Origin of the sequence: Pseudomonas sp. LS-2 (assembly GCF_003605735.1) — a bacterium.
Classification (GTDB): Bacteria; Pseudomonadota; Gammaproteobacteria; order Pseudomonadales; family Pseudomonadaceae; genus Aquipseudomonas.
This window is the reverse complement of sequence record NZ_QXTJ01000003.1, coordinates 335,096-378,216: the sequence shown is the minus strand read 5'-3', so window position 1 is coordinate 378,216 and position 43,121 is coordinate 335,096. Positions and strand designations below refer to the sequence as shown.

Annotated in this window: 33 protein-coding genes, 1 rRNA gene and 1 pseudogene; 11 read left to right on the top strand and 24 right to left on the bottom strand. The window is 58.3% G+C overall.

Annotation, left to right across the window (positions count from 1 at the left end):
• The first annotated feature begins 136 nt into the window (after positions 1–136).
• Positions 137–252, top strand: a 5S ribosomal RNA gene (gene rrf / locus D3M70_RS03670).
• 122 nt (positions 253–374) lie between these two features.
• Here the strand turns inward: rrf and D3M70_RS03665 are convergent.
• The 9 genes from D3M70_RS03665 to D3M70_RS03625 form a co-directional block, all read right to left on the bottom strand.
• A complete protein-coding gene (locus tag D3M70_RS03665) occupies positions 375–2,891 on the bottom strand; it encodes a TonB-dependent siderophore receptor (RefSeq protein ID WP_120124411.1) in 2,517 nt (838 codons plus the stop codon).
• Positions 2,892–2,979: 88 nt separating this feature from the next.
• The gene (locus tag D3M70_RS03660) at positions 2,980–3,975 is read right to left on the bottom strand and encodes a FecR domain-containing protein (RefSeq protein WP_256659680.1); all 996 of its coding nucleotides are present in this window, start codon (positions 3,973–3,975) and stop codon (positions 2,980–2,982) included.
• 11 nt (positions 3,976–3,986) lie between these two features.
• Entirely contained in the window at positions 3,987–4,487 is a 501-nt protein-coding gene (locus D3M70_RS03655; protein WP_120124408.1) for a sigma-70 family RNA polymerase sigma factor, read from the bottom strand.
• A 140-nt stretch (positions 4,488–4,627) separates the two neighbouring features.
• Entirely contained in the window at positions 4,628–5,128 is a 501-nt protein-coding gene (locus tag D3M70_RS03650) for an SRPBCC family protein (protein WP_375232912.1), read from the bottom strand.
• 30 nt (positions 5,129–5,158) lie between these two features.
• Positions 5,159–8,611, bottom strand: coding sequence for a non-ribosomal peptide synthetase (locus D3M70_RS03645; RefSeq protein WP_120124406.1), 3,453 nt, complete (start codon positions 8,609–8,611; stop codon positions 5,159–5,161).
• Positions 8,608–9,552, bottom strand: coding sequence for a diiron oxygenase (locus tag D3M70_RS03640; protein WP_120124449.1), 945 nt, complete (start codon positions 9,550–9,552; stop codon positions 8,608–8,610). Before D3M70_RS03640 ends, D3M70_RS03645 begins: the two co-directional genes overlap by 4 nt.
• Positions 9,553–9,595: 43 nt before the next feature.
• The gene (locus tag D3M70_RS03635; protein WP_120124405.1) at positions 9,596–10,372 is read right to left on the bottom strand and encodes a DUF3050 domain-containing protein; all 777 of its coding nucleotides are present in this window, start codon (positions 10,370–10,372) and stop codon (positions 9,596–9,598) included.
• Positions 10,373–11,082: 710 nt separating this feature from the next.
• Complete coding sequence (locus tag D3M70_RS03630; RefSeq protein WP_120124403.1) at positions 11,083–11,838, bottom strand: thioesterase II family protein; 756 nt, start codon at positions 11,836–11,838, stop codon at positions 11,083–11,085.
• Between the two features lie 181 nt (positions 11,839–12,019).
• Positions 12,020–12,763, bottom strand: coding sequence for a GntR family transcriptional regulator (locus D3M70_RS03625; RefSeq protein WP_120124402.1), 744 nt, complete (start codon positions 12,761–12,763; stop codon positions 12,020–12,022).
• 327 nt (positions 12,764–13,090) lie between these two features.
• Here D3M70_RS03625 and D3M70_RS03620 point away from each other — a divergent pair, with 327 nt between their 5' ends.
• Together D3M70_RS03620 and lapD are read left to right on the top strand one after the other, a co-directional pair.
• Positions 13,091–13,801, top strand: a complete 711-nt coding sequence (locus D3M70_RS03620; RefSeq protein WP_256659685.1) for a transglutaminase-like cysteine peptidase — start codon at positions 13,091–13,093, stop codon at positions 13,799–13,801.
• Positions 13,802–13,828: 27 nt separating this feature from the next.
• Positions 13,829–15,772 carry a cyclic di-GMP receptor LapD gene (lapD, locus tag D3M70_RS03615; protein ID WP_120124398.1) on the top strand — a complete coding sequence of 648 codons (1,944 nt, stop codon included), beginning with the start codon at positions 13,829–13,831 and terminating at the stop codon, positions 15,770–15,772.
• 141 nt (positions 15,773–15,913) lie between these two features.
• Here lapD and D3M70_RS03610 read toward each other — a convergent pair whose 3' ends face one another.
• From D3M70_RS03610 to D3M70_RS03595, 4 genes are all read right to left on the bottom strand, one after another.
• Complete coding sequence (locus D3M70_RS03610) at positions 15,914–16,918, bottom strand: aldo/keto reductase (RefSeq protein ID WP_120124397.1); 1,005 nt, start codon at positions 16,916–16,918, stop codon at positions 15,914–15,916.
• A gap of 200 nt (positions 16,919–17,118) precedes the next feature.
• Entirely contained in the window at positions 17,119–17,421 is a 303-nt protein-coding gene (locus tag D3M70_RS03605) for a DNA-binding protein (protein WP_120124395.1), read from the bottom strand.
• Positions 17,418–17,741 (bottom strand): type II toxin-antitoxin system RelE/ParE family toxin, encoded by a 324-nt coding sequence (locus D3M70_RS03600; RefSeq protein WP_120124393.1) that lies wholly within the window; start codon positions 17,739–17,741, stop codon positions 17,418–17,420. Before D3M70_RS03600 ends, D3M70_RS03605 begins: the two co-directional genes overlap by 4 nt.
• Before the next feature lie 273 nt (positions 17,742–18,014).
• The gene (locus D3M70_RS03595) at positions 18,015–18,707 is read right to left on the bottom strand and encodes an HAD-IA family hydrolase (RefSeq protein ID WP_120124392.1); all 693 of its coding nucleotides are present in this window, start codon (positions 18,705–18,707) and stop codon (positions 18,015–18,017) included.
• A 228-nt stretch (positions 18,708–18,935) separates the two neighbouring features.
• On the opposite strand from D3M70_RS03595, the gene D3M70_RS03590 reads away from it, so the two are divergent.
• Positions 18,936–20,423 (top strand): YdgA family protein, encoded by a 1,488-nt coding sequence (locus D3M70_RS03590; protein ID WP_120124390.1) that lies wholly within the window; start codon positions 18,936–18,938, stop codon positions 20,421–20,423.
• A 38-nt stretch (positions 20,424–20,461) separates the two neighbouring features.
• On the opposite strand, the gene D3M70_RS03585 is transcribed toward D3M70_RS03590, so the two are convergent.
• The 11 genes from D3M70_RS03585 to tssA form a co-directional block, all read right to left on the bottom strand.
• The gene (locus tag D3M70_RS03585; RefSeq protein ID WP_120124389.1) at positions 20,462–21,592 is read right to left on the bottom strand and encodes a mechanosensitive ion channel family protein; all 1,131 of its coding nucleotides are present in this window, start codon (positions 21,590–21,592) and stop codon (positions 20,462–20,464) included.
• Positions 21,593–21,699: 107 nt separating this feature from the next.
• Positions 21,700–22,356 carry an adenylyl-sulfate kinase gene (gene cysC / locus D3M70_RS03580; protein ID WP_120124387.1) on the bottom strand — a complete coding sequence of 219 codons (657 nt, stop codon included), beginning with the start codon at positions 22,354–22,356 and terminating at the stop codon, positions 21,700–21,702.
• Positions 22,349–23,044: a sulfotransferase family 2 domain-containing protein gene (locus D3M70_RS03575; RefSeq protein ID WP_120124386.1), complete on the bottom strand. Its 696-nt coding sequence runs from the start codon at positions 23,042–23,044 to the stop codon at positions 22,349–22,351. The genes cysC and D3M70_RS03575 overlap by 8 nt, the downstream gene beginning before the upstream one ends.
• Before the next feature lie 257 nt (positions 23,045–23,301).
• On the bottom strand, positions 23,302–25,242 hold the full coding sequence (locus D3M70_RS03570) for a type VI secretion system Vgr family protein (protein WP_120124384.1): 1,941 nt from the start codon (positions 25,240–25,242) through the stop codon (positions 23,302–23,304).
• A 234-nt stretch (positions 25,243–25,476) separates the two neighbouring features.
• A complete protein-coding gene (tssG, locus tag D3M70_RS03565; protein WP_120124382.1) occupies positions 25,477–26,556 on the bottom strand; it encodes a type VI secretion system baseplate subunit TssG in 1,080 nt (359 codons plus the stop codon).
• Positions 26,520–28,379, bottom strand: a complete 1,860-nt coding sequence (gene tssF, locus D3M70_RS03560; protein ID WP_120124380.1) for a type VI secretion system baseplate subunit TssF — start codon at positions 28,377–28,379, stop codon at positions 26,520–26,522. Before tssF ends, tssG begins: the two co-directional genes overlap by 37 nt.
• Positions 28,376–28,873: a type VI secretion system baseplate subunit TssE gene (gene tssE, locus D3M70_RS03555; RefSeq protein ID WP_120124379.1), complete on the bottom strand. Its 498-nt coding sequence runs from the start codon at positions 28,871–28,873 to the stop codon at positions 28,376–28,378. The genes tssF and tssE overlap by 4 nt, the downstream gene beginning before the upstream one ends.
• 70 nt (positions 28,874–28,943) lie before the next feature.
• Complete coding sequence (locus D3M70_RS03550) at positions 28,944–29,432, bottom strand: type VI secretion system tube protein Hcp (protein WP_120124377.1); 489 nt, start codon at positions 29,430–29,432, stop codon at positions 28,944–28,946.
• Between the two features lie 79 nt (positions 29,433–29,511).
• A complete protein-coding gene (tssC, locus tag D3M70_RS03545) occupies positions 29,512–31,008 on the bottom strand; it encodes a type VI secretion system contractile sheath large subunit (protein ID WP_120124375.1) in 1,497 nt (498 codons plus the stop codon).
• On the bottom strand, positions 31,005–31,538 hold the full coding sequence (gene tssB, locus D3M70_RS03540) for a type VI secretion system contractile sheath small subunit (RefSeq protein ID WP_120124373.1): 534 nt from the start codon (positions 31,536–31,538) through the stop codon (positions 31,005–31,007). Before tssB ends, tssC begins: the two co-directional genes overlap by 4 nt.
• A gap of 107 nt (positions 31,539–31,645) precedes the next feature.
• On the bottom strand, positions 31,646–32,650 hold the full coding sequence (tssA, locus tag D3M70_RS03535) for a type VI secretion system protein TssA (RefSeq protein ID WP_375232911.1): 1,005 nt from the start codon (positions 32,648–32,650) through the stop codon (positions 31,646–31,648).
• A 392-nt stretch (positions 32,651–33,042) separates the two neighbouring features.
• Here tssA and tagH point away from each other — a divergent pair, with 392 nt between their 5' ends.
• From tagH to D3M70_RS33925, 7 genes and pseudogenes are all read left to right on the top strand, one after another.
• A complete protein-coding gene (gene tagH / locus D3M70_RS03530) occupies positions 33,043–34,413 on the top strand; it encodes a type VI secretion system-associated FHA domain protein TagH (protein ID WP_120124371.1) in 1,371 nt (456 codons plus the stop codon).
• Between the two features lie 53 nt (positions 34,414–34,466).
• Positions 34,467–34,973 carry a type VI secretion system lipoprotein TssJ gene (tssJ, locus tag D3M70_RS03525; protein WP_120124370.1) on the top strand — a complete coding sequence of 169 codons (507 nt, stop codon included), beginning with the start codon at positions 34,467–34,469 and terminating at the stop codon, positions 34,971–34,973.
• 15 nt (positions 34,974–34,988) lie between these two features.
• Positions 34,989–36,323: a type VI secretion system baseplate subunit TssK gene (tssK, locus tag D3M70_RS03520; RefSeq protein WP_120124368.1), complete on the top strand. Its 1,335-nt coding sequence runs from the start codon at positions 34,989–34,991 to the stop codon at positions 36,321–36,323.
• Between the two features lie 6 nt (positions 36,324–36,329).
• Positions 36,330–37,661 (top strand): DotU family type VI secretion system protein, encoded by a 1,332-nt coding sequence (locus D3M70_RS03515; RefSeq protein WP_120124366.1) that lies wholly within the window; start codon positions 36,330–36,332, stop codon positions 37,659–37,661.
• Entirely contained in the window at positions 37,658–41,161 is a 3,504-nt protein-coding gene (gene tssM / locus D3M70_RS03510) for a type VI secretion system membrane subunit TssM (RefSeq protein ID WP_120124365.1), read from the top strand. The genes D3M70_RS03515 and tssM overlap by 4 nt, the downstream gene beginning before the upstream one ends.
• Before the next feature lie 92 nt (positions 41,162–41,253).
• Positions 41,254–41,928 (top strand): PP2C family serine/threonine-protein phosphatase, encoded by a 675-nt coding sequence (locus tag D3M70_RS03505; protein ID WP_256659683.1) that lies wholly within the window; start codon positions 41,254–41,256, stop codon positions 41,926–41,928.
• A gap of 10 nt (positions 41,929–41,938) precedes the next feature.
• Positions 41,939–42,718, top strand: a pseudogene (locus tag D3M70_RS33925) (serine/threonine-protein kinase); the annotation flags it as partial.
• Positions 42,719–43,121 lie beyond the last annotated feature (403 nt).

Sequence of the window (43,121 nt, the reverse complement as noted above, 5' to 3'; positions counted from 1 at the left end):
TTCCCCATGTGAGAGTAGGTCATCGTCAAGATTAAATTCCGAAACCCCATTTGCGAAAGCAGATGGGGTTTTGTTTTAAGTGAAAGTCATCAATTTTCGCTGACACGTTACCTGTAACGGATCGGCCACAGAATTTCTTGACGACCATAGAGTGCTGGAACCACCTGATCCCATCCCGAACTCAGCAGTGAAACGGTGCATCGCCGATGGTAGTGTGGGGTTTCCCCATGTGAGAGTAGGTCATCGTCAAGATTGAATTCCGAAACCCCTGTCTGCTAACGCAGACAGGGGTTTTGTGCATATGAGCCTTCAGAAGTCGGGCACAAAAAAGCCAGCCCCGTCTCCGGCGGCTGGCTTTGATAGCGTGTCTGGCCTTAGAACTGGTAGCTCAACGTCGCGCTGATGTTTCGCTCTTCACCCATATAGCAGAAATTCAGACTGGCACATGAAGCGACGTAAGATTCGTTGGTAAGGTTGTTGGCATTGAGCCTGACATCCACACCTTTCAACCCCAGTTTACCCAAGTCATAGCCCATTGAAGCGTCCCACAGCGTGTACGACGGCACCTTCGCCGTGTTCTCTGAATCGACCCAGCTCGATCCTACGTAGCGCAAGCCTGTACCCAGGCGCAGCCCATCCAGCGCACCGCTGTTGAATTTGTAGTCACCCCAGACCGATGCCATGTGCTTCGGAGCCTGAGTCGGCGAATGACCTTTATTGTCCACATTACTTACGGTGCTGGGCATCGACTTCGAATAGTCAATGTCCGTCAGTGTGTAGCTACCCAGTACCTTGAAATTGTCGGTCAACTGCATGTGCGCTTCGAGTTCGAGACCTTGGGAGCGTACAGCGCCGATCGGGCGGTAGAAGTTTTCCTGCGGTAGCTTGGTTGCAAGATTTTCCTGATCGATACGGAATACCGAAGCCGTGAACAGGTTGTCAGTGCCAGGAGGCTGATACTTGATTCCTGCTTCCCATTGTTTGCCATCGGTAGGCGCCAAGGGGTTACCGGCGCTGTCGGAGTAGGAGTTAGGGTTGAATGACTCCGAATAGCTGAGATACGGCGCAATACCGTTGTCGAACAGATACAACACACCAGCGCGGCCCGTGGTCTTGGTGCGCTTGTCGTTGATCTCAGTCCCTTCTGGGCGACCGACCTCTGCGATCCGATTCTCATCCGACGTCTCCACCCAGTCATGCCGCAGGCCGAGCGAAAAGCGCCATTTGTCCCACTCGATCAGATCCTGTGCATACACCCCGGTTTGTTCCAGACGCCGCAGATAACTGGTGGGGTCGTAGTAGGTGATCTCCGAGTTGCCATAGACCGGATTGAACGCGTTGATTGGCGCCAGTGAGCCACTCTGCCAGTCGACTACCGTCTTGCGTCGCTGATAGTCAGCACCGAATAATGCGGTGTGCTTGACCGAGCCGGTATAGAAATCCGCTTGCAGCATGTTGTCGATGATGTACGAATGCAGATGCTCATTGGCACCCGAGTAATAGCGGTTCAGCTCGTTGCTGGTGGGGGTTGTCCAGCCATAGCTGTAGACCTGATCCAGACTCACTTTAGAGTCCAGATAGCGAAAGTTCTGCCGCGCAGTCAAGACATCGTTGAAACGATGCTCGAACTGATAGCCAAAGGATTGTTGATCGCGGCTGTAGCCGTCAACACCCGGCTCCCCTTCAAAGAAGTGTTCGGAAATGCGCTGGCCGTTGCGTTGGTGCAGGACCCCGTCCGCCGGATTACCCCCGTGATAGCCGCCGTCTGGATCGTGTTGCAGATAGGCCTGCAGCGTCAGCGACGTGTCTTCGGTGAAATCGATGCTCAGGGTTGGAGCCAGAGCGTAGCGTTTCTCCTCGGCATGATCGAATTGCGTGTCGGATTTGTCAGTCAGTCCGACCAGGCGATATGCAATGCGCTTGTCGTCATCCACCGGGCCGCTGAAGTCAAAACCCACACCACGTTGATTGTTGGACCCGACCGTTGCCTGAATCTGGTGATACGGCTCATACAGCGGTTTCTTGCTGGTCAGTGCGACCAGCCCTCCGGGCGAGCTGCGACCATACAGGACAGAAGACGGACCCTTGAGGATATCGACGCGTTCGAGAAAGTAGGGGTCGACCTGCATCGTGCTGTACGTGCCGCTGTCTCCCATGGACTTCAAGCCGTCGAGGTAGATGTTGTCTACAGAGCCGTCGTTGAAGCCGCGCATCGCCACGTAGTCGTAACGGTGAGTCGCACCATAGGGGTTGGTCAGCACGCCGGGGGTATAACGCATGGCCTGAGCTACGGTTTGCGAGCCTTGGTCATCCATCTGCTCGCGAGTGACCACTGACACCGATTGTGAGGTTTCCAGCAACGGCGTACTGGTCTTGGTTGCGATCTGGCTGTGGGTTGCGTTATAGCCCTCCATGCTTCCTAACGCGTTACCCAAGGCGAAGCCGCGCACATCGGTACTCGGCAGCGACATTGCCTCCCCATCGGCCTTACGCAGCACATAGCCGGCGCCGTCTTGGCTGACCGCTTGCAGGCCGCTGCCACCCAGGAGGATCGTCAGCGCATGGTCCGTCGAGTAATTGCCTTGGAGCCCCGGCGAGCGAAAGCCTGATGTCTGTTCAGGCGTAGCAGATAACGTGATGCCGGCCTGGCGCGCGAACTGGTTCAGCGAGTCGCCCAACGGCCCCTCGGGGATTGAATAATTGCGCAACGGGTTGATGACCACTGCGGCTTCTTGCGCCAATGCCTGTAGCGGCAACGCGCAGGTGGCCAGCGTTGTGGAGATCAGCGCGGCGCGAATGGCGGCGCCCAACAGAGATGGCGTTACGGCGTCGGAAGCAAGATAAAACTCATTGCCAGTTTGAGGCTGCGGTGTACGTTGAAGCCGGGTCATTGCGGGATTCCGTCGAGGTCATGGAGAGGAGGGGGTACTGCTCTCTAAGCCGGACTGGTGAGCGAAACCCGCCAAACATGTTTCGTCGTCATACGTTGCGCTGCAGCGTGACCCACCATCGAGTTCGGTATTTGAGCTGCACTGGCAGTGTTTGCGGCAGGATCGCCAGCAGCTTGTCTGTGTCTTCCAGGCGGAATACTCCTGACAGACGTAACCCTGCGATGTCTTGCGCACAGCCCAGATAGCCATGTCGATATCGCGACACTTCGGCGAGAAAGTCGCCGAGACGCATGTTGCGCGTGACGATCAGGCCGTCCGCCCAGGCGCCCGGCTCCATATCCAGCTCCGGCATAATCTCTGCGCGCTGCTGAGTTACCCGGTAGCTCTGTCCTGCCTGAGCCATGATGGACGAGGCTCCCGGCGAACGGATCAAGACTCGGCCGTCAGTGACGCTGAGCCGAGTGTGACCATGTTCCTGACGTACCACGAAGCGCCCGGACAGGCCCTCGAACATCCCGTGCGAGCAACTGACCAGAAGCGGCCGTGGAGTCGGGCTTTGAGCGTCGGGCCCGCAAGTGACGAGAATCTCGCCTTTTCTCAGCTTTATCAGCCGCTGTAGCGCAGAGAAATCCTGGCTTACAGCCGTGTCGGTGTTCAATCGCAGACGCGTGCCGTCGGTCAGTGCGAAGCCGCTGTGCTGACCGACGTTGGTGGCAAAGTCGGCACTCCATTGCTGCCACGGCAATACGTCACGCGCCACCCATGCGCTGGAGCCCATCACCAGCACACCCGACAACAGTTTCAACGCCTGTCTGCGGTCGAGTCGTTGCGCACTGGTTTCCAGAGCATCGAAGGCAGCGCTGCCTGCGGGCAACGCCTGAAAGCGATCATTCAGATCAGTGTTAAGCGACAGTACTCGCTGCCATGCACACTCATGATCGGGATGTGCCGCACGCCATTGTTCGCAACGCTGTAGCACACGTGCACTCGCGGTTGGATTGTTCAGTCGCATCAGCCATTCGATTGCTTGCCGGACGACGGCGGGGGAAGGTTGGCGGCGCTCCAGCACCAATGACTGACTCATGTTTCCAACGCTCATGCTTCATACCGCAGCAGATAACAGTGATACAGCGCGTCGGCGACGTAGCGTTCCACCGAGCGCACCGAGATCCCCATCCGTTCGGCGATCTGTTTGTGTGTCAGACCTTCGCACTGAGCCATCAGGAACGCGCGACGCACCCGGGGTCTGAGACCGTCAAGCATCCTGGCAATGCTTTCCAGCAACTCAAACACCAGCTCGCGGGATTCCGGCGATGGCGCTTGCTGAGCGGGTAGGTGAGCCAGTGCTTCGAGATAGGCGCGTTCCAGTTCCTCACGACGCCAGTGATCGATGACCAGACCGCGTGCCACGGTACGCAGGAATGCTCTTGGTGCCTTGAGCTCCAGCACTTCGTTGCGATGGAGCAAACGTACGAAGGTGTCCTGCGCCAGATCAGCGGCATCGGCAGCATTGCCCAGCTTGCTGCGCAGCCAGCCGTTGAGCCATCCGTGATGATCGCTGTAGAGAACTCGCAGCGTTGCGTTGAAAGAAGGCATTGAAACGCGCCATCCCAGCGCCGCTCAAATGATAATTAGTCGCATTGTGTTGAGCCTCGTCTTAATTTGCAACTGTCGATACGAACGACGAAGCCCGCCCAGTTCGAAGCCGGGCGGGCTAGAGGCACATACGCCGCGTATCAACCGAACAGTTTCTGCACGTTATTCATCGCGTCATCGGCAAAGCTCTGAAGGAAATTGCGGAATTCCTCGGCGCTTGCAGGGTTCTCTTCCGCGGCCTCGGCGATGATGGTCCAGGTGGCTTCGCAACAGTGTTTCCCCGTGGGCAAAACCGTCATCGAAGCCCACAGATTGCGAATGCCAAGGTTGTTCTGAATCGTCGTCCAGGTCATGGAAAATGCGCTGTCGTCACGCGAATTGAGTTGCTCCACCACCACATACCCGCCTTCTTTGAACTTCTTGTGCCGCACCGCGCCGACGCCGCAACCAATCACCTCAATGCTGGCCAGTGCCGGGATGAATTTCGCGAAGCCGCCGAAATCACCGACGACCTCCCACACCTCGGGTGCTCCGGCGGCAACCTGCACCGATGCCACTACGGGCGTACCGATCGGGTTGCTGATCAGCGTATCGGGCTTGAGCCGGTCAATTTTGTTGATTGAGTTCATGTCCTTCTCCATTACGTTGGTGAGTGTTGCGTTTGGGGTGAGTCAGATGAAGTCGATTTCTTTCAGGTAATCGCAGCCCTTACGAAGCAGCGCCGGGGTTTTCTGCGGGTAGCGTTCGCCCATGCGTTGCACGCCGGCCAGCGCGTTCTGGTACGCGATCATCGAGATGTCGCCGATGTCTTCTTCGAAGCCGTCCAGATAAAAACCCAGCACGCCGAACAGCGCGTTCTGGCTATCGACGCGATTGAGCTGCGTCTGCCAGTGCGCGACGCTGACCATCTCGAACTCGCGCCCTGCCTGGCGAAAGGCATCGACATAGCTGCTCCAGCTCAAAGGCTCGGGGTTGTGCAGGTTGAAGACCGCCCGGGAGGGCTGATAGCGGCTGCTGTGGAAGCCAATGAAGCGCGCGAGAAAATCCACCGGCATCAAGTCGAAGGTCATCGAGAAATCGGGGACCTGGCCCAGTTGCATCGAGCCCTTGAGCATCAGCATCAGGCGATTCTTGTGCGGCTGGCAGACCCCGGTGACGCTACTGAAGGCGATGTTGCCGGGACGATAGATGTTGACCCACGCGCCCTGCTCGCGGGCCTGCTGCAAGATGCGCTCGGCGACCCATTTGGACAGGTTGTAGCCGTTCTTGATGTAGATCGGCGGCGTCTCGGCGGCAGGTGCTTCCAGAACGCTGCCATTGCTGTCGACAGCGCTGGAGGCCGATAGCGTCGAGACAAAGTTGAACACCTTCTTGCTCCGCCCTTCGCACAACTTGAGACATTCGAAGATCGGTGCGACGTTGTCCCTGGCGAGGGTCTCGTAGTCCTGTACGTGATTGACGTTGGCTGCGTTATGCACCAAAGCGCCAAACTCGCGATCCAGTCGCTCATACAGCTCGTCGTTTAAACCCAACTGCGGCTGAGTGACGTCGGCGGCGTAGACCCGTACACGGCTCAGATCCAGATGCTCCAGGCGGTTTTCTCGCAAAGCGTCGACGAAGCGATCCCGAGCCGTCTGGCCGCTGCCTTCGCGCACCAGACATGCCACTTCGGTGGCACCCCATGCCAGCAAAGCCTCTACGATGTGTACGCCAAGAAAGCCGTTGGCACCGGTGACGATGACCTTGTGAACATCCCCCAGTTTTTCGACGGGCAGAACAGGCAGATCGAGAGTGGTGCTGGCGTCCTTGATCGCTTGCGGGCTGACTGTCCAGGCCGAAGAACCATTACTGTCGATAAGCGACGCAAGATTGATCAGCGTCGGTGCTTCGATGAAGCGGTTGATAGGAATGCTGCGCCCGAATTGCTCGCGAATGCCCAGCAGCATCTGCGACAGCAGAATCGAATGACCACCGAGATTGAAGAAGCTTTCGTCGGTAGAAATATCGCCCGGCGGCAGTTCCAGAAGCTCAGCCCACAAGGTTCGCAGTTGGCGCTCTTGGTCCGTTTGCGGCTCTCGGCGCGGCGCCTGCTCTATCAGGTTCACCGGTAACTGCAGCAGGGCTTTGCGATCGACCTTGCCGTTGCCCGCAAAGGGCATTTTTGCAAGTTCGGTGTAAGCCGCCGGGCGCATGTAGTCGGGCAGCAAGCCTTCGACATGGGCCTTGACAAGACGCCGCGCCGCATCGGGTTCGATGCCGTGTGGCTGAGCGAGAAACGCCAGAATTCGGCGCTGATCGTCGATCACCACGGCGACTTGCCGATACAACTGGGAGTCACGCAGACAATGCTCAATCTCTTCGGGCTCGACCCTGAACCCCCGGATTTTCACCTGATTGTCGCGACGTCCCGACAGCTCGACGCCTTCGTCGGTCCACTTGCCGATATCGCCCGTGCGGTAGGCGCGCAGGCTTTCTCCGTCCCCCAATGGGACCTGCACATAGCGTTCATCGGTCAGCGTTGGATTATCGATGTAACCCAGGCACACCCCCGGCCCGACGATGTACAACTCGCCGGGTGTCTGTTCGGCCACCGGTTGCAGCTGATCGTCGAGAATCAGCAACTGACTGTTGGCGATAGGGCGGCCGAGGTTGCGATTGCTACTGCCCGGCCGGAACAGTCCTGCGGTGATCAGCACCGTGGCCTCGGTTGGACCGTACAGATTGTGAAACTGGCACTGCCCTGCCAGACGCTCGATGACATAAGGCTCGCAGACGTCACCGCCCGTGCAAAGGTGTTCGAGCTTGAGCGGCCGCTCCATCGGCAGAATGCTCAGTAACGCAGGTGGCAGAAACGCATGAGTCATTTCCTGATCCAGCAATTCCATCAACTGCAGTGGATCTCGATGCTGGTCCTCGCTGGCCACCACCAGCTCGGCGCCGCTGAGCAAGGTCGGGAAGATGTCGATTACGGAGGAGTCGAAACTCAGGGTGGAGAACTGCAGCACCCGACTGCGCTCGCGAAGCCCGACGTACTCGGCGTACCAGGCGGTGAAGTGGCTCAGGTTGCGCTGGCTGAGCATCACGCCTTTCGGGTGGCCCGTGGTGCCCGAGGTGTACAGCGCCATGCAAGGTGCATCGATATCCGGGCGGCGGTTCATCAGAGGCTGCGCGCTGGGCGGGATGTCTATGCTGGTGATGTCCAGCCCTGGCACGCTCTGCCCCGCCAGGGGATGCAGCCCGTCGTGCAGGAGCAGCACGGCTCCGGCGTTTTCCAGAATGTACTGCTGACGTTGCAGCGGTTGGCTGGGGTCAAGCGGCAGATAGACCGCCCCGTAGCCCAGGATCGCCAGGATCCCCGCGAACAGTGCGGCGGATTTCGGCAGGCAGATGCCGACGACCACCGGCGCGTCAGCGCAGTGCCCCAGCCGAGAACGCATGTGTGCCTGAATCGCCACGCTGTGTTCGCGAAGGGCGTCATAACTGATGCGCTGCCCTTGGATCTCCAACGCACACCGATCAGCGAAAGTCGTGAGACTTTGGTCCAGGCGGGCCACCAAAGGCTGCTGCGCGATGCTCAGCAGATGCGGTTGCGCGGTGCGGTTGAAGCGGTGCTCGAAGGCCAACCGATCCAGCTTGTGCAGACCCTCCTGCCATTCGCTTTGCGGTGGTTCGACGGCCGGGCAGTTACAGAAGAATTCGCCGTCTCGCGAGAAACGGCTTACCAGTATCGCGACGTTTTCGACCAAATCGGCCACTGCGGCATCACGCAGCATGCGCCCATTGCCAGATAGTTCCTCAGGGGCAGTCTTGCGAAGGACCAGCCGTTGCGCAGTCGCGCTGCCATACCAGCACAGCAACTCAAGCCGAGGAAGGCTTTGCGCCAGGTGCGGCGTCAGCCCGACTCGCAGACCCAGATGCACGCCCGTCTTGAATATCGCAAGGCGCGTGCAGCTCAACTCCAGCGTACCGTCCTCGATCAACAGTGCTGCGCCGCTGATTGAGCTGCTTTCCAGAGCGCAGGGGTCTGGTAACCGGTGAATCAGATGCCCGTGGGCATCCAGTTCCACGCTGAGTTCGCTCAGGGCCCGACTGTAGCCGATGAGCACGATCTCCAGGCGCTTCATTGCCCGCCTCCTGCCGGCAAATAGTCGGCGAGGGCGTGTTGTACACAGGCAGAGTCGAGCATCGAACTGGTTCTGAAGAACCGGACGATATTGCCGACCAGTGGGTGGTGGCGATTGATCGGGAAACACATCGCCTGCGATTCATCCCTAAGGGCCTGCTTGATTGAGTCAGTGACTGCCAAGTGGCCAATCAATCCGAAATCGAAGCCCCGCTGGATGTCATTGGTCAAATATTGCGCAATGAACACCGGCATGATTCGGGCGATGGTTTGCCGGTCTTCTTCAGGCGCGGCATGCCAGTAGATGCGTACCAGCCGTGCCCAGAATCCCGAGTGCCTTCCCTCGTCGAGGAGGTGATCGGCCATCAATCCCTTGATAGACTGTTTGACCGAATCGTCCTTGGCGAAGGCGGCCACGTCGTTGGTGACGGTGTTCTCGGCGATCGCCACACAGATCAGCTCAACTGCGCTGCGCAGATGATCGGGTGCCAGCGCGAGGGCCGCAGGAATTGCCCGGCTCAACTCTATTTCCGATGGCAGTTGAATGGGTTGAATGCCCGTAAGTGCGATGGTCTGCTGCATGAAATCCATGGCCACCAACGCGTGGTAATCCTCATCGACCACTACCGTCATGGCGTCGTAGCGACAGGCGAAAGGGAAGCGGATCGAGAAGTTGTCCTTGGCGATGCTGCGGGCGGTCTTGTCTACGATTTCGGTCTCGAAGATCACCACGTCATTGATGAACTTGTACAGGCTCTGGATCAGCGCGAAGTCACGCAGGTGTGGGCACTCGCGGGTGAATGTCTGGCTCAGGACCAGCGGCTGGCGGCTCAATGGGTAGATGAGTTTTTCATCGTTCTCGACGATGCGGCGAGGGCGGGTGCGGATCGTGGCGCGGCCTTCCCAGGCGTCGACGAAGGATAGGTAGTCTTCGGCTTTCATGATGTCTTCCTTGTGCGATGGGTGAGGGCGTTCGGCAGGCGGTTCATGCACTGACCTCCAGCGCTGGCTCACGCATGCTCACGCGCAACGCATCCCAAAGCGCGATGCGGCTTTCCACGGCGGCAATGGCGGCGTCGTAGACTTCACGCTCTCGTTGCTCATCGTTGTCGACCAGGCGGGCCAGCAATGACTCGGCGGCGGGACCGTGGTCTTCCGAGTCCACCTCGATGTGGCGTTCCAGGTAGTACCGGAACGTTGGCGCCTCTTGGGCCGTGATGCCCCAGTCGTCGAGGATGCGTTGGAACATCTGCGGGATGACACTTTCCCGGCCATGGAGAAACGCAGCGGCAACGCTGTGAGCGGGGGCGTTGATCGCGGTGTTCAACGTATCTCTGACGAAACGGGAGGCCGCCTTGTCTGCGTCGACGCGCTCCAGCGCGGTTTCGTAATGGAGCCCTTCTGTCTGCAGTTTGACGAAGCGCTCGACCCGAGCCGTGCAGGCGCCGACTTCACGCATCGCGTCCAGATAAAGCTCGAAATGGCTGTAATGACCCTGATTCAGATGGTCGTCCGACTCTTCACCCAATACGATTTCGTTGATCAGCCGCGCCGCTTTCGGGTCCTTGGGCGGCAACCAGGGCAATTGGGTGCAGGTCAGTTCCTGCTGGAGCCGCTTGGTCAATGACATGAAGTCCCAAACCGCGAACACGTGGGCCTCCATAAACCGTCGAAGCACATCCAGTGAGTCAATCTCCGCGAATATCGGGTGTGCGCTTAGTTCAGATTTCTTGCGGTTCAATAGTTGCTTTTGAGTGTTCATGATGACGTCCTTGAATGTTGAATATGTTCCGTCGCTTATGCACGTTGCGGATGAATCATTGCCAGACGCTAGAGGTCTGTTAGTTGCACGTCTGTCACAGGCCAACTTAACGAGAGGCGAGCAAGTGCTGCGAAAGAAACTTCGTGAAATGGTCACAAGCATGATCAGCCGGTGCTGCTGCACCTTGGCGTCGCGGGTTCGATAAGCCCTAAAGTTTGTGAAAGCTTTCGGCCAAAGTCGTGGCGACGTGAAAACGGTAAAGCACTTTTTAATAGCGGTGCAAATACTTTTTAATATTTTTAATTGCTTATAAAAACAACGCGTAAGACGGGCTTATAAAACGTGGGCTGTCAGTTTTATTGGGGCGAGCGCAACCCTTCCAACTGATTAAAGTCAGAATTGATAACAATGAACGAATGCCTCGTCCAGCATTGCGCGTTAACTGAATAATCGTTTTAAAGGATTTTTCCTGTGGGCGACGTTGATGGGCATCCCTCATGACGTCTCCGCCCTTCGCACTGCTCCTTTCGTTGCTCCATGAAACTGCGTTTGCTGAACCGACTGCAGGCGAGTTCGTGCCCTGAGTTTGCCTGAACACAGCAATACGCTGCGCTAACCCAGGCAGAATTCACGATAGATGAGCGAGGGACAGGACTTGTTGTTTGGATCGCCAGGTCAGTGACGGCAGGCAGGATGGGCTGGGGTGAGTGTCAGACGCTCAACAGACCTAGGTGGGTATTGATGATGTGCAGCAGACGATTGCGCTGCGATTGGGGGAAAAAATGGTTGCCGCATACCTCGATCAATTCGAATTCACGCCGGGTGAATTCTCGCCAGTTCATCATGCTCGCCGCAGTATCGAGAGGGTCGTCGCTGCCGTAGAGCGCGGTCAGAGGAGTGTTCAAACCTTCGTCAGGGCAATGTGACCACAGCTCCGAAAGTTTCAGGTCGCTGCGCATCACCGGTTCCAGCAGGCGCATCAGTTTTTTGTCGTGAAGCAGTGATTCAGGCGCAGCGCCGAGCTTGATCAATGCCTGAATGAAGTCATCCTTGGGTAGCGTGTGCAGATAGGGGGTCGGTTGCTGACTGTCGGGGCTACGGCAGCCGGAAATGAAAAGGTGCCGGGTCATGTCCGGATACTGTGCCTGCGCCAGCCGCGCCATCTCATAGGCCAGGCGACCACCGAAACTGTGACCGTAGAAGGCATGCGGCTCGCTCAGGTAGGGGCGTAGGGCGAGAAACGTGTGTTCGAGCAGCGGCGCCCATCGATCGTAAGGCGTTTCCTTGAGGCGGCTGCCGTGGCCTGGCAAGCGCAGCGTCACCAACTCGATGTGGTCCGCCAGACCTTTGGACCAGTCGCGAAACTGTTCCGGATCGCCGCCCGCGTGGGGGAAGCAGATCAAGCGGACTCTAATGGGTTGCCCGGAATTGACGACCATCAGCCATTTGTTTTTCTCGGCGTACACTCAGGTTTCCCCAAGCCTGCCGCAGCAGGCCATTCACAGCCGTGGGGCCGGGTCCATCGGCGCAGGCCCCGCAGTCTGGGGGCTCATCGAACCCCATGCCTCATCCGGTGCTTGCTGCAACCGCAGGCAGGGGCGCTAAATGCTGGAGCGCGAACAGTCGCCGTTCACGCTCGTCGAACCCTCATCGGGCGAGGGCGCGCTTCCTTGAAGCCGAGGCGGGTCTGGCGACTTCCGCGGGACGGCTGATGAGATATTTGTTGATCGCCTCGACGCCACGATTCAAGTGGTGGACGAGGGCGTTGATGGTCGGTTCGACCGCACCGGCCTCAGCCATCTGCAACAACTCCAGATGGTCGTGCTGAGACAACTTGCCCAATCCCATGGACTTGAGGTTGAACCGCAAGAAGCGCTCCTCCTCGTTCAGACCCTCTTCAACCAGCTTGAGCAAGCGTTTGTTCGGCGCCCGCGAGTAGAGGGTCATGTGAAAGAGGCGATTGAGCGTGCCCATTTTCGCGTAATCGGTCTCGCTTTCGAGTTGATCGATGTAACTGCGAGCCAGGTTGATGTCGTCAGGCGTGAGCAAGGGAATCGACTGGCGCAGGGCTTCGGACTCCAGCAGGCTGCGCAAGGCATAGGCATCGGTGGCGTCTTCATTGATCAGCGGCGCTACGACAGCGCCTTTGTGGGTCTCGACGCGCAGCAATCCCTGGGCTTCCAACTGGCGCAAGGCTTCACGCACAGGCATGCGACTGACACCAAACAGCGTCGCCAACTCTTGTTGGCGCAATGCAATGCCAGAGGGAAGACGGCCATCGAGAATCGCGGCACGGAGTTTTTCCTCGATGACGGCACGCGCCAAATGCGCAGGAGGCTGCTCGTCTCCCAGAATTTCCCGCAGAAATTGTTCTTTCTCAGTCCTGCGCATCGATACTTCTTCTCAAATGATCAAATATTGGATCCAACGGAACACTAGAAGCCACGCCGAGCCTTGTCAAACTTTGTAACGTCTCCAAGCCGGGTGCGGTGGACAGCATTCTACAAGGCTTTAAAGCGTCCATGCGCGTGCGTTGTTCTATCCTTTGAGCGATACGGGGCGTCGGAAAACGGTCGCCTGCGCGTGGCATTTCGACACCCCCATGGACAGACAATCGAAGTGATTGAATTGCCAGCCAATAATCGCCATATGCCATTATTCTCCCCGGTTGGAGGCTCGTCAGCGAGTACCTCTGGTCGATCCCATGGACTGAGAGCAGTGGCGAACCGTTCCGCACTTGGCCGGCTTGCTCGCACTCTTTGTCAGATACTCCTGACGGGCATTGTGCTGGCCGGTCTCGCGTACGCTGATTGGGACTTTTCGCTGATCACCCGGCGTGCCTCTGCATTGTATGGGGCGTCGGAGGAAGGCCGACAACGGGTCGACGCTTGGAGATCCATGCTCAACGAACGCAAACCGAACAACGATCTCGACTTGCTGCAACGGGTCAATGATTTCTTCAACCGCGAGCTGCGCTATGTCGAAGATGCCGAGTTATGGGACATGGATGATTACTGGGCTTCCCCGGTCCAGTCGCTGTGGCAGGGGGCGGGGGATTGTGAGGACTTTGCCATCGCCAAGTATTTCAGCCTGCGTGAACGCGGCATGCCGGCCGAAAAATTGCTGATCACTTACGTCAAGGTGCTCAACCCGGAACGTGCGCACATGGTGCTCACCTATTATCCGGATGCCGAGGGCGAACCCTTGGTGCTCGACAGCCTGATTGACACCATCGAGCCTGCCGACGGGCGACGGGACCTGCTGCCGGTTTATGCGTTCAACGGTGAGGGGGTCTGGCTGCCGGATGCCTCGGACAGCGTCATCGGTAATAACAGCATGGCGGGGGATATCAAACAGCTGTCCCGCTGGCAGGAAGTGTTGAGAAAAATGAAAGCCGAGGGTTTCCCGGTGGAAGGCAACGCGCCCTGACCCTTCCTACAGAACAAGGACTCGCCCATGACCCTGTTCAAACAGCTGTTGATCGCCATCTGCCTGTTCATGATTGTCGCGTTCAGCGGCGGTTTCATGGTCAGCCTGGAGAGTTCGCGCAATCAGTACGTCAATCAGCTGCGCGCTCACGCTCAGGATGCCGCGACGGCGCTGGCGCTTTCCTTGAAACCTGCGGTGGACGATCCAACGATGATGGAGCTTGTGGTCAGCTCGATTTTCGACAGTGGTTATTACGCGCGGATCCGCATCGTGAATCCGTTGACCGGCAAGGTTATTGTCGAGCGCAACGCCACGCCCGTCGCCACCGCACCGGACTGGTTCATCAAGCTCATCGCGCTGGAGCCGGCAGGCGCTAGCGCCATCGTCAGTCGCGGTTGGCGACCGGCGGCCAAGGTCGAGGTGGTCAGCCATCCAATGTTCGCCATCGGCAAGCTCTGGCAGGGGGCGCTGGGTAATCTGGGCTGGCTGCTGTTGTGTGGGGCGATCAGCTTTTTGCTGGGGGCGTGGTTGTTGCGGCGCCAGCTCAGACCCTTGGATTACCTTGTCGAGCAATCCCAGGCCATTGGCCGCCGTGAATTTCTGAATGTGCAGAGTTTGCCCGCCACGCCGGAACTGCGACGCGTCGTGCAAGCGATGAACCAAATGGTCGACAAGCTAAAGGCACTGTTTCAGGAGCAGGCGGAGCGTACCGAAAAACTGCGCATCGAATGCTATGGGGACAGCCTGACTGGCTTGGCGAACCGTCGCTATTTCGATATGCGCCTGAATGAGCATGTCAGTCAGGGGGAGGACGCCTCGTCGGGTTATCTGCTGTTGATGCGAGTCAACGATCTAAGCGGCATAAACGAACGCCTGGGCGGGCAGAAGGCCGACGCTTTGCTGGTCGCAGTCAGTGATGTGCTGGTGCGCCAGTGTTTCAATCATGTCGAAGCCCGGCACCTGATCAGCCGTATTCGCGGCGGCGAGTTCGCCGTGCTGGCGCCGGGGCTGGTCAAGGAAGAAGCGCTGCAACTGGCCCACGAGCTTGAAACGGCGCTGAGCAGTTTGCGCGACACTGGCGCGTCGGATGTCAGCCCGCCGGCATTCATCGGCCTTGCACCCTACAGCCCTGGAGACTCGGCTCAGACATTATTGGGGCTGGCGGATCAGGCACTGTCGCAGGCTGAAACCCAGACCGAGCAGATCTGGCATTGCATAGAGCACAGCGCGGTAGCCAGTCTGGAGGATGATCATCACGCCTGGTACGAATTGCTCGATCAGGCATTGATCGAGCGCCGGTTCCAGCTCTTCTTTCAGCCGGTGATGGATGCCAGCGATTTGAGTCGCGTGCTGCATTTCAAGGTGTTATCGCGGGTGATCGATGACGACTCGCAAACGCTGCCCGCAGGGCGGTTCCTGCCATGGATCGAGCGCTTTGGCTGGTCGGCGCGGCACGATCTGGTCATGCTGGAAACGGTTTTCGAGCAGCTTCCCCGACATGATCAGAAGCTGGCGCTGAATCTATCGGCAGCGACGTTTTCCGAGGGAGGCACGCTGAACGAGGCGATGGAATTGTTGAAGCGCCACGCGCACCTGGCGCCAAGGCTGATTCTGGAAATCGGCGAGGAGCAGGTGCCGGATCAGCAGACGCTTGAGGACCTGACTCGTCGTCTCAAGGACTTGGGATATCTGCTGGCCCTGCAACATTTTGGCGGGCGCTTCAGCATGATCGGCAATTTGTCGAGTCTGGGATTGGCATACCTGAAGATCGAAGGCAGTTACATCCGCGACATTGATCATGGGCACCATAAGCGCCTGTTCATCGAGGCCATCCAGCGCGCAGCACACAGCATTGATCTGCCGCTGATCGCCGAGCGAGTGGAGACCCAAGGGGAGTTCGAGGTGCTGCGGGAGATGGGAATCGAGGGTGTTCAGGGGCAGTTGTTGGGTGACCCGGCACCTTGGGAGTGAGGTCAATCAATCGAGTAACACTTCAGCCTGTGGGAGCCGACCTGCTGGCGAATGCGTTGGATCAGAGACATCTTTTCCGACTGATCCGCCGCATTCGCCACCGTCGTTACCTCCGGCAGCTCCCACAGGTGCAGCTGCGCGTTAGATATACCGCCCGGTCACGAAATGCTGCACATCGTTGAAGCCCGGCGTCGAGGCGTGGCCTGGGGTCACCAAAGAATCGATGAAGGCTTCGTCTTCGGCCGTGATCTTCACACTCAGCGCCTTGGTGTAGCTGTCCCATTGTTCTTCGGTGCGAGGTCCGACGATGGCGGACGTGACTGCCTGGTTGTTCAGCACCCAGGCAATGGCGAACTCCACCAGACCTACACCTTTGTCCTTGGTGAATGCCTGCAGTTTTTGCGCGATGTGCAGCGACTCCTGGCGCCATTCGGTTTCCAGAATCCGCTTGTCCTGACGCCCCGCGCGGGTGCTGCTGTCAGGGGTGACATCGGGTGCGTATTTACCGCTCAGCACGCCACGGGCCAACGGGCTGTAAGGCACCACGCCCAAACCGTAGAACTTCGCTGCGGTGATCTGCTCCAGCTCCGCCTGACGGTTGACAATGTTGTACAGCGGCTGACTGATCACCGGCTTGTCGACGCCCAGACGCTGGGCGACGTTGACCACTTCGGCAATGCGCCAGCCACGGAAGTTGGACACGCCCCAGTAACGGATCTTGCCTTCGCGAATCAGATCGCCGATGGCTGAAACCGTCACTTCCAGCGGTGTGCTGTGATCTTCCTTGTGCAGGTAATGGATATCGATGTAATCGGTATCGAGGCGGCGCAGGCTGGACTCGATCTCGTTGAAAATGTGCTTGCGGTTCAGGCCGCTGGTGTTCGGCGCTGTATTGCCTGAACTGCTGCCGACCTTGGTGGCCAGCACCCACTCGCTACGGCGTCTGGCGATGGCTTCGCCGACGATTTCTTCGGAGCGGCCAGCGTTGTAGACGTTGGCCGTGTCGATGAAGTTGACCCCTTCATCCCAAGCCTTGTCGATGATGCGAAGTGATTCTTCGGTGCCGGTCTGGACCCCGAACATCATGGAACCCAGTGTCAGCGTAGAAACCTTGAGGCCGGATTGGCCAAGAACGCGGTAATTCATTGCTCGATATCCTTTTCGTCAGGAAAGTGGAAATCAGGACAGTCTGGGTCAGGCTTGCAAGAGGTCTCGTAAAGGCCTTTCAGACCGACAGCTCTAGGCCGGACATACTCGCCTGTTTGTGCCGGATTTGAAAAGTGACAATTTTGAACGCGCTACGCGCAAGAATTTTCCACGCGGTTCAGGCCTGGTGCTCAACGGCCTCAGGCAATCGCAGCAAAGGTGAGGCCCGTGGCATGTACTACTTGACGCATGGTTTTCAAGGTCGGGTTGCCGTCGGGTGAGAGTGAGCGTCGCAGGGTGTCGTGAGATATCCCCGTTTTTTTCGCGATGGCTTCTATACCTCCGCGAGCCTCGACGACATGTCTCAATGCGGATATGAACGCAGCCTCGCCGCCTTCCTCATCCAGCTCTTCAAAAGCAATACGAAGGTATTCGGCTGCGAACTCCGGGTCATTCCGGATCATTGCGATGACAGTTTCGTCATGATCACGTGATCGGGTCATGGCTTTCTCCGCTGGTAATCGCTCCAGCAATCAATGGCTCTACAGATATCTGTTCTCTGGGAATGCTTGTCGCCCCCCAGAAGCAGCAATATTAGCTGTTTGCCAGACTGGGCATAGTAAACCCGATACCCCGGTCCGTGATTGACTCTTAATTCCCAGACCCCGTTCCCGACGGGTTTGCAGTCACCCAGGGCTCCGTCGGCGACTCTGTTTATTCGCATGGTGATTCTGGCTTTGGCGGTTCGGTCTTTCAATCGCTCAAGCCATTGCTGATAGAGATCTGTCCCGTTAGCGGTCAGGTAATGTTTGACTTGATTCATGCGGGCAACTTTAGCGTCCGGCTACTTTGCAATCTGCCCGCAAAACCTGTTTTGAAAGGTAGGAAATCTCCGCGAAACCTGCCGCTATTAAACATCCAGCCGATATTTTCAAAAGCACCACACGCTTCCCCGTGAAAGCCTTGAGCCTGGCCATTGGACTGGCCGGCCTGGCGCCTGTCGGCAACGCGACGAAAGCCGATTGCCTTCTCTTGGCGCCATTGTCTGCGCCTGACACATTGCAATCGCGGAGAAGCGCGCCTGCAGGGAGTGGCGTTATTGTTGGTATCCCGGCAAACCCCAGTCTTCCAGCGGGAATTCCGCCAACGACCCCAGCATCAGATCAGCATGAGCGTATTGTTCGACCGGCATGTGCGAATCCGGCACCGCCACGGCATACATTCCGGCGGCCTTGGCGGCCGTTACGCCGAAGGGTGAATCCTCGAACACCAGACAGTCTTTCGGGTCCACGCCCAGTTTGCGCGCGGCCACCAGAAAGATGTCCGGTGCAGGCTTGGCGGCTGTCACTTCTTGATGGTCTGCGGTGACCACATGTTCGAACAGCTCGAACCACGATCGATGGCTGCTCGTCTTCACGGTGAAGTAATGCAACGATGAACTGGTGCCCACGGCAATCGGGATGTTGTGTTCGGCGAGGTGGCGAACCAGCGCCTCGGCGCCCTGCATCGGCTGGGCGTGAGGGAAACGATCATCGAGCATTGGCTGGCGAATGGTGAGGAACTCCTCGGCGGAGATCGGCAGCTCAAGGGCATTGATCACGTATTCGGCGAAGTCTTGCGAGCCACGTCCGATGGTGTGCTGCTTCACGGCCCAGTCGAACGTCTTGCCGTGGGTTTTGGCGATATCGTTGGTGACTTCGGTGTAGATGCCTTCTGTGTCCAGCAACAGGCCGTCCATGTCGAAAATCACTGCCTTGATAGGCCCCTTTGGCTTTTGCGCATTGCTCATCTTATCGATCCTGTCCGCAGGTTGGTGTCCAGCCTAACGCTTGTGCAAAGGCCATGGCTAGGCCGTCGCCGGGAGCAACGGCTGCAAAATGAGCTTCGCAGGTGCTAATCTCGCCGGGCTCTCGGCAGCGCAAGGTGCTGCTCGGCGCCTGTACTCCGGCGCCGAAACCCTTCAGGGGTCAGGGAAGACACGACCTCTCTTCAAGAACGGACATCTTCGAGTCGACACATGAAAAAATCAGTCAACATTGCCCTGGGCGTCGTCGTGGTTGCAGGCGCTCTCATTACCGCTGGCGCCTGGTACACGGGCAAGCGTCTGGAAGGGGTGCTCGGTGATGCCGTCCAGCAAGGCAATCAGCAGATTCAGGCGGCCTTCGTCGGTCATGAAGGCAGCGCGAGCGTCGAATTGCTGTCGCTGGATCGGCACTTCTTCACCAGCATCGCGCACTACAAATTCACTTTTCAGAACCCCAGATTCAACGACGGCCAGCCGGTCGAGCTGCTGTTTGTGGATAACATCGAGCACGGCCCGCTCCCTTGGACGCGTGTGAAGTCTTTGAAACTGGTGCCGGTCATGGCCGCCAGCAACATGACGCTCGAAAAGAACGCATTCTCCGAAAAATGGTTCGCGATGACCAACGGCCAGCCACCCTTGAACGGGCAATTCAGCATGGGTTACGACCGCGCCGCCTTGGGCCGGGTGGAGTTTCTACCGTTGCAGTTCGAGGATCAGAGCGGGTCGTTCAAGTTCTCGGGCTTCACGCTCAATGCCTCGGGCAATGCCAACGGCGAGAAGCTGGAAGCCAACGGTGTGCTTGGCAGCCTGGACGTCACCGCGATGTCCGAGGAGGGGCCGGTCAACGTTTCTCTCAGGGATCTGACCTTCAACACGGGCGGCACCAAAGGCCAGTCGGGCTTTTACCTGGGGCACACGGATGCCAGGGTCACTTCGGCCACCTTTCAGGCCGCCGGGCGTCCGCCCGTTCAGTTCAAGGACTTCGTCAACACCAGCCTGTTGCAGGAGGTCGAAGGCAAGCTGAACGCGCAGGTGACTTACGACATCGGCAACATCAGCTTCGACGGCAAAAATATCGGCTCCTCGCAGATGCTCTGGAAGTTCGCCAACTTCGACATCGACTCGACCAAGGCCTTGATGCAGATCTATCAGGACAAGATCCAGCCTCAAGCCCAGGCGGCTGCGGCCATGGGCGAGTCCTATACGCCACATCTTAGCCCGGCCGATCAGGCATTGGTGCAGGCTGAAGTCTCCAGGCTGCTGGCGGCCAAGCCACACATCGAGCTGGAGAAGCTGTCGCTGAAAACCGCCAGCGGCGAAAGCCACTTCAATCTGTCCATGGACCTCAGCAACCCGACTTCTCTCGACCAGCCCGGCGCAGCACTGCTCAAGCAACTGGTGACTCAACTGAACGCCAAGCTGGTGCTGTCCAAACCGATGATTCAGGATCTGGCGACGCTGCAAGCCACTTCGGCCGGTTTGAGCGATCCTGCAGCCATCGCCGAACAGGCCAAGGGTGCAGCAGAGTCCGTCGGGGGGTTGGCGATCATGTTGCAAGTGGGCAAGGTCGAAGGCGACAACATCGTTTCCACCCTGCATTACGCAGACGACGTGGTGGATTTCAATGGCGAGAAGATGAGCGCCCAGCAATTCGCCGCGGCAATGATGGGCAAGGTGGTGATGTTCAATCGCGGGTATTGAGCCTTTAGAGGGGGCGCCGCCGATTTCGGCGGCTGGCCTCACACCGGAGGTTGGCGCGCGATCTCGGTCGGCGCCTCATGGGCCTCGCGCTCCGGCTGCACGGTGCGCGACGACATTTCCGCTCTCAACTGAGGCAGGCACTGCGGATACTGCTTGGCCACAAAACTGATCAACCGCTCGCGCATGTGGCAGCGAGCATCCCAGCTGCGCGATGAATCCACCGAGCTGAGCAACACCCTCAACTGCATCGCTTTATCGGTCGTATCCGTCACCTGCAAAACGCACACTCGCCCATCCCACAAATGCGGAATGTCCTTGCAGATGCGCTCGGTCTCAGCCCGCAGTTCTTCCAGGGGCAGCGAATAGTCCACCCACAGAAACACCGACCCGATCAGGCTCGACGTACTGCGCGTCCAGTTCTGAAACGGCTTCTCGATGAAGTATTGCAAGGGAATCACCATCCGCCGCTCATCCCAGATTTTCACCACCACATAGGTGCCGCTGATTTCTTCGATGCGTCCCCATTCGCCCTCGACGATCACCACATCGTCCAGACGGATCGGTTGCGAAATGGCGATCTGCAGACCTGCGATCAGATTGCCGAGCACTGGCTTGGCCGCGAAACCCGCCGCCAGACCCGCCAATCCTGCCGAGGCCAGCAGACTGGTACCCACCTGCCGCACCGGCGGAAAGCTCATCAGAATCAGCCCGGTGCCAAACAGCAGCACGAGTACATTCAGACAACGCACCAACACCCGCACCTGCGTCTGAATGCGCCGAGCCTGCAGGTTATCTTCGATATCCAGCGGATTGCTGATTGCGACGGCTTTACCGATGGCTTTGACGCTGCTCAACGCCAGCCAGGTGAACGCGGCCACCACCAGCATGCCGTTGAGATGGCGTACCCCATTGATGAGCAGCATGTCATCGGGTGCGGAGGTCCACACGGTCTGCAATGCCAACAAGGGGATCAGCCAGAGGGTGGGTGCCTCGGCGCGCAGAATCAGCTGCTGAGCCAAGACGAACGAGTTGGCGAAGCGTCGAAGTATCACCAGCGCTATCCATCGTGCCAGCAGCGCGATACAGACGGCAGCGGTCGCAGCCACTAGCGTGTTCAGCCAAGGTAACGGCAGGGCATTGAGCCAGGCGTCCGGGAGTACATGTTCCATACAGCTCACTCGCGAGGAAGGCGGTTCAAAGACAAGAAGTGTGAACCCCTCAAGCCGTCGATCGTTCCCTTGTCCGCCCACATTCGCGCGAATGACTGTATTAAGAATCAGCGCGCCAGAGCGTTCGCGCCGGTAAACGCACGATAGATTTCGCCCCGCGGCCGCTTCTCCAGCAGGCGTGCCAGCAATTGATCGATGAACGTGTCGCCGCTGTCAGTGCTGGTGTCGACGACGAACTCCGGTTCGAATGGCGCCTGGTAAGGACTGTCGATGCCGGTAAAATTACGGATGCGTCCCTCGCGCACCGCCCGGTAAAGGCCCTTGGCGTCACGACGCATGCACTCGATCAAAGGCGTGCTGACATGCACCTCGATGAACTGCCCTTCGGTAAAGTGCTCGCGGCATGCGTCGCGGTCTTCCCGATAAGGGGATATCGCCGAAACAATCACGATCAACCCTGCGTCGACCATCAATTTGGCGACCTCGCCAATTCGCCTCACGTTCTCACGCCGACTGTCTTCGTTCATGCCCAGGTCCTGACACAACCCCTTGCGCAGACGGTCGCCATCGAGCAGGTAACTGTGCAACCCGTGGGCAACCAGCGTCTGATCGAGGCGATTGCCAAGCGTCGTTTTGCCTGCGCCCGACAGGCCGGTAAACCAGATGCAACAGGCGCGTTGCTGCTTGAGCGACTCCCGCTCGGCCTGCATGACGGCCAAAGGTGATGCAATAATCATCGGATGGCTTTCGCGTATATCAGTCATAGTCGAATAACTCATAGTCTCGGGCATACACCTCGCGGATCCGCTTGCGCGACGCGTCCGAGCAAAGGCCTGCGGTTTGATAGCGAGGGCCGGGAGAACGATTGAGATGGCGCAATGGGACATTGATGTCGAGGTGTTCGCACAGCGCGGCGAAGTCCGATTCCAGATGTTCCTGGCGTCCGATAAAGTCCACCGCAATCTGCCCCATGCTGTTTTGCAGAAAATGATATTGCGGTGCGAAATGTATTTGCTTCGACACATTCTCCGCGTGCAACCAGCCATCCACGAACGTATCGAACCGCGAATAACGGCTGACCAACTCGAAAGCCGCTCTGTCTCGGGGTTGCGGGTTCTGCAGTAAGTAACGATAAGCCGACAGTGCTCGATGTAATGGATCACGTACAAAGCCAAACTTGAAGTATTGCTCATAGCGCTCTTTGAATTGCTTTTCGTACCAATACAGCGGCAAGTGCCCGGTGGGCGTGTCACCGAATATCGACATTGCCACACTGCTGCCGGCGCATTTGGGGACGTGAATGAAAATGCACTCGAACTGGTCGAACACCTCGGGAAACCGGGCCTTGCGCGACAGCGTCTTGTTCACCACCTGGCGATCCACGACTGAAAGCCGCTCCAGCAGAAACTCACGATGGTGCTTGGGAAATAACTTCCAGAGTAGATGATTCATTAGGGGTGACCTGTAACGAGGTATGAAGCGACGTTCAGATTACAGGCAGTTATAACCGGGTCGGTGAACTTTGCAAATACTTTACGCTGATACTTTTCGAGGGCAGTGAGTTGTACGTATTTGTAGAAAAGTTGGTACTTTTTAGAGAGCTGATATCAGGCTTAAGCTCCTCTAATTGCGCGCTGCATGCAGGACGGCAGATGCATGAACTTTGCGCAGGAAACGCATGAATGGGTCGCCAACCGTACTCACCTCTATCACGACTCCGTCTTGCCGGTGAACGACGCCTTGACGCCCGCATCAATCAAATCCTTGATGCCTTTGCCCATGGCGCTCACCGCCCTTGCGCCACCGGAATTGATGTCCATGCGCCCGCCTGTGTCGATATCGCCTTTGTCACTGGCGTAAACCTTGAACGACGTCCCCGAGAGTTTTATTTCGCCATTGGCATGAAGCTCCAGCACGCTGTTGCCGCAAACCATGCGAATTTTTTCGCCCGCCTCGATCAAATACTCCGTGCTCACACTCTCAGCCTTGGCACCACCCACCTGTACAGTCTCGTGGCGTTTGACGGCCCTGATGCTGTCCTGGCCGATTGTCACTGTTTCATTGTTGCCAATATCCTTCTTTCGGTCGTGCCCGACCGAGTGGGTTTCATCCACTTCAACGACGATGTCCTGATTGCGCTCGGCGTGGATGTACAGCTGCTCGGCGCCTTTTTTGTCTTCCATGCGGATCTCATTGAAATTGGCCGCAGTCCCGCCTTTGCTCGAACGACTCTTGATGCCGCTTTGCGTGGCATTGGCGGGCAGGTCATAAGGGACGGCTTGCTCAGCGTTATAGACCCGACCTGTGATGATCGGTCGATCAGGGTCGCCTTCCAGAAAACTGACGATGACCTCCTGGCCGATACGCGGGATTTGCATCGACCCCCAGTTCTTGCCGGCCCAGGCTTGGGAGACGCGTATCCAGCACGAGCTGTTTTCGTTGGAGTGATCGTGGCGGTCCCAATGGAAATGTACCTTCACTCGGCCGTATTGATCAGTCCAGATTTCCTGATCGCTCGCACCTACTACCTTTGCCGTCTGGGGACCCTGAACTATGGGGCGAACGGTGAGGGGTTGTGGACGAAAGCTCTGCTGCGCGTCGATGCAGATCAGATCGCTCGTATATTGCTGTTCGGCAGAACTGCTGCCGGTTTCCAGGCTTTCCTGAATGATTCTGTAGCGGGCGCCGACAATCAGGTATTCGCGATTCTGATCCTGACGGCTGAAACCGCTCATCCTGAACAGATGGCCCGAGCCGAGACCCCGCGCATTGCCCTTGAGCTCGATACGTTCATGCAGACTCTGGATGGCTTCGAGACGGGTGCGCGCATAGTGCTCGCCATCCTCGCTTTGCACGTAGGTGCCAGGATAGTCGTAGAGCGGATAGTCCCCGGCGGTGTGGGGACGTGGTTCTTCAGAGCGCACGTCTATGCGCGCGCCAGGCCGCTGGAAATCGTAATCGTTGAGTTCGATCGAGCCGGACTGAATCTGCTGCATCAATTGCCAGCCATTGATGTGATCGCGTTCGCGATGCTGCCCGTCGGGCGGAAAGAATGGCACTGACTCGTAACCCGGCGCGGCCTCATGGGCGCTGTAAGCATCGGCGAGCACCAGAACGTGGCGGTCTTTTTCGTGGCGGAAGAAGTAGTAGATACCCTCTTGTTCCATCAACCGACTGACAAAATCAAAACTGCTTTCGCGGTACTGAACGCAATATTCCCACTCGCGATAGGTGCCACTGAGTCCGTCCTCGAAATCAGCAAAACCGAGGTTGCGAAAAACCTGTTTGATGATCTGTGGAATGGTCAGATGCTGGAAGATTCTGCAGTCAGATGTTCGGGTGAGCAGCCATAACCAGGGCCGCAGCGTTACCTGATAACTGGCGAACTGACCGGCATCGATATTCTGGCTGCAACACGACACCAGGCCGTGAAAATAACGACTCCCGGTGGCGTCCAGTTGCAGCGACACGGTCATGGGGTTGCCGAGCAATTGATTGAAGTCGATGGCGTGGTGGTCAGACAGCAACTCCAATTCGTACTCGAACGGGCGTCCAAGCTCGTCGCCGCCGGTCATGCTCTTCAGAAGCAGGACGTTCGGTCCTAAAGGAGTGGTGACTTGTGCCAGCCGAGTGAGTTGCGTGAATAACATGGGCGCTTCCGTTCAGTTCGCGGTCTAGTGCGGGTATGACTGAGGTCTCCTGTAGCAGTCCAGCTTGCCGGCGGTGGCGATTGCCTGGACGCCTGCGCCGGTAAGTCGGACTGCTACAGACATTGCGTATCGGGATTCACGGGTTGCACGTTTCCCGACGCGCGGTAATGAAGTACGAAACAGATCAACCGTTTCGCAGGCCTGATAATCGAACTCATGGCCTCGCCCCTGATCTCAGCCATGTTCGGTGCTCCTTACGAACAGGTTTGGAGAATCGTCTGAAGCGCAACGGGCCAAGTTCGCCCGATCAACGTAATGCCGGGCGAGAATCAGATCCCTCGCGTGATCCGGCGGTTGCCCAAGCCAGGTATTGAAGCCGAGTCGGAATTGCCCGTTGAGTTGCAGCCTGGGAATTTGCGCCTTCAGCAGGATCAGGTTCACGTCCCAGTCCAGTTCGTGACCGACGTATTCGGCGACCCATTGCGCCAGATGCCTGAAGGACTCGCCGTCGGGCAGCATGCGCATGTATTGATCCAGGGTAAGCGGGCCGAGGCGGATGCGGAATGCGTGCTGGCGGTCCCATACATGTCTACCCAGACAGAGGTCGACGCCCAGTCGGTTCGCACTTACGGTCATGCGGCTGCGTTCGGGCAGTTCCAGCCATTGCCCGACGTACTCTTCAATGTTCACCGGCACGCCGAAGTAGTCTTGGAGTATCGCTTTCAGACCATCGGGACAGCGGGTCTGCGCTGCCAGATGACCACTGAAATGCAGCTTGGCGACATCTGGAATCAGCCCTTGATTGCACAGGCTCGGCATTCCTCGACCGCTGAGTGCGGCCAGACGCACGGCCCAATAATCGTCCTCCAGTCGGTCATGGCTGACGGTTGGGCGCGCTTCGGCCCAGGCCCGATAAAACAGGCAGAGCAGTCGATGATGGAAGATGTCGAGGAAGCGCTTGCTGCTGCCGTCGGCGTTATTGCGCTGGCGTTCACGCACATATTCGGTGAGGTGCAGAGGCAAGGGCCCGTTGGGGCCGCTGAGGCCAAAGAAAAACTGCTCGAGCCTCGCCGGTCTATTGCCGTCGGCTGGTGCCAGCGCTGCCAGAGTCGACGGCGCAAACGAGCAATCGGGTTGTTGAGCCAGCCGCAAAGGGTCGTCGATCAGACGCAGCGAATGGCCCAGGCGCGGCAGTTGCGCCGATGCGCACTCGATGCGTCGCAAGGCCTGGAAGAAATCGTAATCCCAGGGTTTCTCGTGCATGTCGCTGAGGAGGTTCACAGGATTGGACGCCGGCCGGGTCTGGCTTTCCACCGCATGATTTCTCCGCGCTCGCTGGTGCGAATTACGGTCTCAGTGAAGCTGTTGATCGACACATAGCGCGCCAGAAATCGCTCGAACACGGCACCAAGCAGGAACACGCCTGTCCCGCGAAATGCGTTCTCATCGAACTCCAGGGTGATTTCCAGGCCCCGGCCAAAAGCAATCGGACCCGGCAAAGGCAGGCGTCGGGTGCACGCTCGGCTGCTGACCTTGCGTAAACCTTCGATCTGTAATTGCAGAGCGTCTTTCTGGTCATCGCCGTACAAGCGCAGCAACTCACGCAGCGCGGCCGCGCCCTCACCTTGTTCGCTGAGGGACAGGTAGTTCAGTGACAACTGGCTGATCAGCCGCCAGGCCTTTTGATCGTACGCGAAGCTGGCGCGCGGACGGCTTGGGTCGGCGAGGCAGCGAATGGTCGACACCGGCGTACTCTCGGCCAGGGTGAAGTCGGTCTTGCCGCCGCCCAGATCCATGAACAGCGGCAGATCGCGGTTGGTACAAAGGGCGCGAACTCCCAATTGCCGCAGATCCTTGCGGTACGGCGCCTGCCGGCCGTCTACCAGACTGATGAAGGTTTCACTGCCGATGTAGTTTGAACGCGTGCCACTTCGGCGTTGCTCGCTGGACAGCAGGCGCGGTTCGCGACGCACGATGTAATAGGCTTTTTCACGGCCATGGCGTGAAGGATCACGCACCGCATAGAACGGCAGAAATGCCTGCTGTGGCCCCATGCCGTGACCGGTGACGTCGGTCAGCGAATGAATCTCGAAGTCCATGGGCCGGGTTCGGTCTGCGATTACATGGTGTTCGTTGACCCGGTCGGACAGGTGAATCCGGTCCACTCGCTTGGGGAACAGATTGATTGCAGGGGTACAGAAGGGCACGAAGTGTTCGGGACCGACGCTTCCCTCGAGGTTGTGATCGAAGCGATCAAACAACACGATTAGCTCCAACTGCTGGCCTGCGCAGCGCTGAACCGCTGAACCAAGTTGCGTGAAGTCGATGAAAAGGTAGCGTTGCGGCAGGGCGAAGTATTCCTGCAACAGGCGATAGCCCTGAAATGCTTGAGGGACCACCGGTAGTGCGGCTTCCCGGTCGTCGAACCCACAGGACTTCAATGAATCGTCTGGTAGACGCTCGATCCAGTCAGCGCCCGGTTGTCGGGCGAACACCGCGCAAACGCTGCCGAGCAGCTGTTCGTACAAACGGAAAGGGCGTTCATCGGCGCCATTGAGGTACAGCGGTAGATTTTCCAGGCTCAGGTGGTCGAAGGGCAGTTCTGCCCCGGTGCGCAAGGTGATGCACAACGCTGCTTTGGCGTTGGGTTCGCTGGATGCAAGTCGGCCCAAGGTCGTGACAGGGCTGCCGAAGTACGCGGCTTGGCAGACTTTGATTGGCCACAATGTCACCGCGTGCGCGCTCCGGTATTCGCAGGCGGTCCGGGAATCAGGGCCAGGCGCGGCGCGCAGCACACTGTCGCGAGGCAGGGTGAATCCACCACTCGACGCGCCCTCATCGGGATCTATCTGCATCTGCACGATGGTCATCGAGGGTGTCGGAGCGAGGTAATGCGGATAGGCGATTTCCAGCAGGTTATTGGTGAAGGTGGGGTATTCGGCATCGAGCTTGAGCTGCACCCGAGCGGTGAGGTACGCGAAACCTTCGAGCAGACGCTCGACATAAGGGTCGGCGCAGTCGGTTCCGGACAATGTGAGACGTCCGGCGATCTTCGGGTATTCCTTGGCGAACTCTGCAGCACTTTCGCGCACGTGTTGCAGTTCCTGGTTGTACAGCTCCAGCAAGCGCGGATTCATGCACGCCTCCGCTGAGGGGCCGGGCCGACTTGTACGTGGCCGGATTCCAGGTCCAGACAAGTTCGCAGCAAAAGCGGCAGGGTGACCGGTTGAGCCCAGAGATCGCCTTCGATCTCGAAAGCCAGGGTGTTGTGATTCATCTGCTCGGACGAAGGCTGCGCACGTACGCGAAGAGTGTTGTGCAGAATGCGCGGCTCGAACGTGGTGATGGCGCGATGAATCAGGTTCTCCAGCGCAGGGATATCAATACTCGATGCACTGCTGCCCGCCAGTGACGGGAGTCCAAAGTTGAGCACTGAGGTCCCGGCGGCCGCGTTCAGTGTGGTATCCGCTCGCAGCACCGATGTGGTGTTGAGCAGCCAGTTCAAGTCACGCAGTACCGAGGCTTTTAACTGGCTCAGGGACAGCACGCGCATGTCCGCGCTTTCCTGGAGATTGCCGGGTTCCTCGTCGGTCAGTCGGTCGAGGAGTGAGGGCAGAAATGGTCTGGGCACGGCATGGGTTCCTGCGAAAGGGGTACTGACAAATAGGTGCCCGTCCCTTGGGACGGGCACATACAAGTGGTTAAAGCTTGACGTTATTACGGATATTCCAGCCGTACTTGATCAAGCCGCCATCCTTCGTGCCGTCGGCTTTCTGTGGCTGATAATCGACCCGGACTTGGGCGAAGTTCAGGGTCACGTTCTCGGTCAGACGATCCACCGGGCCCGAGCCACCGGTATCGAGTGCGGTCACGAGGACCTCCTCCAGCGTGATCACCAAGTAGTCGATCTGGCTTTCGCCACCAGCCTTGCGCACGGTCAGCGTGACTTTGTCGATGTGCTTGCCGTTGGAGCAATGCATCATCAGGTTCGGAGTCGCTTTGTCGACGTACTTGGTCAAAGACAGATCGCGGATGTCGACCTTGCCAGCACCGCCGCCTCCACCTGTGTGCATGTTCCCGGATTGAGTCATGCCCCAGCTCCAGCTCAGTACATCAATCTCGTCCTTGTGGGTCGTGTCCATGGACTCGCCCTTGATGTCACCGATCTTGATGAAGATATCAACAGCCATGTTTTCTCCAATGTGCTCTTCGTTAGGGTGTTGTTTTCAAGAGCCGGAGCGGAGTCGAGCGCCGGCTCAGTGGGGCCGATCAGACGCCTCTTGCCGAGGGCAGCCTGGAGACCAGGCGCAACGACACCGTCAGCCCTTCGAGTTGGTAGTGCGGACGCAGATAGAATTTCGAGCTGTAGTAACCCGGATTCCCCTCGACTTCCTCGACCACGACTTCGGCCGCTGCCAAGGGCTGTTGCGCTTTGGTGGTCTCGGTGGAATGCGCCGGATCACCGTCGACGTACTTCAGAATCCAATCTTGCAGCCAGCGCTGCATCTCGTCCTTCTCCTTGAAGGAGCCGATCTTGTCGCGCACGATGCATTTCAGGTAATGGGCGAACCGGCAGGTTGCGAACAGGTATGGAAGACGCGCTGCCAGATTGGCATTGGCAGTGGCATCCGGGTCGTCGTATTCGGCGGGCTTCTGAAGTGACTGCGCACCGATGAATGCGGCAAAGTCGGTGTTTTTCTTATGGAGCAATGGCATGAAACCATTCTTCGCAAGTTCGGCTTCGCGGCGGTCGGAGATCGCGATTTCGGTCGGGCACTTCATGTCCACGCCGCCGTCATCGGTTGGGAAGGTGTGCGCAGGCAGGCTTCGTACTTCTCCGCCGGATTCGACACCGCGAATCCGCGAGCACCATCCGTAAAGCTTGAAGGAACGATTGATGTTGACGGCCATGGCGTACGCTGCGTTCGCCCAGGTGTATTTGGTGCTGTCGGCGCCGTCGGTGTCCTCTTCGAAGGCGAAGGCTTCCACCGGGTCAGTCTTGGCGCCATAGGGCAGACGGGCGAGAAAACGCGGCATGGTCAGGCCGATGTAGCGCGAGTCATCCGATTCGCGCAGTGAGCGCCAGCCCGCGTATTCCGGCGTGGTGAAAATCTTGGTCAGGTCGCGGGGGTTGGAGAGCTCTTGCCACGACCCCATCCCCATTACCGTAGGCGATGCGGCGGCGATGAAGGGCGCATGCATGGCGGCGCAGGTGTTGGACAGTTCGCTCAGCAGCTCGACGTCCTGCGGCGATTGGTCGAAATAGTAATCGCCGATCAGACAGCCATAGGGCTCACCGCCGAACTGCCCGTATTCTTCTTCGTACATCTTTTTGAAGACCGGGCTCTGGTCCCAGGCCGTACCTTTGAATTTTTTCAGGGTCTTGTGTAGCTCGGGCTTGGAAATGTTCAGCACCCTGATTTTCAGCTGTTCATCGCTTTCAGTGTTGTTGACGAGGTAATGCAAGCCACGCCAGGCGCTTTCCAGTTGCTGGAATTCGGGGTGATGAATCACCTGATTAATCTGTGCCGTGAGCTTGGCATCGATGGCCGCAATGATTGATTCAATCGAGGAAATGGCATCACTGGGAACCAGATCGGTTTGTGCCAGCGCGTGCTCGGCCATCGTGCGAACGGCAGTCTCGACGGCTTCGCGGGCGCGTTCGGTCTTGGGTTTGAATTCTTGCAACAGCAGCGAAGCGAACTCGTTTCCGGTGTCTTCGGCGAAGGCCGTCACTGGCTGATTTTCACGCAGTATTTCGGTCATGGTCGGTCGTCCCCACCAGCCTTTGAAGGTGCGTCCGGAAGGTCTGGTGCACCGATCAGTGCCTGGAGCAGAGCCGGGTCCTTCATGGCCTTCATGATGACTTCCTCTGCTCCGGTCTTGCCGTCCATGTAGGTCAGCAGGTTGGCCAGTTGGGTGCGTGCATCGAGCAGCTTTCTCAGCGAGTCGACCTTGCGCGCGATGGCGCCGGGGCTGAAGTCCTCCATGCTTTCGAAGGTGAGGTCCAGGCTCAGGTGGCCTTCACCGGTCACTTCATTCGGTATGTGGAATGCGACCCTTGGCTGCATCGCCTTCAGGCGCGAGTCGAAACTGTCGACATCGATTTCCAGAAACTTTCGATCTGCCACCGCGGCCAAGGGCTCCGCGGGTTTGCCAGTCAGGTCCGCCATGACACCCATTACGAAGGGCAGCTCGACTTTCTTCTCGGCACCATAGAGCTCGACGTCATACTCGATCTGAACTCGCGGGGCGCGATTGCGTGCAATGAATTTCTGAGAACTGGTGTTTCCCACGTTGCTCCTCCTGGTCGCTGCTGCGACGTGATTGGCATGACCGGATCAATCCGGCCACAGGGTGCGTGCTGATGTCCCGACAGGTCCGCGACGTAAAAGCCGACGAGTCAGTGGCCGTCGGGACCCCGCAGGTTTTCGAATTGGGAGAGGCCATCGGGGATCAGGTTGTTCACGATGGCAGCGAAATCGGCTTGCACCAGATTTCTCGCGCGTTTCAACAACACTGGCAGCGGACTTGATGGCTCATTTCGGGCGTAGTAATCGAGGATTCTGTCGAGACTGCGCACCACTTCATCGCGACTGAAAATATTCCCGGGGTTACCTTGCCCCGAACGAGCGATGGTTGAATCCTGGGTACCGATTTCAGACGTTTCGCTGGCCGGGCGCTCGGTGCTGGTGTGGCTCGGCGCGTAGTCATCGAGGATCTGCAGCGCCTGTTTGAGAGGTTGCTTGAGAGCGGACAGGTCCACACCCTCAGTGCAATCCGGTTGCCCGGAAACGAAATGCTCGATGGCGTCGGCTGTGCTGTGAGCCCGGAGCAGTGATGAGCGCAGCGCCGACAAGTGCTCGGATTCACTGTCACGGAACGCAGCGGTCAGTTCTTCGGGCTTCAACCTTTCGCTCGAAAAGCTTTGCAGTCCGCTGGCGTGCAAGGCGGCGCGCAGGCTGATGGGGCCGAAGGTGCGTGAGCGGGTAAGCAGGCTCTCGCGCAGCAAGCGAACATTGGTTTCGCAAGCGATGCCGGAAAGCGCGTTGAGGCGCACTGTGGGGTCATTGTCGTCATCGGTATCAAGCTGCGGATGCAACGTTGGCCAGTACTGCCCCAGCAACTCGCTGATCAGGGTCAGCGCGTTGGCCAGCCCCGTAATGCCATGCAGGCCCAGCGCACTTTGCAGCAGAAAATGGACGATCCGCAGGTCTTTGCTGCGTTGCAGCAGGTTAATGCTGGACTGCTGGATTCGTTGCCATTGCGGGGGTTCAGACGGCTGAATGGCGTCGCCCATGATGCGCTCGGGTTTACCTTGCGCCTCTCGCTCCAGTTGCAGAAAGTCCGGGTCATATTCCAGGTCGTCACCGCACGGAAAGTCGGCAGAAACTGCGGTGAGTATCATCCTGATGTCCAGCAAAAGCCGGTCTCCTTGTTTGGGTAAGCAAGTAATACATTATTTGAGGAATATTCCCACAGAGACTGCTTGTACTTACTAGTTGAATAATTTAACTGTTGGTGTAGTGGCTGGATTAAGTTGTAAGCGTTGAACATTTTTGTTGTGAAAGTTTACCTTTGTCAAGGTAAGCTACGCGCCTCTCATGGGGAGCGGTATAGCGCGCACTGTTTTCTGATGTCGTTTTAATTGCACTTTTAAACGTTGATTCTGATATCGGTATCACTGCAGAATTCCTGCTTTCCCGAGATATTTATTCATACTGGCGCCGTATGTTCAGCGGTTTTTGGCACGCTGAAACACCCGGTATTGAGGGTTTGAAGTCAAGTAAAGGAGGCAAGGTGTCACTTTGTATGACAATCGTTAGTTATCACAAGATAATACCGGGCCAGCGTCATGCAATAACTTTGGCCACCGGCGTGATGACGATTGGTCGTAACCGGGAAAATGATTGGGTCATCTCTGATTCGGAGCGCCTTGTTTCATCCCGGCATTGCGTCATTCAGTACAGAAACGGTCATTATTACTTGACCGATAACAGCACTAACGGTGTGGAGCTGGCGAATGCCGGTATACGCATGCGCCGCGGTAACAGCGAGTTGCTGGAAGACGGCGAGCTCATCCGCATCGGAGATTACGAGATTCTTGTCCGCATTGATGACACATCAACTCCGTCTGATTTTGTGCATTTCCATAATGATTCGGCTCGTGGTGTCGAGGCATTGATGCGCTCTCAAAACCAGGCTGCTGCAGGGCTGGGCGAGATATCTCAGGCCAGTCATTCTCAACGAGGCGTGGCACAGGATACGTTTCCAGATCTGTTCGATTTCCTGGCTCCTGGCAAGGTGCTTCCGGCCACGCAATCGGACCATGTTCCGGTGGAGCAACATGATTTCTCTCCCCCTGTGCCTCAGCCCGCCGCCACTTCCGATAACCGGCCGATGACGGTCGGGTTACAGGATGTCATTCCCGAAGACTGGGATCTACGCAATGACGGACCTGTTGCGTCTGATACAACCCCGGTTTCGCAAGGGGAGTCGATTAACGAGATCGCTCCGCAACCGGTGATGTCGAGCCCGGATGAGCTTTTCGTTGAGCGGGTTATCGATGAGTCATGTGGTGATCACGCGGATTTGATCAAAGCTTTTCTCCGTGGTGCAGGGCTTGGCCGACTGCTAATCGAACCGACTCCAGGGCCGTTGCAAATGGAGGCCATTGGTCGCAGTTACCGGCTGATGGTTCAGGGGTTGATCGATGCATTGCGAGCGCGCAGTAGCCTGAAAAGCGAGTTCCGCATGCAACAGACCCTTGTCCAGCCTGTGGAGAACAACCCACTCAAATTCGCGCCAAATGCCGATGAAGCGCTCCTCCTTCTGCTGCGTGACGGCAGTCAGGCGTTCATGCCGCCAGATCAGGCCATCGCCGACGGCTTCGACGATTTGCATGCGCACCAACTCGCCTTGATGGCGGGTGTCGAGGGCGCAATCAAGGGACTGCTCAAGCGCTTCGAACCTGCAGAACTTGAAGTGCGCATGGGCAAGCCCGGTGCCTTCACACAGCTTCTAGGCTCTCGCCAGGCCCGGTATTGGCGGCAGTTCACCAAGCTTTATGCCCAGATATCCCATGAAGCCGAGGAGGATTTTCAAATCCTGTTCGGTCGTGAATTCAGCCGTGCTTACGAAGAGCAAAGCGTACGAATGCGCCGTCCCTGAACGATAGGGCAGTAAAAGACGGACAAACAGTCAGTACCTCACGAGGACCAAGGATGTTTCGAAGAGTCGGGTTGGCAGCGGCCGTGGCGCTGATGCTGATCTCTTGCGCCGACAGTATGGAATCGCCCGAGCCGGTAGAAAAGACCGAAGAGCGCACGGCCATCACGCTGCATTTCAATGCCGTCGAGGGCCTCAATCCTGGTGTCAGCGGACATCCCGCGCCTGTTCGGGTTCGTGTCTACGAGCTGAGGACCAGCGCAGGCTTTTTACGTGCCGACTACTTCACATTGGTCGAACACCCCCGCACAGCACTTGGCCCCGACCTCATCGAATACGACGAGGTATTGATCAACGCCGGGCAGCAAGTGCGGGTTGATCGTGAACTCAACCCTGGTACCCGCAAGGTCGGTCTGGTGGTCGGCTATCGCGAGGTGGACCAGGCGCTGTGGCGCACCGTCCTCACCGTTACGCCCCGACACGTCAATGAATTTGCGGTCGGTCTGGACGTACGGGCCGTGCGCAGCGACGGCTCAGTCAATCCTGCTGGCACTGTCCAATAGCCCATCGGAGAACCCATGTCCTGGAACAATCGAGTGGTCTGGTCGGAAGGCATGTTCATCGCAACGCAGCACTTTCAGCAGCATGACCGTTATCTGGAAAACCTCATCGACGCCCGCAGCCGCCCCTTGTCCGCCGCAGCCTGGGGATTCTCCGAGCTTTCCATCGATAGCGGACTGCTGACTCAAGGCAAGCTGGCAATTATTTCGGCCCGTGGGCTCTTGCCCGATGGCACGCCTTTCAATATTCCCCAGGACGATCTGGCACCGAGTCCGCTCAGCATCGATGACGAACTGCGCGATAGCGTGGTCTATCTGGCCTTGCCGCTCAAGCGCGCAGGGCAGCGTGACACGGTGGATGAGGGCGATGAGCCGGGAGGTGCACGTTTCGTCAGCCGCGTGAGCGAAGTCCGAGACGACAACGCGTTGTTCGAGAGTCGTTCGCCGGTGGCAACCGGCTCACGCGCACTGAGATTATTGACGGAAAAAGACGGCCTCAATGATTACGCAGTGATTGGTGTGGCGCAGGTCAGGGAAAAGGATGCCAATCTTGCTCTCACGCTCGATGACGGCTACATCCCGCCGGTGCTCGACGTTTCCGTTTCCCGGTCGCTGACTGCCTTTCGCAACGAGTTGTTGGGATTGCTGCGCCAGCGGGCCGAGGCACTGGCTGGCCGTGTGGTGGCCTCCGGCACTGGAGGCGCCTCGGAAATTGCCAACTTCATGCTGTTGCAACTGGTCAACCGGTCCGAACCCTTGATTCGCCATCTCAGTCAGCTCAGCCCATTACATCCTGAGCGTCTCTTCAGCGAACTGGTGAGTCTGGCTGGCGAATTCGCGACATTTTCCACCCCGGAACGCAGGCCCCAAGCGTCTCTGCCCTATCGGCATGACGACCTCGCGTCGAGCTTTGCGCCGGTTATCCAGGCGTTGCGTGAGTCCTTGTCGATGCTGATCGACAGCAAAGCGACACCGATCGCGATAGCTGAAAAAGCTTACGGCATTCATGTGGCGATTCTTCCCGACCGCACGCTGATCGACAGCGCCAGTTTTATCCTTGTGGTGCGAGCGGACATGCCCGGCGAAACCCTGCGCGGGCGCTTCTCCCAGCAGAGCAAGATCGGTCCGGTGGAACACATCCGCAATCTGGTCAACCTGCAACTTCCGGGCATCGGTTTACTCCCTCTGCCTGTGGCCCCACGACAAATTCCATTCCACGCGGGTTCTACCTATTTCGAACTGGACCGTGGCAGTGAGCACTGGAAGCAGTTGTCGCAGTCCGGTGGTTTCGCCTTCCACATCGCAGGTGAGTTTCCAGGTTTGAACCTGACGTTCTGGGCGATCCGAGGATAAGCGGCGATGTCTTTCCATGACGAATCATTCAACCCTCCTTTACCTGCTGATGACCGCACTCAGCTCATTCCGCAACCTGGAGGGGGTGGTACACAATCTGCTGATAACGCCGGGCGGGCGTCGATATCCGCACCGTTGCCGCTGCCTCCTGCGCCCTTGTCGGTCGGAAAAACCGCCGGGCTCAATCCGCTTGAAGCAGCGGCTGCACCTCTATTGGCTTTACTCACGCGGTTACGCAGCACCCTCGCCCATTCGGCCCCCGCCAGCTTGAGGGCCCAGCTGCTGGCGTATGTGCGCCAGTTCGAAGCGCAGGCTCAAGCGGCCGGGAGTGCGCGAAACGAAGTGTTACTGGCGCGTTATGTTTTGTGTACGGCACTCGATGAAGCGGTGCTCAGCACGCCGTGGGGCAGTACGAGTCAGTGGGGGGAGCAAAGCCTTCTGATTACGCTGCACAACGAAGCGTGGGGTGGCGAGAAAGCTTTTCAACTGCTTGATCATTGCCTGCAAAGCCCTGCGGAGCGTCTGCACCTGCTGGAACTTTTGTACGTCTGTTTGTGCCTGGGTTTTGAGGGGCGTTATCGGGTCATGAACAATGGCCGCAGTCAACTGGACGCGTTACGCGAGCGTACCAGCGGCGCCATTCGCCGTATTCGCGGTGATTTCGAACGCGAGCTGTCGCCTGGCTGGCGCGGAGTGAAGGTTGCACGTCGTCGCTTGTCGCCGTTCACCGCCCCTTGGATAGGCATGGTGATCGGGTTGGCGTTATTGCTCCTGCTCTTTCTGGGTATGCGTCTGCAGCTGGCGTCCGATTCGGAACCGGTGTTCGAGAGCATCCATGCGTTGGGCGAGCTTCCCGTGCAGCCGATCGCCTCGGCGGCGCCACGCCCCGCGATCATCGAGCGGCCACGTCTGGCGGCCTTTCTTGCAGAGGACATCAAAGCGCATCGAGTCGTTGTGGAGGACGAGGTCGACCGGTCCGTCGTGACCCTTCGAGGGGATGAGATGTTCAGGTCCGGCAGTGCAATCATCGTCGACGAGGTCCAGCCGTTGATGCTGCGTATAGCCGATGCCTTACGCAAGGTAAGAGGCCAGGTGCGTATAACGGGTCATAGCGATAGTCGTCCGATAGCGACCCTGCGTTTCCCCTCCAACTGGGCCCTGTCCCAGGCGCGCGCCCAGGAGGTCCGCGAGGTACTCGCCGCGGCGACGGGGCAGGCCGAACGATTCTCGGCGCAAGGGCGTAGCGACACCGAACCGGTGTCGCTCAATACGACACCGGAGGGACGAGCGAAGAATCGCCGGGTTGAAATCACTGTGTTGGCCGAGGGTGTCGAGTGAGCGCGTTTTCAGGATTTTTCGTTCGCTGGGCTCTACCCGTGGCTGGCTTGATTGGATTGGGCCTGACCATCTGGTTCGTTGGCCCTGTTCTGGACGTATTGGTGCCTGACAGGAATCGTTGGTCGCTGATCTTCACTCTGTTAGCGGCATGGATAACCTGGCGGTTATTTCGCGCCATCTGGGCCCGCCGACGCACGGCAGCAATGATGCAAAGTCTGACCGGCGAGTCGACAGCCGACGCTGCCAACATCGCGGCTTGCGAAGAGCTCGCGACTCTTGGTCGGCGTATGGGTCATGCGCTCGAGCTGTTGAAGAAAGCCCGGCTGGGTGGATCAAAACGGCGCAATCTCTATGAGTTGCCGTGGTACGTGATCATCGGCCCTCCGGGATCGGGAAAAACCACGGCGTTGCTCAATTCAGGTCTACATTTTCCGCCGGCCGCGCAGATGGGGGAGGGAGCGATTCGGGGTGTCGGGGGAACCTGCAATTGCGATTGGTGGTTCACCAACGAAGCGGTGTTGCTCGATACGGCCGGCCGTTACGCCACGCAAGACAGTCAGGCCGAGCTCGACAGGGTGGCGTGGCTGGGGCTTCTCAAACTCCTGAAAACCCACCGGGCACGCCGACCTCTGGACGGTGTTTTCATCGCGATCAGCCTGTCGGACCTGCTGCTCGGCAGCGAAGCCGAAAGGGCGGCCCATGTCACGGCCATTCGGGCACGTGTTCGGGAGTTATACCGCCGGTTGGGCGTGCGCTTGCCGGTCTATGTCCTGTTGACCAAGCTCGATCTGGTTCCGGGTTTCATGGAGTACTTCGATGCACTGAGCAAGGACGAGCGGGCGCAGGTCTGGGGCATGACCTTCGCCCTCGACGATGGCCAGCATGGCGACGGTCCATTGGTGGATTTTCCAGAAGAGTTCGCCCGGCTGGAGCAGCGGCTGAGTGCGGGTTTGATCGAGCGCTTGCAGCAAGAGCGTGATCCAGCGCGACGCGACCTGATCTATGGCTTCGAGCAGCAGTTCGGAGCATTGAAACAAACACTGCAGGACTTTCTTCAGGGCGCATTCAGACCTAACGCCTTTGAAGACAGGGTACTGTTGCGCGGGGTCTATTTCACCAGTGCCACCCAGGAAGGCAGGCCGATTGACCGGCTGGTCGGGGCTCTGGCGCAGAGCATGAGTCTGGATCGTCAGAACCTGGTACGGCAAACGGACACTGGGCGCAGTTACTTCATCGAGAAACTGTTCACCGCGCTGGCCTTTCCCGAGCGCGGCCTGGTGGGCGTCAATCAGGGTGTCGAACGCCGGCGCGGATGGCTTGCTCGAGGAGCGTGCGCTGCAACCGTCTGCGCTGTGTTGTTGGTTGGAGCACTGTGGACCATCAGCTTCCGAGCTAACCAGGTCTACGTTGCTCAGGTCGATCAGCAGATCGCGCCACTGAAACAACGGATACAAACCCTGAGTCCGGCACAGCGCGAGGTACTGGCGGTTTTGCCGCTGCTCGACGAGGTACGTCAACTGGCGGGCGATCCTCCGGCAATGTCGCGGGGCTTGGGGCTTTATCAGGGCGACATGCTCGAAGCCGAGTCGGCCAATGTATATCGCAAATGGTTGATCGCAGTGTTCGCCCCGCGTCTGGTCTCTCGCGTGGAGGAGCAACTGCGTAGCGGGGGCAGTTCAGACTTCCTTTACGAAGGCCTCAAGGCTTACCTGATGTTTGCCAACAGCGAGCATTACGATCCCGATTTCATCAAGGCCTGGATCGCGCTGGATTGGGATTTGAGCCTGCCTCGCGATTTGCCGCCTGAGCAACGTCTTGCGTTGGGCGAGCATCTGCAGGCGCTGTTTGAGCGGCCTTCGCCCCGTGCACACCTGGATGAACAGTTGATCGACGACTTGCGCCACCAATTGAAGCAGTTGTCCGTGGCACAGCGAATCTACGATCGGGTCAAACGTCGACCGCTTCCCGACGGGGTGACAGATTTCCGTATCTCCGACGCCGCGGGGCTAGATGCAGCGCTGGTTTTCTCCCGCAGGAGTGGCAAACCTCTGAGTGATCCGCTGAGTGGCTTTTTCTCGGTGAGGGGGTATCGCGAGGCGTTCTTGAGTGCAAGCTTGGGCCAGGCCGAGACCTTGACCGAAGAACAATGGGTACTGGGGCTCGATAACGCCAATCGGCAGAGTGTGGGCAGTCTTACTGACGAAGTGCGGCGCTTGTATTTTCAAGATTACCGGCGCCAGTGGGATGCGCTGCTCGCTGACATCGACCTCGTACCGATCACCGGGATGGGGCAGGCCGCTGATGTGCTGAAAGTGTTATCCGCGCCCACCTCGCCGCTGAAAAGATTGATGGTGGCGGTGGCGCATGAAACCAATCTGCAGCAGGACGTCGCCCAGCAGGTGGAGCAGGTCAATAAGATTGAGGGGGGCGTCGATCAACTCAAGCAGCGCCTGGATTCGATACTTGGTCATGAACAGGCGAGCAAAATAAGCCGGCCGACTCTCGTCGACGATCCGGTGACGGCACATTTTGCCGAACTCGATGGGTTCGTCAGCAAGCGCGAAGGAGAGCCCGCCGCCATCGACGCTGTGCTGTCGGACATGAACTCGCTGTACGTTCAGGTCAGTGCGATGGCGGGCGCCAGTGGTGATGCGTTGCTGGGCCAGGTGAAGAACTCGGCCAGCGCTGCGGTGGCACGGCTCAGGCTCAATGCAGAGCGACAACCACACGTGGTGCGCGGACTGATTGAATCCGTGGTCAGATCGACCACCAACAGCATGACGGGCGACGTGCGCAATCAACTGAACGCCGCTTGGGCCAGTGAGGTCGTGAGCATCTACCGCCAAACCCTGAGCGGCCGTTATCCGTTGGTCCCAGGCAGCGCCCGAGACGCCACGCTGGAAGACTTCGGGCAGTTCTTCGGGGTTGGCGGAGTCATGGACAGCTACTTCCGCAGATACCTGCAAAGCTATGTAGATACCTCGCTGCCTGTCTGGCGATGGCAGCCGGGGGCCTTTGAGAAGCTCGGACTCAGCACTTCCATTTTGCGGACATTCCAGCGAGCGGCAGCGATCCGAGATGCGTTCTTTCGTTCGGGTGGCGTGCAGCCTGCTGTGCGCTTCGAGCTTAAACCGGTAGCGATGGACGCAACGATCAACCAGTTCCTGCTCGACCTCGATGGCCAACAAACCCGCTATGACCATGGCCCAAGTCGCCCGATCTCGATGCAGTGGCCAAACCCCGGCAACGTGGGTGTCGCCCGCTTGTCGATTTTTCCGCCTGCCGCCAACGGACGGTCTGCTATTACGCTCGATGGGCCATGGGCCTGGTTCCGCTTGCTGGAGCAATCCCAACTGACGCCCAGCGAATCACCTGATCGCTTCAACTTGCGGCTACGAGTGGGTGACGCCGGTATTTCCTACGAATTGCGCGCCAGCAGTGCGTTCAATCCTTTTAAAAGCCCCGCGGTCAGCGGCTTCACCTTGCCAGTGCGCCTATGAGAAGGCTGTCTGCTGAGAAAGGAGGATTCGACCTTGAGGGCGCTCGGCCTGAGGAAATCCACTTGCGATGCGCCAGCTATAGCCACATCGGGATGGTGCGCAAGATCAACGAAGATGCTTTTCTCGATTCGCCGAGACACGGCCTGTGGGCAGTTGCCGACGGCATGGGTGGGCACGCGGCGGGAGATTACGTTGCCAGCTTCATCGTCGACAGCCTGCGTAGCGTTCAGCCCGAGCAAGTGCTGCCGAACTACACCTGTGCGCTGCATGCTGCATTGACTCGGGTGAACGAGGAGGTGCGCAAGGAAACCCTGCGACGGGGCATGAGCATGATGGGCAGTACGGTTGTGGTCTTCGCCGTTCGACGCAACCGCGGCGTGTGCCTCTGGGCCGGTGACAGTCGGCTTTACCGTCTGCGTGACGGCACGTTGCAGTGCATCACCCGCGACCACAGTTACGTCCAGAGTTTACAGGACAGCGGTTTGCTCAGCGCCGCCGAAGCTCGAGTCCATCCACGCGCCAACATTGTCACCCGTGCCGTCGGTGTCGAGGACGGGCTGGCGCTCGACATGATCCAGCTCGAAATCTTGCCAGGGGATGTCTATCTGCTGTGCAGCGATGGTCTCAACAGGGTGGCCGAAGACCAGGAAATGCGCGATCTGCTAGAGCACGACGATCCTTCTCATGTAGTCCGCAGTCTGATGCATCTGGGTTTGACCCGGGGCGCGCCGGACAACATCACCGCCATCGTCGTTCGGGCCTGCTGAAGATCTCTTTATGGACCTATTGATCCCGGGCTTTGAAATAGAAGGGGAGATTGGCGAGGGGGCAATGGCCACCGTTTATCTCGCCACGCAACGTTCACTCGAGCGCAAGGTCGCCCTGAAAATCATGTCCGCTGCATTGGCGGCCGATCCGGCGTTCTGTGAGCGTTTTCTGCGCGAAGGGAAAACCCTGGCGCGGCTGTCGCATCCCCAGACCGTGACAATCCACGACATCGGCAATGTCGGGGATATGTATTACATGGCAATGGAATACTTGCCAAACGGCACGCTGAAACAGCGTATCGCTGCAGGCATGAGTGCCGAGCAGAGCCTGACCTACCTCCGTCAGATAGCCTTGGCACTGGGGTATGCCCATGCTCAAGATCTGGTCCATCGGGATGTGAAGCCGGCGAACATCCTGTTTCGCACCGATGGGGCTGCGGTACTTTCCGACTTTGGCATCGCCAAGTCCCTTGATGACCGCACCCAGTTCACTCAGGCAGGCTTTGCACTGGGTACGCCGAATTACATGAGTCCGGAACAGGCGCGAGGGCTTGAGATCGATGGTCGGGCTGATCTGTATGCGCTGGGCGTGGTGTTTTATGAAATGCTCGCTGGCAAGTTGCCGTACAGCGGCACCGATGCACTTTCCACCGCCCTGGCGCATCTGACCGAGCCCCTTCCGGAACTGCCTGCCCATCATGGTCGGTATCAACACATCCTTGCGAAGTTGCTGGCCAAGAATCGGGACGACCGTTTTGCCGACGCAGCCGAGCTGATTTCGGCGCTGGACAGCCTGCCGTCGGAAGACGTCGCTGCGACGATCATTTGCTCGCCAGCGATCCAACCGGAACGGGTGCCGTCCGCTCAGGGCGCCCAACCGCAATCCCCGCGTTGCGTCCTGGAGACGCCGCGCACATTCAGGGAGCGGAGGGGCCGCGACTTTTTGCTCCTTGTTGGCGCCATGGCAACGGCCTTGGGCGTTGGTATCGGAGGCTACAGGTGGTCGAGTACAGACAAGTCGGCAGCTACCGCAACCTCTCCAGATAGCGCATCCACGACACCCTCTCGAAGTCCGACCGCTGACGCCAAGCGCATGGTGAGCCCATTGCCGGTCAACCCCTCACACAACGAAGCATTGCCGAACCTGATCCAGTCCTCGGCCCTGTTGGCGCAAACCATTGGCAACTACAACC

Coding starts and splice junctions, on each gene's coding strand:
- D3M70_RS03550 (WP_120124377.1), bottom strand. CDS start 29,432: ATGGCTGTTGATATCTTCATCAAGATCGGTGACATCAAGGGCGAGTCC.
- D3M70_RS03575 (WP_120124386.1), bottom strand. CDS start 23,044: ATGAATCATCTACTCTGGAAGTTATTTCCCAAGCACCATCGTGAGTTT.
- D3M70_RS03660 (WP_256659680.1), bottom strand. CDS start 3,975: ATGAGTCAGTCATTGGTGCTGGAGCGCCGCCAACCTTCCCCCGCCGTC.
- tssF (WP_120124380.1), bottom strand. CDS start 28,379: ATGAATCCGCGCTTGCTGGAGCTGTACAACCAGGAACTGCAACACGTG.
- D3M70_RS03505 (WP_256659683.1), top strand. CDS start 41,254: ATGGTGCGCAAGATCAACGAAGATGCTTTTCTCGATTCGCCGAGACAC.
- D3M70_RS03600 (WP_120124393.1), bottom strand. CDS start 17,741: ATGAATCAAGTCAAACATTACCTGACCGCTAACGGGACAGATCTCTAT.
- D3M70_RS03605 (WP_120124395.1), bottom strand. CDS start 17,421: ATGACCCGATCACGTGATCATGACGAAACTGTCATCGCAATGATCCGG.
- D3M70_RS03650 (WP_375232912.1), bottom strand. CDS start 5,128: ATGGAGAAGGACATGAACTCAATCAACAAAATTGACCGGCTCAAGCCC.
- D3M70_RS03635 (WP_120124405.1), bottom strand. CDS start 10,372: ATGAACACTCAAAAGCAACTATTGAACCGCAAGAAATCTGAACTAAGC.
- lapD (WP_120124398.1), top strand. CDS start 13,829: ATGACCCTGTTCAAACAGCTGTTGATCGCCATCTGCCTGTTCATGATT.
- tssJ (WP_120124370.1), top strand. CDS start 34,467: ATGTTTCGAAGAGTCGGGTTGGCAGCGGCCGTGGCGCTGATGCTGATC.
- D3M70_RS03570 (WP_120124384.1), bottom strand. CDS start 25,242: ATGTTATTCACGCAACTCACTCGGCTGGCACAAGTCACCACTCCTTTA.
- tssA (WP_375232911.1), bottom strand. CDS start 32,650: ATGATACTCACCGCAGTTTCTGCCGACTTTCCGTGCGGTGACGACCTG.
- D3M70_RS03625 (WP_120124402.1), bottom strand. CDS start 12,763: ATGCGCAGGACTGAGAAAGAACAATTTCTGCGGGAAATTCTGGGAGAC.
- D3M70_RS03655 (WP_120124408.1), bottom strand. CDS start 4,487: ATGCCTTCTTTCAACGCAACGCTGCGAGTTCTCTACAGCGATCATCAC.
- D3M70_RS03645 (WP_120124406.1), bottom strand. CDS start 8,611: ATGAAGCGCCTGGAGATCGTGCTCATCGGCTACAGTCGGGCCCTGAGC.
- tssK (WP_120124368.1), top strand. CDS start 34,989: ATGTCCTGGAACAATCGAGTGGTCTGGTCGGAAGGCATGTTCATCGCA.
- D3M70_RS03640 (WP_120124449.1), bottom strand. CDS start 9,552: ATGAAAGCCGAAGACTACCTATCCTTCGTCGACGCCTGGGAAGGCCGC.
- tssC (WP_120124375.1), bottom strand. CDS start 31,008: ATGACCGAAATACTGCGTGAAAATCAGCCAGTGACGGCCTTCGCCGAA.
- D3M70_RS03610 (WP_120124397.1), bottom strand. CDS start 16,918: ATGAATTACCGCGTTCTTGGCCAATCCGGCCTCAAGGTTTCTACGCTG.
- cysC (WP_120124387.1), bottom strand. CDS start 22,356: ATGACTGATATACGCGAAAGCCATCCGATGATTATTGCATCACCTTTG.
- D3M70_RS03515 (WP_120124366.1), top strand. CDS start 36,330: ATGTCTTTCCATGACGAATCATTCAACCCTCCTTTACCTGCTGATGAC.
- D3M70_RS03585 (WP_120124389.1), bottom strand. CDS start 21,592: ATGGAACATGTACTCCCGGACGCCTGGCTCAATGCCCTGCCGTTACCT.
- D3M70_RS03595 (WP_120124392.1), bottom strand. CDS start 18,707: ATGAGCAATGCGCAAAAGCCAAAGGGGCCTATCAAGGCAGTGATTTTC.
- D3M70_RS03590 (WP_120124390.1), top strand. CDS start 18,936: ATGAAAAAATCAGTCAACATTGCCCTGGGCGTCGTCGTGGTTGCAGGC.
- D3M70_RS03665 (WP_120124411.1), bottom strand. CDS start 2,891: ATGACCCGGCTTCAACGTACACCGCAGCCTCAAACTGGCAATGAGTTT.